The organism is Streptomyces sp. NPDC002851 (genome assembly GCF_053591935.1).
On the sequence record NZ_JBSFUT010000023.1, the window covers coordinates 1 to 55,668 of the forward strand.

At 72.2% G+C, this 55,668-nt stretch carries 54 protein-coding genes (1 of these 54 only partly in view); 20 read left to right on the forward strand and 34 right to left on the reverse strand.

Translation table 11 applies throughout. The features are described from left to right. Positions 1-48 precede the first annotated feature (48 nt). The 4 genes from ACWD10_RS23415 to ACWD10_RS23430 form a co-directional block, all read right to left on the reverse strand. The gene (locus tag ACWD10_RS23415; RefSeq protein WP_451094227.1) at positions 49-1,581 is read right to left on the reverse strand and encodes an MFS transporter; all 1,533 of its coding nucleotides are present in this window, start codon (positions 1,579-1,581) and stop codon (positions 49-51) included. 8 nt (positions 1,582-1,589) lie between these two features. After that, positions 1,590-2,141 carry a TetR/AcrR family transcriptional regulator gene (locus ACWD10_RS23420; RefSeq protein ID WP_451094022.1) on the reverse strand — a complete coding sequence of 184 codons (552 nt, stop codon included), beginning with the start codon at positions 2,139-2,141 and terminating at the stop codon, positions 1,590-1,592. A gap of 113 nt (positions 2,142-2,254) precedes the next feature. Then, a complete protein-coding gene (gene argH / locus ACWD10_RS23425) occupies positions 2,255-3,682 on the reverse strand; it encodes an argininosuccinate lyase (RefSeq protein WP_451094024.1) in 1,428 nt (475 codons plus the stop codon). A 55-nt stretch (positions 3,683-3,737) separates the two neighbouring features. Then, positions 3,738-4,931, reverse strand: coding sequence for an argininosuccinate synthase (locus ACWD10_RS23430; protein ID WP_451094026.1), 1,194 nt, complete (start codon positions 4,929-4,931; stop codon positions 3,738-3,740). Between the two features lie 152 nt (positions 4,932-5,083). Here ACWD10_RS23430 and ACWD10_RS23435 point away from each other — a divergent pair, with 152 nt between their 5' ends. Genes ACWD10_RS23435 through ACWD10_RS23445 form a run of 3 tightly spaced genes read left to right on the forward strand, consistent with a single transcriptional unit; the run spans position 5,084 to position 7,438 of the window. After that, entirely contained in the window at positions 5,084-5,671 is a 588-nt protein-coding gene (locus ACWD10_RS23435) for a pyridoxamine 5'-phosphate oxidase family protein (RefSeq protein WP_451094028.1), read from the forward strand. A 3-nt stretch (positions 5,672-5,674) separates the two neighbouring features. Continuing rightward, positions 5,675-6,400, forward strand: a complete 726-nt coding sequence (locus ACWD10_RS23440; protein WP_451094030.1) for a L,D-transpeptidase family protein — start codon at positions 5,675-5,677, stop codon at positions 6,398-6,400. Positions 6,401-6,448: 48 nt separating this feature from the next. Further along, entirely contained in the window at positions 6,449-7,438 is a 990-nt protein-coding gene (locus tag ACWD10_RS23445) for a bile acid:sodium symporter family protein (protein WP_451094032.1), read from the forward strand. Positions 7,439-7,585: 147 nt separating this feature from the next. Here ACWD10_RS23445 and ACWD10_RS23450 read toward each other — a convergent pair whose 3' ends face one another. From ACWD10_RS23450 to argC, 5 genes are read right to left on the reverse strand one after another with little or no spacing between them, the layout of a single operon-like run. Next, a complete protein-coding gene (locus tag ACWD10_RS23450) occupies positions 7,586-8,149 on the reverse strand; it encodes an arginine repressor (RefSeq protein ID WP_451094034.1) in 564 nt (187 codons plus the stop codon). 7 nt (positions 8,150-8,156) lie between these two features. Further along, the gene (locus ACWD10_RS23455) at positions 8,157-9,332 is read right to left on the reverse strand and encodes an acetylornithine transaminase (RefSeq protein WP_451094229.1); all 1,176 of its coding nucleotides are present in this window, start codon (positions 9,330-9,332) and stop codon (positions 8,157-8,159) included. Between the two features lie 38 nt (positions 9,333-9,370). Beyond that, the gene (gene argB, locus ACWD10_RS23460; protein WP_451094036.1) at positions 9,371-10,303 is read right to left on the reverse strand and encodes an acetylglutamate kinase; all 933 of its coding nucleotides are present in this window, start codon (positions 10,301-10,303) and stop codon (positions 9,371-9,373) included. 55 nt (positions 10,304-10,358) lie between these two features. Continuing rightward, entirely contained in the window at positions 10,359-11,513 is a 1,155-nt protein-coding gene (gene argJ / locus ACWD10_RS23465; RefSeq protein WP_451094038.1) for a bifunctional glutamate N-acetyltransferase/amino-acid acetyltransferase ArgJ, read from the reverse strand. After that, entirely contained in the window at positions 11,510-12,538 is a 1,029-nt protein-coding gene (gene argC / locus ACWD10_RS23470; protein WP_451094040.1) for an N-acetyl-gamma-glutamyl-phosphate reductase, read from the reverse strand. Before argC ends, argJ begins: the two co-directional genes overlap by 4 nt. A gap of 151 nt (positions 12,539-12,689) precedes the next feature. Here argC and ACWD10_RS23475 point away from each other — a divergent pair, with 151 nt between their 5' ends. After that, the gene (locus ACWD10_RS23475; RefSeq protein WP_451094042.1) at positions 12,690-12,881 is read left to right on the forward strand and encodes a DUF6381 family protein; all 192 of its coding nucleotides are present in this window, start codon (positions 12,690-12,692) and stop codon (positions 12,879-12,881) included. Positions 12,882-13,150: 269 nt separating this feature from the next. Further along, positions 13,151-13,708, forward strand: coding sequence for an FABP family protein (locus ACWD10_RS23480; protein WP_451094044.1), 558 nt, complete (start codon positions 13,151-13,153; stop codon positions 13,706-13,708). Here ACWD10_RS23480 and ACWD10_RS23485 read toward each other — a convergent pair. After that, entirely contained in the window at positions 13,701-14,504 is an 804-nt protein-coding gene (locus tag ACWD10_RS23485) for a class I SAM-dependent methyltransferase (RefSeq protein ID WP_451094231.1), read from the reverse strand. The genes ACWD10_RS23480 and ACWD10_RS23485 overlap by 8 nt on opposite strands. A gap of 168 nt (positions 14,505-14,672) precedes the next feature. Between ACWD10_RS23485 and ACWD10_RS23490 the strand changes: the two genes are divergently transcribed. Continuing rightward, entirely contained in the window at positions 14,673-15,266 is a 594-nt protein-coding gene (locus ACWD10_RS23490; RefSeq protein ID WP_451094233.1) for a TetR/AcrR family transcriptional regulator, read from the forward strand. Between the two features lie 25 nt (positions 15,267-15,291). On the opposite strand, the gene ACWD10_RS23495 is transcribed toward ACWD10_RS23490, so the two are convergent. The 4 genes from ACWD10_RS23495 to ACWD10_RS23510 all read right to left on the reverse strand — a co-directional run bounded on the left by ACWD10_RS23495 (position 15,292) and on the right by ACWD10_RS23510 (position 18,996). Continuing rightward, on the reverse strand, positions 15,292-16,035 hold the full coding sequence (locus ACWD10_RS23495; protein ID WP_451094046.1) for a hypothetical protein: 744 nt from the start codon (positions 16,033-16,035) through the stop codon (positions 15,292-15,294). A gap of 200 nt (positions 16,036-16,235) precedes the next feature. Then, positions 16,236-16,814: a histidine phosphatase family protein gene (locus ACWD10_RS23500; protein ID WP_451094048.1), complete on the reverse strand. Its 579-nt coding sequence runs from the start codon at positions 16,812-16,814 to the stop codon at positions 16,236-16,238. Positions 16,815-17,037: 223 nt separating this feature from the next. Beyond that, positions 17,038-17,505, reverse strand: a complete 468-nt coding sequence (locus tag ACWD10_RS23505) for a GNAT family N-acetyltransferase (protein ID WP_451094050.1) — start codon at positions 17,503-17,505, stop codon at positions 17,038-17,040. Between the two features lie 54 nt (positions 17,506-17,559). Beyond that, complete coding sequence (locus ACWD10_RS23510; RefSeq protein WP_451094052.1) at positions 17,560-18,996, reverse strand: aminotransferase-like domain-containing protein; 1,437 nt, start codon at positions 18,994-18,996, stop codon at positions 17,560-17,562. Between ACWD10_RS23510 and ACWD10_RS23515 the strand changes: the two genes are divergently transcribed. Both ACWD10_RS23515 and ACWD10_RS23520 read left to right on the forward strand, forming a co-directional pair. Then, positions 18,995-19,966 (forward strand): DMT family transporter, encoded by a 972-nt coding sequence (locus ACWD10_RS23515; RefSeq protein WP_451094054.1) that lies wholly within the window; start codon positions 18,995-18,997, stop codon positions 19,964-19,966. The two genes, ACWD10_RS23510 and ACWD10_RS23515, sit on opposite strands and share 2 nt — an antisense overlap. A 129-nt stretch (positions 19,967-20,095) precedes the next feature. Beyond that, a complete protein-coding gene (locus ACWD10_RS23520) occupies positions 20,096-20,302 on the forward strand; it encodes a DUF1918 domain-containing protein (protein WP_451094056.1) in 207 nt (68 codons plus the stop codon). A gap of 109 nt (positions 20,303-20,411) precedes the next feature. Here ACWD10_RS23520 and ACWD10_RS23525 read toward each other — a convergent pair whose 3' ends face one another. Continuing rightward, positions 20,412-21,623 (reverse strand): glycoside hydrolase family 10 protein, encoded by a 1,212-nt coding sequence (locus tag ACWD10_RS23525; protein ID WP_451094235.1) that lies wholly within the window; start codon positions 21,621-21,623, stop codon positions 20,412-20,414. A gap of 282 nt (positions 21,624-21,905) precedes the next feature. Here ACWD10_RS23525 and ACWD10_RS23530 point away from each other — a divergent pair, with 282 nt between their 5' ends. Both ACWD10_RS23530 and ACWD10_RS23535 read left to right on the forward strand, forming a co-directional pair. Then, on the forward strand, positions 21,906-22,763 hold the full coding sequence (locus ACWD10_RS23530) for a 3-hydroxybutyryl-CoA dehydrogenase (RefSeq protein ID WP_451094058.1): 858 nt from the start codon (positions 21,906-21,908) through the stop codon (positions 22,761-22,763). A gap of 233 nt (positions 22,764-22,996) precedes the next feature. Next, on the forward strand, positions 22,997-23,254 hold the full coding sequence (locus ACWD10_RS23535) for a hypothetical protein (protein ID WP_451094060.1): 258 nt from the start codon (positions 22,997-22,999) through the stop codon (positions 23,252-23,254). Positions 23,255-23,290: 36 nt separating this feature from the next. Here the strand turns inward: ACWD10_RS23535 and ACWD10_RS23540 are convergent, their stop codons facing one another. The 10 genes from ACWD10_RS23540 to infC form a co-directional block, all read right to left on the reverse strand. Next, positions 23,291-23,821, reverse strand: coding sequence for an NUDIX hydrolase (locus ACWD10_RS23540; RefSeq protein ID WP_451094062.1), 531 nt, complete (start codon positions 23,819-23,821; stop codon positions 23,291-23,293). Between the two features lie 242 nt (positions 23,822-24,063). Beyond that, positions 24,064-25,422, reverse strand: coding sequence for a transcriptional regulator (locus ACWD10_RS23545; protein ID WP_451094064.1), 1,359 nt, complete (start codon positions 25,420-25,422; stop codon positions 24,064-24,066). 307 nt (positions 25,423-25,729) lie between these two features. Beyond that, complete coding sequence (locus ACWD10_RS23550; protein WP_451094237.1) at positions 25,730-26,767, reverse strand: PP2C family protein-serine/threonine phosphatase; 1,038 nt, start codon at positions 26,765-26,767, stop codon at positions 25,730-25,732. Positions 26,768-27,113: 346 nt separating this feature from the next. Beyond that, entirely contained in the window at positions 27,114-29,639 is a 2,526-nt protein-coding gene (gene pheT / locus ACWD10_RS23555; protein WP_451094065.1) for a phenylalanine--tRNA ligase subunit beta, read from the reverse strand. Next, positions 29,639-30,766, reverse strand: coding sequence for a phenylalanine--tRNA ligase subunit alpha (gene pheS, locus ACWD10_RS23560; RefSeq protein WP_451094067.1), 1,128 nt, complete (start codon positions 30,764-30,766; stop codon positions 29,639-29,641). The genes pheT and pheS overlap by 1 nt, the downstream gene beginning before the upstream one ends. A 168-nt stretch (positions 30,767-30,934) precedes the next feature. Next, complete coding sequence (locus ACWD10_RS23565) at positions 30,935-32,104, reverse strand: ATP-binding protein (protein ID WP_451094069.1); 1,170 nt, start codon at positions 32,102-32,104, stop codon at positions 30,935-30,937. A gap of 99 nt (positions 32,105-32,203) precedes the next feature. Next, positions 32,204-33,034 (reverse strand): TrmH family RNA methyltransferase, encoded by an 831-nt coding sequence (locus tag ACWD10_RS23570; protein ID WP_451094071.1) that lies wholly within the window; start codon positions 33,032-33,034, stop codon positions 32,204-32,206. Positions 33,035-33,199: 165 nt separating this feature from the next. After that, on the reverse strand, positions 33,200-33,586 hold the full coding sequence (gene rplT, locus ACWD10_RS23575; RefSeq protein ID WP_069814172.1) for a 50S ribosomal protein L20: 387 nt from the start codon (positions 33,584-33,586) through the stop codon (positions 33,200-33,202). A gap of 100 nt (positions 33,587-33,686) precedes the next feature. Then, positions 33,687-33,881, reverse strand: coding sequence for a 50S ribosomal protein L35 (gene rpmI / locus ACWD10_RS23580; protein ID WP_451094074.1), 195 nt, complete (start codon positions 33,879-33,881; stop codon positions 33,687-33,689). 95 nt (positions 33,882-33,976) lie between these two features. After that, positions 33,977-34,615 (reverse strand): translation initiation factor IF-3, encoded by a 639-nt coding sequence (infC, locus tag ACWD10_RS23585; protein WP_451094239.1) that lies wholly within the window; start codon positions 34,613-34,615, stop codon positions 33,977-33,979. A 434-nt stretch (positions 34,616-35,049) separates the two neighbouring features. Here infC and ACWD10_RS23590 point away from each other — a divergent pair, with 434 nt between their 5' ends. Together ACWD10_RS23590 and ACWD10_RS23595 are read left to right on the forward strand one after the other, a co-directional pair. Next, complete coding sequence (locus ACWD10_RS23590; RefSeq protein WP_451094076.1) at positions 35,050-35,427, forward strand: DUF1844 domain-containing protein; 378 nt, start codon at positions 35,050-35,052, stop codon at positions 35,425-35,427. 82 nt (positions 35,428-35,509) lie between these two features. Beyond that, positions 35,510-36,247: an SseB family protein gene (locus tag ACWD10_RS23595; RefSeq protein ID WP_451094078.1), complete on the forward strand. Its 738-nt coding sequence runs from the start codon at positions 35,510-35,512 to the stop codon at positions 36,245-36,247. 68 nt (positions 36,248-36,315) lie between these two features. Here the strand turns inward: ACWD10_RS23595 and mycP are convergent, their stop codons facing one another. Together mycP and ACWD10_RS23605 are read right to left on the reverse strand one after the other, a co-directional pair. Then, the gene (gene mycP / locus ACWD10_RS23600) at positions 36,316-37,485 is read right to left on the reverse strand and encodes a type VII secretion-associated serine protease mycosin (protein ID WP_451094241.1); all 1,170 of its coding nucleotides are present in this window, start codon (positions 37,483-37,485) and stop codon (positions 36,316-36,318) included. 83 nt (positions 37,486-37,568) lie between these two features. Further along, positions 37,569-39,641 carry a hypothetical protein gene (locus ACWD10_RS23605; protein WP_451094080.1) on the reverse strand — a complete coding sequence of 691 codons (2,073 nt, stop codon included), beginning with the start codon at positions 39,639-39,641 and terminating at the stop codon, positions 37,569-37,571. A 248-nt stretch (positions 39,642-39,889) separates the two neighbouring features. Here ACWD10_RS23605 and ACWD10_RS23610 point away from each other — a divergent pair, with 248 nt between their 5' ends. Then, positions 39,890-41,125 (forward strand): amino acid deaminase/aldolase, encoded by a 1,236-nt coding sequence (locus ACWD10_RS23610; RefSeq protein WP_451094082.1) that lies wholly within the window; start codon positions 39,890-39,892, stop codon positions 41,123-41,125. Between the two features lie 60 nt (positions 41,126-41,185). Here the strand turns inward: ACWD10_RS23610 and ACWD10_RS23615 are convergent, their stop codons facing one another. The 4 genes from ACWD10_RS23615 to ACWD10_RS23630 are packed head-to-tail and all read right to left on the reverse strand — an operon-like array spanning position 41,186 to position 45,638. After that, on the reverse strand, positions 41,186-42,079 hold the full coding sequence (locus ACWD10_RS23615; RefSeq protein WP_451094084.1) for a DUF2510 domain-containing protein: 894 nt from the start codon (positions 42,077-42,079) through the stop codon (positions 41,186-41,188). A 34-nt stretch (positions 42,080-42,113) separates the two neighbouring features. Continuing rightward, positions 42,114-42,896 (reverse strand): 3-oxoacyl-ACP reductase, encoded by a 783-nt coding sequence (locus tag ACWD10_RS23620; protein WP_451094086.1) that lies wholly within the window; start codon positions 42,894-42,896, stop codon positions 42,114-42,116. A 2-nt stretch (positions 42,897-42,898) separates the two neighbouring features. Continuing rightward, a complete protein-coding gene (locus tag ACWD10_RS23625) occupies positions 42,899-44,260 on the reverse strand; it encodes an aldehyde dehydrogenase family protein (protein WP_451094088.1) in 1,362 nt (453 codons plus the stop codon). A gap of 7 nt (positions 44,261-44,267) precedes the next feature. After that, positions 44,268-45,638 (reverse strand): glutamine synthetase family protein, encoded by a 1,371-nt coding sequence (locus ACWD10_RS23630; protein ID WP_451094090.1) that lies wholly within the window; start codon positions 45,636-45,638, stop codon positions 44,268-44,270. A 71-nt stretch (positions 45,639-45,709) separates the two neighbouring features. On the opposite strand from ACWD10_RS23630, the gene ACWD10_RS23635 reads away from it, so the two are divergent. The 3 genes from ACWD10_RS23635 (at position 45,710) to ACWD10_RS23645 (ending at position 48,960) form a co-directional block, all read left to right on the forward strand. Further along, the gene (locus ACWD10_RS23635) at positions 45,710-46,438 is read left to right on the forward strand and encodes a FadR/GntR family transcriptional regulator (protein WP_451094092.1); all 729 of its coding nucleotides are present in this window, start codon (positions 45,710-45,712) and stop codon (positions 46,436-46,438) included. A gap of 234 nt (positions 46,439-46,672) precedes the next feature. Further along, entirely contained in the window at positions 46,673-48,133 is a 1,461-nt protein-coding gene (eat, locus tag ACWD10_RS23640) for an ethanolamine permease (RefSeq protein ID WP_451094094.1), read from the forward strand. A 122-nt stretch (positions 48,134-48,255) separates the two neighbouring features. Continuing rightward, positions 48,256-48,960 (forward strand): gamma-glutamyl-gamma-aminobutyrate hydrolase family protein, encoded by a 705-nt coding sequence (locus ACWD10_RS23645; protein WP_451094243.1) that lies wholly within the window; start codon positions 48,256-48,258, stop codon positions 48,958-48,960. Positions 48,961-49,110: 150 nt separating this feature from the next. On the opposite strand, the gene ACWD10_RS23650 is transcribed toward ACWD10_RS23645, so the two are convergent. Beyond that, on the reverse strand, positions 49,111-50,073 hold the full coding sequence (locus ACWD10_RS23650; protein ID WP_451094096.1) for a LysR family transcriptional regulator: 963 nt from the start codon (positions 50,071-50,073) through the stop codon (positions 49,111-49,113). 70 nt (positions 50,074-50,143) lie between these two features. Here ACWD10_RS23650 and ACWD10_RS23655 point away from each other — a divergent pair, with 70 nt between their 5' ends. Next, complete coding sequence (locus ACWD10_RS23655) at positions 50,144-51,361, forward strand: TDT family transporter (protein WP_451094098.1); 1,218 nt, start codon at positions 50,144-50,146, stop codon at positions 51,359-51,361. Positions 51,362-51,365: 4 nt separating this feature from the next. On the opposite strand, the gene ACWD10_RS23660 is transcribed toward ACWD10_RS23655, so the two are convergent. Together ACWD10_RS23660 and ACWD10_RS23665 are read right to left on the reverse strand one after the other, a co-directional pair. Beyond that, on the reverse strand, positions 51,366-52,106 hold the full coding sequence (locus ACWD10_RS23660) for a helical backbone metal receptor (RefSeq protein WP_451094100.1): 741 nt from the start codon (positions 52,104-52,106) through the stop codon (positions 51,366-51,368). 7 nt (positions 52,107-52,113) lie between these two features. Then, complete coding sequence (locus tag ACWD10_RS23665) at positions 52,114-52,668, reverse strand: helix-turn-helix domain-containing protein (RefSeq protein WP_451094102.1); 555 nt, start codon at positions 52,666-52,668, stop codon at positions 52,114-52,116. Between the two features lie 369 nt (positions 52,669-53,037). Here ACWD10_RS23665 and ACWD10_RS23670 point away from each other — a divergent pair, with 369 nt between their 5' ends. The 3 genes from ACWD10_RS23670 to ACWD10_RS23680 form a co-directional block, all read left to right on the forward strand. Then, positions 53,038-54,009 carry a 5'-3' exonuclease gene (locus ACWD10_RS23670; RefSeq protein WP_451094245.1) on the forward strand — a complete coding sequence of 324 codons (972 nt, stop codon included), beginning with the start codon at positions 53,038-53,040 and terminating at the stop codon, positions 54,007-54,009. 142 nt (positions 54,010-54,151) lie between these two features. Beyond that, entirely contained in the window at positions 54,152-55,009 is an 858-nt protein-coding gene (locus tag ACWD10_RS23675) for a siderophore-interacting protein (RefSeq protein WP_451094104.1), read from the forward strand. A 42-nt stretch (positions 55,010-55,051) separates the two neighbouring features. Further along, positions 55,052-55,668, forward strand: partial view of a pseudouridine synthase gene (locus tag ACWD10_RS23680; RefSeq protein WP_451094106.1) — the 5' portion only. The gene runs 352 nt beyond the window's last position; the window shows 617 of its 969 coding nt (coding positions 1-617); it begins with the start codon at positions 55,052-55,054; its stop codon lies beyond the right edge, outside the window.

Consider the following 55,668-nt stretch of genomic DNA (forward strand, 5'->3'; position numbering starts at 1 on the left):
CAAGGTCGACACCGTCGACATTCCCGACGCCCAGAACGCCATCGCCGCCTACCCGGCCGCCACCCTCAAGCAGTCCGCACACGCCGCCACCGCCGCAGCGAACAGCACCGCCGCCGCCACCCCGGCCGCCGTCTCGAAGCCCGCCGTGAACGCGTCCTGAGCCGCCTTCAGGAGTGCCGCGCCCTGGTCGCCCGGTAGCTCCTTGACCACCTCGACCGCGCCGCCGAGCGAGTCGCGGGCGGCCGCGGCCGTCTCGGCGGGTACGCCCGTGGGTGCGGTGAAGTCGCGGTAGACGCCGGTCACCACGGAGCCGAGCAGGGCGATGCCGAGGGCCGAGCCGAGTTCGTACGCCGTCTCGGAGACCGCCGACGCCGCGCCCGCCTGCTCCTTGGGGACGCTGGAGAGGATCACGTCCGCGGTCACCGTGAAGGCCAGGCCCGCGCCCGCGCCGCCGATGAACAGCGCCACGCACATCGAGACCGCCGAGGTGCCCGCGTCCAGGGCCGTGCAGGCGGCGAGGGCCAGGCCGACCGCCGCGAGGCCGCCGGAGATCGCGATCCGTACCGAGGTCCGCCGTGCGATGAACCCGGCGACGAGTCCGGTGGCCACGGCGCCCACGGCCGCCGGGAGTTCGATGAGGCCCGCCCCCAACGGCGTACGCATCTGCACCAGTTGCAGGAACTGCGACAGGAAGAAGACCAGACCCGCCAGGCCGAGAATCGTCAGAAGGTCGGCCAGGACGGCGCCGGTGAACCCACGGTGCTGGAAGAGCCGCATGTCGAGCAGGGGCGAGTCGAGCGTCAACTGCCGCCGGGCGAACCAGGACAGACAGCCCAGGCCGAGCGCGGCGGCCGCCGCGATGTCCCAGCGGAAGCCGTAGACGGCGGCCTCCTTGACCGCGTACACGATCGCCACCATGCCGACGAAGGAGAGTGCGACGCTCGGCAGGTCCCACGGGCCCGGACGCGGGTCACGCGACTCCGGGAGCAGCTTCACGCCGACGAGGACGAGCACCGCCATCACCGGCAGGTTGATCAGGAAGACCGAGCCCCACCAGAAGTGGTTGAGCAGGGCGCCACCGACCACCGGTCCCACCGCCATGCCCGCCGAGGCCGCCGCGCCCCAGATGCCGACGGCGAGACTGCGCTCCTTGGGGTCGTGGAAGATGTTCCGGATCAGGGCCAGCGTGGACGGCATCAGCGTCGCGCCCGCGACACCGAGCAGCGCCCGCGCGACGATCATCATCTCGGGGCTGGTGGCGTACGCGGTCAGGGCGGAGACCGCGCCGAACGCGACCGCGCCCGTGAGCAGCAGCTTCTTGCGGCCGATGCGGTCGCCGAGGCTGCCCATGGATACCAGCAGACCGGCGATGACGAACGAGTAGACGTCGCCGATCCACAGGAGCTGGGTGCCGGAGGGCTTCAGGTCCTCGCTGAGGTACGGCGTCGCGAGGCCGAGTACGGTCGCGTCCACGGCCACGAGCAACACGGCGAGGACGAGGACACCGAGGGCGAGCCAGCGCCCCGGGTGCTGTGCCTCCTGCTCGAGTCGCCGTCCCTGCCGGGCCGCCGTCTGCCGCACTGTGCTGGTCACTTCTCCACACTCCGTCGGGCACCGCCGAGCAGCAGCTCGACGATCATGTACTGGTAGTCATTGGCGGCGACCCGGCCCTCCTGCACGGACCAGGCGCCGGAGCCGATCAGGCCGTACAGGGCCTCGGTCAGCCAGGCCGGGGTGAGGTCGATACGGAACTCGCCCGTCTCCTGGCCGCGTTGGAACAGGGCCGAGATGCGCGCGTCGATGCGGTTCCAGCCCTCGTTGACCTGTTCGCCCTCGAAGAGCTGGTTCTCGGTGACGAGGAACGCGAGGAATCCGGCCACCGGCTCGGTCGCGGCGACGAGCCGCCGCAGCGCCTCTTCGGCCGCGCCCTCGTCGAGCCGCGCCGCGTCCAGGGCCTCGCCGAGCTGGCGCAGGCCCAGGTCCTCCAGGGCGCGTACGAGTGCTTCGCGGCCCGCGAAGTGGCGGTGCAGGGTGGCGCGGCTGATGCCCGCCGCCCGCGCGACCTCGTCCATCGTGGCGGTGGCTTTACGGGTCAGGAGGGCTGCGGCGGTGCGCAGCACCTGTTCTCGATCGACTGCCATGAGACAACGATAGCCCATATGAGACACGTACGTCTCATTCTTAAGAACGATTCCGGGCACGCGAAAGGCCCGCCGTACGTCGCACGGCGGGCCTTTCCAGAGCGCTCAGACGGTTACTGCTTGGCCGTGGCCCAGGCCCTCTGCACCGCCAGGTCCTCCTTGACCTCGGCCAGCTGGACGGCGACGGCGGACGGCGCCGTACCGCCGCGGCCGCTGCGCGAGGCCAGGGCGCCGGGGACGTTGAGGACCGAGCGCACCTCGGGCGTGAGGTGCTCGGAGATCTTGGCGAACTGCTCGTCGGTGAGCTGGTCGAGCTCGATGCCGTGCTGCTCGCACTCCTTGACGCACGCGCCCGCGACGTCGTGCGCGACGCGGAACGGGACGCCCTGCTTGACCAGCCACTCGGCGATGTCGGTGGCGAGCGAGAAACCGGCCGGGGCCAGCTCCTCCATCCGCTCCCGGTTGACGGTGAGCGTGGCCATCATGCCGGTGAAGGCCGGGAGCAGGATCTCCAGCTGGTCGCAGGAGTCGAAGACCGGCTCCTTGTCCTCCTGGAGGTCGCGGTTGTACGCGAGCGGCAGCGCCTTGAGCGTGGCCATCAGGCCGGTCAGGTTGCCGATGAGACGCCCTGACTTGCCGCGGGCCAGCTCCGCGATGTCCGGGTTCTTCTTCTGCGGCATGATCGACGAGCCGGTGGAGAAGGCGTCGTGGAGCGTGACGAAGGAGAACTCCTTCGTGTTCCAGACGATGATCTCCTCGGCGATCCGGGAGAGGTTCACGCCGATCATCGCGGTGATGAAGGCGAACTCGGCGACGAAGTCCCGCGAGGCCGTCCCGTCGATCGAGTTGCCCGCCGAGCCGTGCTCGAAGCCCAGGTCGGCCGCCACGGCCTGCGGGTCGAGGCCGAGCGAGGACCCCGCGAGCGCGCCCGAGCCGTACGGCGACACGGCGGTGCGCTCGTCCCACTGGCGAAGGCGCTCGGCGTCCCGCGACAGGGACTGCACGTGCGCGAGGACGTGGTGCGCGAAGAGCACCGGCTGGGCGTGCTGGAGGTGCGTACGGCCGGGCATCGCGACGTCCGGGTGCGCCTCGGCGAGGCCGACGAGGGCCTCCTGAAGCTCGGTGATGAGGCCGCCGATGATGCGGGCGTGGTCCCGCAGGTACATCCGGAAGAGCGTCGCCACCTGGTCGTTACGGGACCGCCCGGCGCGCAGCTTGCCGCCGAGGTCCGGGCCGAGCCGCTCCAGGAGGCCGCGCTCCAGGGCGGTGTGCACGTCCTCGTCGGCGATGGTGCCGGTGAAGGAGCCGTCCGCGACGTCCGCCTCCAGCTGGTCGAGCCCGGCGATCATGCGCTCCAGCTCGTCCTCCGTGAGCAGGCCCGCCTTGTGCAGGACGCGCGCGTGGGCGCGGGAGCCCGCGATGTCGTACGGCGCGAGCCGCCAGTCGAAATGGACGGACGCGGAGAGTTTCGCCAGGGCCTCGGCGGGTCCGTCGGCGAAGCGGCCACCCCAGAGGCGGACGTCACCGGTGTTGCTGCTCACTGCTCTGCTCCTCGGAGGGTGGTGGGTGTGCGGCTCACGCTACTGCTCGGACCGGTCAGCCGAGGTCACGCTTGGCGGCGATCTTCTGGGACAGGCCGAAGATGTCGATGAAGCCCTGGGCCTTGGACTGGTCGAAGGTGTCGCCCGAGTCGTACGTGGCGAGGTTGAAGTCGTACAGGGACTGGTCCGACTTCCGGCCGGTGACGACCGCGCGGCCGCCGTGCAGGGTCATCCGGATGTCGCCGGAGACGTGCTGGTTGGCCTCGTTGATGAAGCCGTCCAGGGCCCGCTTGAGCGGCGAGAACCACAGGCCGTCGTAGACCAGTTCGCCCCAGCGCTGCTCCACCTGCCGCTTGTACCGGGCGAGTTCACGCTCGACCGTGACGTTCTCCAGCTCCTGGTGGGCGGTGATCAGGGCGATGGCGCCCGGAGCCTCGTACACCTCACGGGACTTGATGCCCACGAGCCGGTCCTCGACCATGTCGATCCGCCCGATGCCCTGGGCGCCCGCCCGCTCGTTGAGCTGCTGGATGGCCTGGAGCACGGTGACGGGCCTGCCGTCGATGGCGACCGGGACGCCCTCCTTGAAGGTGATGATCACCTCGTCGGCGTCGCGCGAGGTCGCCGGGTTCTCGGTGTACTCGTAGACGTCCTCGATCGGGGCGTTCCAGATGTCCTCGAGGAAGCCGGTCTCGACGGCCCGTCCGAAGACGTTCTGGTCGATGGAGTACGGCGACTTCTTGGTGGTGGCGATCGGCAGGCCCTTCTCCTCGCAGAAGGCGATCGCCTTGTCCCGGGTCATCGCGTAGTCGCGGACCGGGGCGATGCACTTCAGGTCGGGAGCGAGGGCGACGATGCCGGCCTCGAAACGGACCTGGTCGTTGCCCTTGCCGGTGCAGCCGTGGGCGACCGTGGAGGCGCCGTGCTTCTCGGCGGCGGCCACCAGGTGCTTGACGATGGTCGGCCGGGAGAGTGCCGAGACCAGCGGGTAGCGGTCCATGTAGAGGGCGTTGGCCTTGATCGCCGGGAGGCAGTACTCATCGGCGAACTCGTCCTTGGCGTCCGCGACTTCGGCCTCGACCGCACCGCAGGCGAGCGCGCGCTTGCGGATGACGTCCAGGTCCTCGCCGCCCTGGCCGACGTCCACGGCGACGGCGATGACCTCGGCGCCCGTCTCCTCGGCGATCCAGCCGATGGCGACGGAGGTGTCAAGGCCGCCCGAATAGGCGAGTACGACGCGCTCGGTCACGGGTTTCTCCTTACGGTGCAATCAACGTCATGCATGAGTATGCAGAACTCTGCATGATTCGTCAATGCGGCACCGGACCGACGACGGCCGCCTCGCGAGACGGGCGTGAAATCATTAGACAGGCGAAGGAATTCCGCGAATAATCCTTAGCCATGGGAAAGACTTACGAGCGCATCGACGGCAGGCTCCGCACCTTCATCGAGGAGCAGCCGATGTTCTTCACCGCGACCGCCCCGCTCTCGGGCGACGGCACGGTGAATCTCTCACCCAAGGGTCTGACCGGCTCCTTCGCCGTCATCGACGAACGCACCGTCGCCTACCTGGACTTCGCGGGCAGCAACGCCGAGACCGTCGCGCATCTGCGCGAGAACGGCCGCATCACGCTCATGTGGTGCGCCTTCCAGGGCCCGCCCAACATCGTCCGGGTGCACGGCCGCGGCGAGCCCGTCTTCCGTGACGACCCCCGCTTCACCGAGCTGCTCGGGCACTTCACCCGCATCGACCCCGCCGGGCACGGCCTGCGCGCGATCATCGTCGTGACGGCCGAACTCATCCGCGACACCTGCGGCTACGCGGTGCCCTTCATGACGTACGACGAGGACCGCGACCTGCACCGCAAGCGCTTCGCCCGCGAGGACGACGCTTCCCTCAGCGCGTACTTCCAGAAGAAGGACCACATCGAAAGCAGCCTGGACGGCCTTCCCGGACTGCCGTTGCCGCTGCCGCCCAGTACGTTCTGAGCCATGCGCTTAAGTGGAACCGTCGCGTCCCTGACCCTGCTCGCCGCCACGGCCCTCGGCGCCGCGCCGCCCCCGACGGGCGCCGCGCCCACCGCGTTGCCCGACCGGATGGCCGAGACGGGCGGCGGCAGTCAGCTGATCACCGCCGTGGCGCCCCGGGCCGGGTCCACCACGGGCCGGGTCACCTGGTGGGACCGGCGCGGCGGGCGCTGGGTCGCGGCCGGTTCGGCGGCCGCACGGTTCGGGGCGGGCGGGCTGGTCGAGGGGGCGAAGCGGCGGCAGGGCACGTCCACCACGCCGACCGGTGTGTACGACCTGCCGTACGCGTTCGGCACCGCGGCCGCGCCCGCCGGGACCACGACCCCGTACCGCCGGGTGCGCCCCGACTCCTGGTGGTGCCAGGACAACCGGTCGCGCTCCTACAACCGCTGGGTGCAGCCGCTGCCCGCCGACTGCCGCGCCGCCGAGTCGGAGCATCTTGCCGATTACCGGCGGCAGTACGCGTATGCCCTCGTCGTCGGCTTCAACTACGCGCAGCCGGTGCGCGGCCGTGGCGCCGGGATCTTCCTGCACGTCAACGGGCGTGGCCCGACGGCCGGTTGTGTCTCCGTACCGGCCGGGGCGATGCGCCGCATCCTCGACTGGGCCGAGCCGCGGCGGGATCCGCACCTCGCGATCGGGACGCGGTCCGGACCGACCGCGATCACCCGGGCCCGCGCGGGGACCTGAGACGGGTGGGTGCAACGACCACATATCGAGACGGGATTGCGGGGCGTCATGTCCACGGCGTTCCATCGCGCCGTGGATACGCAAGCAGAACCCGCTGACGCCCAGGGGTCCCAGGGATCCGACGATCGTGCGGCCCGCCGCGCCGTCACCATCTTCCCGGTTCTCGTGCTCGCCGCGGGCGCCCTCGGTCTGGCGATACCGGGCACCTTCGCGCCGTGGAAGACCGAGGTGCCCTATCTGCTCGGCATCGTCATGTTCTGCATGGGCCTGACGATGACGCCCGTCGACTTCAAGGGCGTACTCAAGCGGCCCTGGGCGGTCGCGCTCGGCCTCGCCGCGCAGTATCTGGTGATGCCGGTGCTCGGCTGGCTGATCGCGCACGCCCTGTCGTTGCCGCCGCAACTCGCCGCGGGCGTCATCCTGGTGGGCTGTGCGCCGGGCGGCACCGCCTCCAACGTGGTCACCTATCTCGCCCGTGGCGACGTGGCCCTGTCCGTCTCCGTCACCAGCGTCTCGACGATGCTCGCGCCGCTGCTCACCCCGGCCCTGACGCTGCTGCTCGCGGGCACGTTCCTGCCCATCGACGCGGCCTCGATGACCGGTGACATCGTCAAGACCGTGCTGCTTCCGGTGATCGGCGGTCTGCTGGTACGGCTGTTCGCGGGCCGGTACGTCGACCGGGTGCTCGGCGCGCTGCCCTGGCTGTCGGCGGTCGCGATCGCCGTGATCGTGGCCGTGGTGGTGGCCGCGAGCGCGGACGCCATCAAGTCGGCGGCCGCGCTCGTGATGGTCGCGGTGGTGCTGCACAACAGCCTGGGCCTCGCGCTCGGTTACACGACCGGGCGCCTGGCCCGGCTCGGTGCGCCGCAGAGCCGGGCGCTCGCGTTCGAGGTGGGGATGCAGAACTCGGGGCTGGCCGCTGCGCTGGCGACGGCGCACTTCAGCCCTCTGGCGGCGCTTCCGGCGGCGGTGTTCTCCGTGTGGCACAACGTGTCAGGGGCCGTTGTGGCCTGGTGGGTTGCGCGGCAGCGAGGGTAGTGGGTCAGCGCGGGTTTCTTTCCCCAGTCCCGCCCCTTCCCGAAACTGGGGCCCGCGGCGAAGCCGCTAATGGATGCAGCGCCCCCAGACCCCCGGCTCATCGCGCTGAACGCGCTCGTCCTCAAACGCCGGACGGGCTGGGACCAGTCACCGGGCCTGCTGCGCCAGGCTCAGCAGATGGTCGGCCAGGGCCTGCCCACCCGTGGGCTCGCGACTGATGAGGAGCAACGTGTCGTCGCCCGCGATCGTGCCCAGGATGTCGTGGAGTTCCGCCTGGTCGATCGCCGAGGCGAGGAACTGGGCGGCCCCGGGCGGCGTCCGCAGCACGACGAGGTTCGCGGACGCCTCGGCGGAGATGAGGAGTTCAGCGGAGAGGCGGCGCATCCGCTCCTCCTTGGCGGACTCCCCCAGCGGGGCACGCGGGGTGCGGAAGCCGCCCTCGCTGGGCACCGCGTAGATCAGATCCCCGTCGTTGTTCCGGATCTTCACCGCGTTCAGCTCGTCCAGATCCCGGGACAGCGTCGCCTGCGTGACGGAGAGCCCGTCGTCCGCGAGCAGCTTCGCCAACTGGCTCTGGGAGCGCACCGGTTGCCGGTTGAGGATGTCCACGATCCGGCGGTGGCGGGCCGTACGCGTCTGGGGTACGGCGGGTCCGCCGTTGTCGGCGAGTGGCTCGCCCCGCTCGCCCCGCTCGTTGTCCTGCAGCCTCATCGTCGTCTCATTCTCCGGATCGTCCGTCCCCGTAAGCCTGTTGGGCCTCTTGGACCTGGTCGAGGACGCCGGGCAGGGTCTGGAGGAACGCTTCCACCTCCGCGTCACCGACCGTCAGTGCCGGCATCAGCCGGACGACGTCGGGAGCGGGCGCGTTCACCAGAAGGCCGGCGTCCTGGGCCGCCTGCTGCACCTGGGGGGCAAGCGGCTGTGTGAGCACGATACCCAGGAGCAGCCCGGCCCCCCGGACGTGGCCGACCAGAGGGTGCCCCAGACCCTCGATTCCGTCGCGGAGCCGCTCGCCCTGCCGCTTCACATGGTCGAGCAGCCCGTCACCGGCGATGGTGTCGAGTACGGCCACGCCCGCGGCACAGGTCACCGGGTTGCCGCCGAAGGTGGTGCCGTGCTGGCCGGGCCCCAGCAGGTCGGCCGCGGCGCCGAAGGCCACGGTCGCGCCGATGGGCAGGCCGCCGCCGAGGCCCTTGGCGAGCGTGACGAGGTCCGGCTCGACGCCCTCGTGGGCCTGGTACGCGAACCAGTGGCCGGTCCGCCCGATGCCGGTCTGCACCTCGTCGAGGACGAGCAGCGTGCCGGTGGCCGCGGTGATCTCCCGGGCGGCCCTGAGGTATCCGGCCGGGGGCACGACGACACCGTTCTCGCCCTGGATCGGCTCGATGACGAGCAGCGCGGTGTCGGTCGTCACCGCGTTGCGCAGCGCCTCGATGTCGCCGTACGGGACATGTGTGACGTCGCCGGGCAGCGGCCGGAAGGGTTCCTGCTTCGCCGGCTGACCGGTGAGCGCGAGGGCGCCCATGGTGCGGCCGTGGAAGCCGCCGTCGGTGGCGACCATGTGCGAGCGCCCGGTCAGGCGGCCGATCTTGAACGCGGCCTCGATGGCCTCCGTACCGGAGTTGCAGAAGAAGACCCGGCCCGCGCGCCCGAAGTGCTGGAGCAGCTTCTCGGCGAGCGTGACGGTCGGCTCGGTGACGAAGAAGTTCGCGACCTGCCCGAGGGTGGCGACCTGGTCGCTGACCGCACGGACCACGGCGGGGTGGGCGTGCCCGAGGGCGTTGACCGCGATGCCGCCGACGAAGTCGAGGTACTCGGTGCCGTCGGCGTCCCACACCTTCAGGCCCTCGCCGCGCACCAGCGGGAGCAGCGGGGTGCCGTAGTTGTTCATCATCGCGCCCTGCCAGCGCTGCGCGTACTCCTGGTTGGACGTCACTGCGCTCCCCCTTCGGTCACGTCGGTGGTGGTGTCGGTGGCGAGGGCGTCCGGCACGACCATGGTGCCGATGCCTTCGTCCGTGAAGATCTCAAGCAGGATCGAGTGCTGGACCCGGCCGTCGATGACGCGGGCGGTGTTCACGCCGTTGCGCACGGCGTGCAGGCAGCCCTCCATCTTGGGCACCATGCCGCTGGCCAACTCCGGCAGGAGCTTTTCGAGTTGGGCGGCGGTCAGGCGGCTGATCACGTCGTCGCTGTGGGGCCAGTCCTCGTAGAGGCCCTCGACGTCGGTGAGGACCATCAGGGTCTCGGCGCCCAGCGCGGCGGCGAGCGCCGCGGCCGCCGTATCGGCGTTGACGTTGTAGACGTGACCGTCGTCCTCGGAGCGGGCGATGGAGGAGACCACCGGGATGCGGCCGTCGGCGAGCAGCGCCTCGATGGCGCCGGTGTCGATCTCGGTGATCTCGCCGACCCGGCCGATGTCGACGAGTTCGCCCTCGATCTCCGGCTGGTGTTTGGTGGCGGTGATGGTGTGCGCGTCCTCGCCGGTCAGGCCGACGGCGAGCGGGCCGTGCTGGTTGAGCAGGCCGACCAGCTCGCGCTGCACCTGTCCGGCGAGCACCATGCGTACGACGTCCATGGCGTCCTCGGTGGTGACGCGCAGGCCCGCCTTGAACTCGCTGACGATGCCGTGCCGGTCGAGCGCCTTGCTGATCTGCGGGCCGCCGCCGTGCACGACGACCGGCTTGAGACCGGCGTGGTGCAGGAAGACCACGTCCTGCGCGAAGGCGGCCTTCAGCTCCTCGTCGACCATGGCGTTGCCGCCGAACTTGATGACGACGGTCTTGCCGTGGTGCCGGGTCAGCCAGGGCAGTGCCTCGATGAGGATCTGCGCCTTGGGCAGTGCGGTGTGTTTACGAGCGGTCATGGCCTCTGCTCTTGTCCCCGGGTAGTCGGCGTGCTGCTCAGTGCTCAGTCAGTACTCAGGAGGAATACGCGCTGTTCTCGTGTACGTAGTCTGCGGTCAGGTCGTTGGTCCAGATCACTACCGGGTCCGTGCTGCCCGCGGCCAGGTCGGCCGTGATGGCGACCTCGCGGTAGCGCATGTCGACCAGGTCGCGGTCCTCGCCGACGGAGCCGTTCTTGCACACCCATACGCCGTTGATCGCGACGTTGAGACGGTCCGGCTCGAAGGCCGCCGAGGTGGTGCCGATCGCGGAGAGCACCCGGCCCCAGTTGGGGTCCTCGCCGTGGATGGCGCACTTGAGGAGGTTGTTACGGGCGATGGAGCGGCCGACCTCGACGGCGTCGGCCTCGCTCGCGGCGTTGATCACCTCGATCTTGATGTCCTTGCTCGCGCCCTCGGCGTCGCCGATCAGCTGCCGCCCGAGGTCGTCGCAGACGCTCCGTACCGCCTCGGCGAACTCGGCGTACTCCGGGGTGATGTGGGTCGCGCCGGAGGCGAGCAGGAGCACGGTGTCGTTGGTGGACATGCAGCCGTCGGAGTCCACCCGGTCGAAGGTGGTGCGGGTGGCGGCACGCAGCGCCCGGTCGAGTGTGGCGCTGTCCACGTCGGCGTCGGTGGTGAGCACCACCAGCATGGTGGCGAGGCCGGGGGCGAGCATGCCCGCGCCCTTCGCCATGCCGCCGACGGTCCAGCCGTCGCGCTCGACGACCGCGGTCTTGTGCACGCTGTCGGTGGTCTTGATGGCGATGGCGGCCTTCTCACCGCCGTGCCCGGACAGTGCGGCCGCGGCCTGCTCGACGCCCGGAAGCAGCTTGTCCATGGGCAGGGTTACGCCGATGAGCCCGGTCGACGCGACGGCAACCTCAGCCGCGTTCACGTCGAGCACCTCGGCGACCTTCTCGGCGGTCGCGTGCGTGTCCTGGAAGCCCTTGGGGCCCGTACAGGCGTTGGCGCCACCGGAGTTGAGGACCACCGCGGAGACCAGGCCGCCCTTGAGTACCTGCTCGGACCACAGGACCGGGGCGGCCTTGACGCGGTTGGCGGTGAAGACGCCCGCGGCGGCAAGGCGGGGCCCGGTGTTGACCACGAGGGCCAGGTCGGGGTTCCCGTTCTCCTTGATCCCGGCGGCAATGCCCGCCGCCGTGAATCCCTTGGCTGCCGTAACACTCACGGCGCGACTCCGATCGAAGAAAGCCCAGTGGTCTCATCGAGCCCCAGGGCGATGTTCATGCTCTGCACCGCGCCACCGGCGGTGCCCTTGGTGAGGTTGTCGATGGCGCTGATCACGATGATCCGGCCGGCGCTCTCGTCGTACGCGACCTGGAGCTGTGCGGCGTTGGAGCCGTAGACGGAGGCCGTGGCGGGCCACTGGCCTTCGGGCAGCAGGTGCACGAACGGCTCGTCCGCGTACGCCTTGTCGTACGCCGCGCGCAGCGACTCGGCGCTCACGCCGGGCTCGGCCTTGGCGCTGCAGGTGGCGAGGATGCCCCGGGCCATCGGGGCGAGCGTCGGCGTGAAGGACACGGTGACCGGCTTGCCCGCGGCGGCGCCGAGGTTCTGGATCATCTCGGGGGTGTGCCGGTGGCCACCGCCCACGCCGTACGGCGACATCGAGCCCATCACCTCGGAGCCGAGCAGATGCGGCTTGAGCGCCTTGCCCGCGCCGGACGTGCCGGTGGCCGCGACGATCACCGCCTCCGGCTCGGCGAGCCCGGCGGCGTACGCGGGCGCGAGGGCGAGCGAGACGGCGGTCGGGTAGCAGCCGGGCACCGCGACCCGCTTGGACCCCGCCAACGCGGCGCGGGCGCCCGGGAGTTCGGGCAGCCCGTAGGGCCAGGTCCCGGCGTGCGACGAGCCGTAGAACTTCTCCCAGGCCGCCGCGTCCTTGAGCCGGAAGTCGGCGCCCATGTCGACGACGAGGACGTCCGGGCCGAGCTGCTCGGCAACGGCGGCCGACTGGCCGTGCGGCAGCGCGAGGAACACGACGTCGTGACCGGCCAGGTGCTCGGCAGTGGTCGGCTCCAGGACGCGGTCGGCCAGCGGAAGCAGCTGCGGCTGAAGCGCGCCGAGGCGCTGCCCCGCGTTGGAGTGCCCGGTCAGGGCGCCGATCTCGACCTCCGGATGGGCCAGGAGCAGCCGCAGCAGCTCCCCGCCCGCGTATCCGCTCGCCCCTGCGACTGCCGCACGTACTGCCATCGGACCCTCCTCCTTGATGGCATGACTATACGTAGCTCTGAAGTTTTATGCAATGCGGGATCTCTCGAGGTGCCGACGGCCGCCGGGCCTGATTCGCTGGTAGGCGCAGTCCCCCCTACACAGTGCGAGCTACACAGTGCGAGGACCGATCATGAGCGCAAGGGACGAGGTACGCGCACGCATCCAGCAGATGCGCGACAAGGCGGAAGAACTGAAGGCCACCGCGGAACGCACCAACGACCCGGACGAGCGCAAGCGGCTCCAGGAACGGGCCCGCAAGCTGAAGTCCGACGCCGAGCAGGAAAGCATGATGCGGGGCGGGGACATCTACCCCTCGGAGTGAGTCGACGGGAGACGGAAACGGGGCGCGGCCGGTGGGTCGCGCCCCGTTCCGTTGCCCGGCGCATCAGCTCTTCTCGGCGGGCAGGCCCCAGGGGAAGCGGGCCCTCGACGAGACGGACCCTCGAGGAGACGGACCCTCGAGGAGACGGGCCCACGGGGGGAGACGGGCCCTCGGGGGGACGGGCCCTAGGGGAGACGACCCCTGGGCTTCCCAGGCCCTAGGCTTCCCCCGGCCGCCCGAACCCGCCCCCGACCCGAGGAGCGCACGCCGTGTTCGACCCCGCACCGGAGCTTCCGTACCCCGACGCCCTGCGGCCGGACCAGGAGCCCGAGCCGCACCCGCTGCTCGCGCCCGTGCTCGGCCTCCTGGGCACCTGGCACGGCCGGGGCCAGGGCGGATATCCGACGCTCGGCGCGGACTTCGCGTACGCGCAGCGGGTCACCTTCAGCCACGACGGCCGTCCCTTCCTCCATTACGAGGCCCGGGCCTGGCTGCTCGACCCGGACGGCGCGCCGCTGCGGCCCGCGGCCCGGGAGAGCGGCTGGTGGCGGCTCCAGCCCGACGGCCGCGTGGAGGCGCTGATCACGCAGCCCACCGGGATCGCGGAGATCGCGGTCGGGCACGCGGCCGCGGGCACGATCGACCTCGCGACCGACCATGTGTCCCGTACGCCCACGGCCAAGGAGGTCGAGGCAACCCGCCGCCGCTACACCCTGACCGAAGCGGCGGACGGCGACACGCTGACGTTCGTCCATGACCTCGCGGCGGTCGGCCAGCCGTTGCAGCACCACCTCGCGGCGAAGCTGCGGCGCTTGGCCACTAGGTGAGCGCGGCCGTCCGTCGTGCGGTGACCGCCGCCGCCGTGTAGCCCATCGCGAAGCCACCGCCCATCGCGTCGATCGCGCGGCCGGTGGCGGTGATGATGGCGGCGAGGCGGTCCGGCGGCAGGACTCCGGCCAGGCCGTTGGTGGGGAGCTGGTCCAGCCACTCGTCCCGGGTGTAGGCCCGCTCCCAGTCGAAGCGCCACTCCTCCGGCTCGGCGAACGCGCCCGTCGCCCGTATCCCGTCGGCGGCCTTGTCCAGGATCGACCCGTACGCGTCGAGCGGGGGCACCGCCCAGGGGTTGAGCGGCGCGTCGGGCAGGATGCGTCGGTGCACCGCGGAGAAGACCTCGGCGACGTCGGCCGCGGGCCGGAAGACGTTCCAGAAGGCGGCGAACCGGCCGCCCGGCCGCACCACCCGCGCCGCCGCGGCCGCCCCGGCGACCGGTTCGATCCAGTGCCAGGTCTGCCCGGAGACGATCGCGTCGAAGGTCCGCCCGGCCGGGTCCCAGGACTCGAAGGCCCCGACCTCGGCGTCGACCCCGTGAGCCCGCGCGAACTCGGCCATCCGCGCGTCCACGTCGACCCCGAGCACCCGGCATCCGGCCGCCTGGAACTGCCGGGCAGCGATGCCGGTGCCGCAGCCGACGTCGAGCACGTCGAGCACGTCGCGTCGGTCGTCAGGCATATCGGGTGCGTCCGGCCCGCGGCTCGTGGCGATGATCCGCTTGATCAGAGCGTCGGGATATCGGGGGCGGGCGCGGTCGTAGCGGTCGGCGTCGGTGCCGAAGGACTCGGCCATCCCTCGTTCCTTGAACGGCTCTTGGGCGGGCGGAGTCGACGGTGGAGTGGGCATGCGCCCACTATGGTGGGCACATGCCCACTCGTCAATCGGGCCCCACGTCGTCCGAGGTAAGGTCCCGGGCGGGAGACGGGCGGGAGACGAGTGGGAGAAAGGCAGGTGCGCACGGTGCCGACCGGGGTCCATATCCGCGACGTACGCGAACAGCTCTTCGGCGCCGCCGAGCGCGTGCTGCTCCGGGACGGGCCGAACGCGCTGACCAGCAGGGCCGTCACCACAGAGGCAGCCGTCGCCAAGGGCGTCCTGCACCGGCACTTCACCGACTTCGACGCGTTCCTCGCCGAGCTCGTACGGGACCGCATAGCGCGGCTCGACGACCAGGCCGCCCAGCTACGGGCCGCGGCCGGGACCGGGGGCGTGACCGGCCACCTCACCGGCGTCCTGACGGATCTGTTCGGATCCGTGGCCGTGGCCGTCGTCGGCCTCGTCACCTCCCGGGACACGCTGCGCGCCCGGCTGCGCGAGACCACACCGACCGGCATCCCACTGCTCACCGAGGCCACGGCCGTACTCGCCGGGTACCTCACCGCCGAGCGGGACCTCGGCCGGATCGCGGTCGACGCCGACGTGGACACCCTCGCCGCCACCCTGATCGGTACCGGCCACCTGCTCTTCGCCGACCGCACCGGGCCCCCGCCGGAGGCGGAGGCGGTCGGCAGAGCGGTGACGACGGTCCTTGGCGGTGTCGTACGGGAGCGGTGACCGCGGCCGGAGGCCGCCCGTGCGGTCAGTCGGCCTGACGGGGCTGCCGCCCGGCACCCGGCTCGGCCGCGTTCAGCGCGCCGACCGCGACGGTGATCACCCAGGCCATCACCAGAACGCGGCCGACCGGGATGAGCGGCGAGACGGCGGGCACGACCAGCGACAGCAGGGACAGGACGGCGACTCCCCCGGCGACATGGCCGAACCGCGCCGCGCCGCGGCCGATCGGCGTCGCGTCACCCGCGGCACGGCAGGTGAACAGCGCGAACAGGCCGAGGGCGGCCACGTGCAGGGTGCCACCGGAGACGAAGTTCGCATCGCGCAGCAGCTCCACCGTGTCGCCGGACAGGTCGGACGTGAACCCGGCCAGGGCGAAGCCGAGCACAGCTGACACCGTCAGGAGCGCGGCCGCCGTCCAGGCGGCGGCACGGGCTCGCCCCTCGCGGATCACCGTGTTCCCGGCGCTGCGCAGGAAAACGGCCAGGGCCAGCGCGCAGAGCAGCATCAGCACGCCGGTGATCACGGCGGCCGACGCGTTGTTGGCGTAGTAGTGAACGACCTCGCTCGTCGCGGCATCCGGCTGCGGCAGCGGATCGTCGGCGAGCAGGCTGCCGACCGCGGCGAACCCGAGGAAGGCGAGCAGGAACCCGATCCCGGCGGCCAGTGACGTTTTCCGGCGTCGGTCGTCCGGCGCTATGGGGGTGGGAGCGGGTGTGGGCGCGAGCGCGGGTTTGGGCTCGGGCTTGGGCTTGGGCCGGGGCGTCGTCATGACGTCTTCCTGTCTCTCCACGGTCGTTGGGACGGCGGCAACGGGCGAAGCCCGCGCGGTCCCAAACTCCCCGATCCGGCAGCCGAGTTCGTCCCACCGGCGGAGGCGGTCGCGCTGCTCCCAGAGGCGTAGTTCCGCAGGGCCGCGGAGACCGTTGGGCACCATTGGGCACCGTTGGGCATCTTTGGAGACAGGGCGGCCTAAGACCGGTTCTGGTCGAGTCGTAGGCTCCAGCGGCCCGCCCGGCCCGTGACGGCGACCGTCGAGAGCGGGCGGACGTCGATGTTCCAGTACGTCGCCGGGGGTGCCATCAGGGCGTACACCACGGCCGCCCGCACCACCCCGGGCTCGGCCACGGCCACGATGCGGCCGCCGTCCTCGGCCGGGCGGGTGTCCAGCCAGCGACCCACGCGGGATATGAAGGCAAGCAGCGACTCACCGCCGTGCGGCGCCGAGCGGGGGTCGCCGAGCCAGGCGTCGACCGCGGCCGGTTCCTGGGCGGTCACCTCGGCCAGGGTCAGGCCGCGCCAACGCCCCATGTCGCAGTCGCGCAGGGCGGGCTGGGCGAGCGGCGCGAGGCCGAGCGCGTCGCCGGTGGTCCGGCTGCGCGGGCTCGGCGAGCAGTAGCGCAGCTCGGCCACGGCCAGCGGCACCAGGGCGGGCGCGGCCCGCTGTACGTCGTGCCACCCGGCCTGGTCGAGCGGCCGGTCGTCGTCGAACCGCTCCGCGAGCAGGGACGAGCTGCGTGCGGCGGCGAGGAGGGTGACCCGGACATGCATGCGGCGATCGTGGGCGGAGAGGCTGCGCAGGTCAAGTGGTGAAGGTGTGACGCCTGATTGGTCCCGTGTTCACATCATGGGGTCGTGTATGAGGTCGTACATGAGGTCGTGTATGTCGCGTATGAGAACGTTTATGAGAGCGAGCGGGCGCACCGCCGCCACCCGCACGGCCGCCACCGCCGCCCGGCGCCACTCACCTGCGCCACTCACCGCCCGCCGCTCGTCACTGCAGCCCGAGCGCCATCCATTTCTCCGGGTTCTCCAGGGCGCTGAAGCCGACCTTCTCGTACACCCCGTGCGCGTCCGCGGTCGCGAGCAGGATGCGGCGCAGGCCGTACGGGGCCAGCTCGTCCCGGACCGCGCTCACGAGCGCGGTGCCGAGGCCGGTGCCGCGCGCGGCCGGGTCGACGTACACGTCACAGAGCCAGGCGAAGGTCGCCCGGTCCGTGACGACCCGGGCGTACGCCAGCTGCTCGCCCGAAGTCCCGTCGTACGCACCGAAGTTGAGCGATCCGGCGATCGCCCGGTCCTGCTTCTCGCGGCTGCGCCCGAGCGCCCAGTACGCGTCGGTGGACAGCCAGCGGTGGATGCGGGCGGCGTCCAGGCGGCCGGGGTCGGTGGAGATCTCGTAGGCAGGGTGCGGGGTGGCGTCGTCCCGGCCCGGGCTGTGTGCGTCGTACGTCGTGCTCATGACCGGAGCCTCGCACCCGCTTCCGCCCACCGTCGAACCATTTCCACGGAGTGCTCAGCCGAGCACCTCGTCGCAGGCCGTGCGCAGCCGCCGTACGCCCTCGACGATCTCGGCCCGCCCGGCGAGCCCGGCGAAGCTCAACCGGACGTACCCGGCGGGCGGTTCGGCACAGAAGTACGGGCGGCCCGCCGCCACCGCCACCCCGGCGCGCAGCGCGGCCGACACCAGGGGTGCCTCGTCAGCGCCGTCGGGCAGGCGCAGCCACAGGTGGTAGCCGCCGGAGGGGATGTGCGGCAGGGCCAGTTCGGGGAGCTCGCGCAGGATTGCCGAGGTCATGGCGTCCCTGCGCTCCCGCAACTGTGCGGCGACGGAACGGAGATGGCGGCCCCAGGCGGGGGCGCCGACGAGTTCGAGCGCGGCCTCCTGGAGCGGCCGGGGTACGAAGAAGTGGTCGACGATCTGGATCGCGCGCAGCCGTTCGAGCACCGGTCCGCGGGCCACCAGGGCGCACACCCGGAAGCTCGGCGAGGTCGCCTTGGTGAGTGAACAGACGTGTACGACGCGGCCGTCGGGGTCGTCGGCGATCAGCGGGGCGGGCAGCGGCCCCGCGTCCTCGTGCACGAGACGGCGGACAAAATCGTCCTCCACGACGAACGCGCCCGCCTCCCGCGCCGCCCGGAGCACCGCACCCCGCCGGTCCCCGGCGAGCACGGCGCCGGTCGGATTCTGGAAGAGCGGCTGGCAGACGAACACCCGGGCGCCGGTCGCCCGGAACGCGGACGCGAGCAGCTCCGGACGTACGCCCTCGGTGTCCACCGGCACCGGAACCGGCCGGAGCCCCGCGGCCTGCGCGATCGCCAGCATGCCGGGGTACGTGGGCGACTCGACCAGGACCGGCGCCCCGGGCGGCGCGAGCGCGCGCAGCGCCGTGGTGAGCGCGGACTGGCCGCCCGAGGCGATCAGCACCTCGGACGCGGTGACCGCACCGCCGCAGCCGCGCGCGAACCACTCCCGCAGCTCGGGCAGGCCGTCCGCGGGCGGCCGCCCCCACGCGCCGGGGCGTCGGCCCGCGCGGGCGAGCGCGGTGGCCATGGCGCGCTCGGGCTGCAAACTCGGGTGCAGATAGCCGCAGTTGAACTCGATGACGCCGGTGGGCGGCGCGGCGAGGGTGGCGAGTACGCCGGTCGCGTCGACGGTACGGGGCACCGCTTCGGTGGCCGCGTCGGCGCTCAGGGCCAGCTGCTGCCAGGAGGTGTCGCCGGTCGGCACGGTGGCGGTGGGCGGCGCGGCCCGGAAGGCTCCGGCGCCGGGGCGGGTGACGACCAGGCCCTCGGCGGCCAGCTGGGCGAGGGCCCGGGATACCGTCACGGGGCTCACGCGGTGGGCCTCGACGAGGGCCCGGCTCGACGGCAGCTTCTCACCCGGAGAGTAGCGATTCAGCTCGCTTCTCAACCGATCCGCCAACTCACCCACACTGCTACGCTCTTGCATGACAGCACAGGATAGCGCTACTCAGTCCGGCCGGATAGCGGTCACCGCGGACGCCGACGCCACCGCGGCCTCCCCGTCGAAGGCAGACCCGGCAGCGCGGGGCCCGGCGGGCGGGAGCACCGCGCGGGGCACCGTACTGGCCGCGCTCGGTGTCGTCTCGTTCTCGCTCACCTTCCCCGGCACCGTCTGGGCCCTCGACGGCTTCGGACCCTGGGCGCTCATCGCCGTGCGCAGCCTGCTCGCCGGGCTGCTCGCGGGCGGCTGTCTGCTCGCGCTGCGGGTCCGGCCGCCGAAGCGGCAGCACTGGGCCGGGCTCGCCGTCGTCGCGGCCGGGGTCGTGGTCGGCTTCCCGCTGCTGACCACGCTCGCCCTCCAGACCTCGACGAGCGCGCACGCCGCGGTCGTCGTGGGCCTGCTTCCGCTCACCACCGCGCTGTTCTCGGCGCTGCGCACCGGGTCGCGGCCGCGGCCGGCGTTCTGGGTCGCGGCGGTCGCGGGCGCGGCGGCGGTGCTCGTGTTCACGGTGACGCAGAGTGGCGGCGCCGTGTCTACCGCCGATCTGTATCTCTTCGCGGCCCTGCTGATCTGCGCGGCGGGCTACACCGAGGGCGGTCGGCTCGCCCGGGTCATGCCCGGCTGGCAGGTGATCGGCTGGGCCCTGGTCCTGTGCCTGCCGCTCGCCGTGCCCGCGACCGCGCTGACCCTGGCCCTCGAACCCGTCCAGCTGACCGGGCACAGCATCGCCGGAATGCTCTGGCTCGCGGTCGGCTCGCAGTGGCTCGGCCTGGTCGTCTGGTACCGCGGCATGGGCGTGATCGGCGTCCCCAAGGCCAGCCAGCTACAGCTCGCCCAGCCGCTGCTCACCCTCGGCTGGGCGGTGCTGCTGCTCGGCGAGGAGCTGCCCCTGGCGGCGCCGCTGACCGCGGTGGCGGTCCTCGTCTGCATCGCCGTCACCCAGCGCCGGGCGTAGGCCCCTGTTCCCCCGGTGGTCACGGGCGCACCACCCGGCCGCCCCGCTTGCGGGTTCCAACCTTCGCCACCCGACGTACAGTGACGACAACGGATCGCTACCTCGGCCCCCGCGAGGAGGACACTCCCCATGCAAGCTTCTGTGGGCGACCGCCTGCTGGTGCACGGCAGAATCGTCGGACAGCACGACCGGTACGCGAAAATCATCGAGGTGCTCGGTGAGGACGGCAGCCCGCCCTTCCGCGTCCGCTTCGAGGACGACGGCCACGAGGCCATCGTGTCCCCAGGACCCGACTCCGTGGTGCGGCACCACCCTCATCCGGAATCCCAGTCGTAGCCGACGCGGAGGAGCGGCCGGTGAGCCGTGGAGCAGCCCCCGTCCGCCTGCCCCCGGTTCACCGGCTGCTCCTCACTCACCGATAGTGCTCACCACTCACCGATAGTGCTCACCGATAGTGGTCCTCGACCACCCTGGCCATCGCCCCGAACGGGTCGGTGGCCACCTCTTTGGCGGAGAAGAAGACGTGCCCGCGCACCCGCCGGTGGTCCTCGGCGAACGTGAGGTGCCGGGACAGCTCGGCCACGTCCTGCCAGGGCGCGGGCTGCCCGGGGGCACCCGCCTTGTAGAGGGCCTCGCCGATGTAGAGGCGCACGCCGGTGCCGCGTACGACATCGGCCCACCAGGGCAGCAGTTTGGCGTAGTCGGCGAGCTCGAATCCGATGTTCCAGTACAGCTGCGGCACCACGTAGTCGATCCAGCCGCTCTTCACCCACTTCCGGGTGTCGGCGTACAGGTCGTCGTAGGTCTCCACGCCCGCCCGGGTGTCCGAGCCGATCGGGTCCGTGGACCGGTTCCGCCAGACCCCGAACGGGCTGATCCCGAAGGCCGTCGTCGCCCGCTCCCGGCGTACGCGTACGCCCATCTCGCGGACGAGCCGGTCGGTGTTGTCCCGCCGCCAGGCCGCCCGGTCCGGGAAGTCCCCGCCGTACCGCGCGTACGCGGCGTCGTCGTCGAAGACCTCGCCCGCCACCGGATACGGGTAGAAGTAGTCGTCCCAGTGCACCGCGTCGACCGGATAGCGGCGCACCGCGTCCAGCATGGCCTCCTGGACGAAGGCCCGGACCTCGGGCAGCCCCGGGTTGTAGTAGAGCTTCCCGCCGTACGGCACCACCCAGTCGGGGTGCCGGCGCGCGGGGTGGGTCGGTGCGAGCAGCGAGGGGTCGGTGTGGGTCGCCACCCGGTACGGGTTGAACCAGGCGTGCAGCTCGAGGCCGCGCCGGTGGGCCTCTTCGACGGCGGTGCCCAGCGGGTCCCAGCCCGGGTGCTTGCCCTGCGTCCCGGTGAGCCAGACCGACCAGGGTTCGTACGGTGACGGCCACAGGGCGTCCGCGGTGGGCCGCACCTGGAGGATGACGGCGTTGAGGCGGCGCCGTACCGCCGCATCCAGATACGCGAGGAGCTCCGCGCGCTGCTCGGCGGCGCTCAGGCCGGGGCGGGACGGCCAGTCCCGGTTGGCGACGCTCGCCAGCCACATCCCTCGTAAATCGCGACCCGCCCCCGCCCCGCCCCGCGCGGCGGCGGCCGGATCGGCGGCGGACCGGGCGCCCGCCGCGCCCGCCGCGCTCGCCTCGCCCGCCGCCGCGACGCCGGAGAGCATCGCCGCCGCGGCCACTCCGATGCCGCGTCTACCAAAGGCTCTACGACTGATTCGCACCGTATGCCACCCCCTGCACCTGGTTGCCCGCTGTGTCGTTGTTCGTTGCTGTTGTCACAGTCCAAGGACGTTAGTTGCTGTTGTCACAGTCCTACGACAGCATGCCGCCCCGGCCGATCGGGCACTAGACCCGGCGGAGTAACGTGCGGGCCTAGGCAGACGCTGTTGTACGGCGGCGCGCTGCCGGCCGTAGAAGAGAGCGAAAGGCACAAGGTGACCGACCCTATGGGCGATATCGCACGCGTCGGAGTAGTGGGCTGTGGCCAGATGGGCGCGGGTATCGCAGAGGTCTGCGCGCGCGCCGGGCTCGACGTCAAGGTCGCGGAGACCACCGGCGAGGCCCTGGAGATCGGCCGTACCCGGCTCTACAACTCCCTCTCCAAGGCGGCCGAGCGCGGCAAGATCACCGAGGAGGAGCGGGACGAGACGCAGGCGCGGCTGAGCTTCACCACGGACCTCGGCGAGTTCGCCGACCGTGACCTGGTGATAGAGGCGGTCGTCGAGAACGAGCACGTCAAGACCGAGATCTTCCAGGTGCTCGACCAGGTCGTGACCCGATCGGACGCGATCCTCGCCTCCAACACCTCGTCCATTCCGCTGGTCAAGCTGGCCGTGGCCACCTCGCGCCCGGACCATGTGATCGGCATCCACTTCTTCAACCCGGCCCCGGTGCAGAAGCTGGTCGAGCTGATTCCGGCCCTGACCACCTCGGAGGGCACGATCAGCCGGGCCGAGGCCGTGGTCGAGAAGGTGCTCGGTAAGCACGCGATCCGCGCCCAGGACCGCTCCGGCTTCGTCGTGAACGCGCTCCTCATCCCGTATCTGCTCTCCGCGATCCGGATGTTCGAGTCCGGCATCGCCTCGCGCGAGGACATCGACAACGGCATGGAGCTGGGCTGCGCCCACCCGATGGGCCCGCTCAAGCTCGCCGATCTGATCGGCCTGGACACGGTCGCCTCGGTCGCGGACTCGATGTACGCCGAGTACAAGGAGGCGCTGTACGCCGCCCCGCCGCTGCTGCAGCGGATGGTGGACGCGGGCCGCCTCGGCCGGAAGACCGGCTCGGGTTTTTACACATACTGAGTTCCGCTTTCAGCCACGCTCCGTATCGATCCAGCCAGTACCGGCCGGTATTCGAGGGCCCGGCACCCCTGCGCGGGTGCCGGGCCCGTTCGGTTCGCACACCGTGTGCGCGAAGGACCCGCATATGCCTTTCGCACACGCTGTCGCCGCGCCGACCTGGGCTATTGACTAGGTGTGCGCACCAAGGGGGATGTGTGAATCGCACCGGAACGACTGCCCGAGAGGAGCGAACCGTGCCCGCCGACTCCGACCATCCCGTGGTCCTGGAGGAACACGCAGAGTTGCGGCGCACCGTCGACGTGGGCCTCGCCCGCGTCGACGGCAAGCTGGCCCTGCTGTCCCAGCGCGACGAACAGCACGGCAAGGACATCGACGACCTGAGCGAACGGGTCGCCGCCCTGGAGCACCACCGCTGGCCCCTGCCCACCCTCGCGGTACTCGCGGCGCTCGGTGCGCTCGTGGTGGCGATCTGGCAGGCCCTCGGCCAGTAGGCCCCGTGCCCCAAGTGACCTTGTGGCAGCGCCGGTTCAGCCGAGCCGCAGATGGTGCAGGAGCAGCAGCGCGGCGACCATGTTGGCGGCCGGGACCTCGCCTCTCGCGATCATGTCGGGGACGAGTTTGAGCGGCACCCATTCGCGCCGGTCGGACTCGAAGTCGTCCTCCGGCTGTCCTATGTAGGTGCCCGCGTCGGACCAGTAGATGTGGTGCTTGGCGTCGGTGAGGCCGTTGGACGGCTCGACGCTCATCAGGTGCTTCAGGGGCCCCGGCCGCCAGCCGGTCTCCTCCTCCATTTCGCGCGCGGCCGCGACGGCGATGTCCTCGCCGTCCTCGACGACGCCGGCGGGCAGCTCCCAGCCCCAGCTGTCGGTGATGAAGCGGTGCCGCCACAGCAACAGGACTTCATTGGCCTCGTTCACGACCGTGGCGACGGCGACCGGCCGCAGCCGGATCAGAAAGTGGTCGAGATGCCGGCCGTCCGGCAACGCGACATCCGCAAGGTTGACTTGGAACCAGCGGTTTTCATACACGGTTTGTTCTTCCAGTTTCGTCCACTGCACGGTTCTGCCACCTTCCGCCGAGATAGCTGGCAATATCGCAGCAGGAGGGCTAGGGCCTGTCCGGCGGATCAGGCCGACTTCGTGGGCGTCCACCGTCCGGTGCAGGTGAGCGGTGGTCTGGTGCGTGCGACTGCAAGGCGGAGGAAGGCGGCGACGCGGAGCGTCGGCAACTGACGACAACGCCGCAGGCGTGCGTGCCAGGCCGCCGCGTCCCAGGCAAGATCCGCCGGACAGGCCCTAGCTCACAGCGGCACGCGCAGCGCTCCGTCGATCAAGGCCGCCGCCTCCGCGGTGCCCGAGCAGCCGTTACGGACAAGGTGTTCGCGGACCGCACGCAGCCGGTCGCGCAGCCGCTGAGACTCCATCCCCCGTGCCTGTTCGGCCATTTCGACGGCGGTGACCACCGCCTTGTCGGCCTCCCCCTGGCGCAACTCGATCTGGCTGAGCACCGCGAGACGGTGCACCCGGCCCCGGTCGTGCGCCGGTGTGCCCACGGCCGCGGCCGAATGCTCCCGGGCGGCGGCCAGGTCCCCGAGGCTCAACAGGGCCTCGGCCACTTGTACGTTGACGAGCCCCGGCTGCACGTACCCGGTCTCGTCCGGCTCATGGCGGCGGTGGATCCGGTCGGCCGCCGACTCGGCCCGCCGGATGCAGGACAGCGCGCTGCCGCCGTCACCGAGATGTGCGTACGCCTTGGCCTGCATCGCATAGAGATCGGCGGCCAGAGCCGGGGTGATGTCCCGCCCGGCGGCACGCAGCGCGGCCTCGGCGAAGGCCACCGCCTGCCGGTACTCGCGCATGAACAGGGACTGGTTGACGAGCAGCGCTATCACATACGCGCCGAGCCCCCGGTCCCCGCTGGCCTTGGCGAGCCGCAGCGCCTGGTGGAAGTAGCGCTGCGCGAGCCCGTGCGCGTCCGAGTCGTACGCGCAGATCCCGGCGACCGCCACCAACCCGCCGGTGGCGCGGTGCAGTTGGCGCCCGGTCGCATCGGTGTACGAGCCGCGGAGCAGCGGCGCGGCCTCGGCGTTGAGGAAGCCGACGATCCGGGCGCGGGTCGCGATGCCGCCGGTCTTGCGGTACATCTGCTCGTAGTGCGCCCGGGCCGAACGGAGCATCTCGATATCGGCCATGCTGACCCGATGGCGGCCGCCCCGCGAAACGTCCACGTCCTCCGGCGGGTTCTCCCACTCCCACACCGGCATCACGGCCGGGGTACCGGTGACCGCCTGGGCCCCGAGAATGTGCGGCCGCTGCTGCTCGTCGCAGCGCCACAGGGCGGTGGCCCGCTCCACGAACCCGGAGAGGGTCGAGGACGCGCCACCGGGAGCGGCGACCGGGTCGCCGGTGGTGCCGGGCACGCCGAGCCCGATGTCGTCGAGCGTGACCGGGCGGTGCAGCCGGGCCGCGAGCACCTCGCAGATCAGGTCCGGCACCTGGCCGCGCGGGCGCTGGCCCTTCAACCAGCGGGCGACGGCGGTGTGTTCGTACCGGAGCGACAGGTTGCGCGCCTTCCCCGCCTGGTTCACATGGGCGGCGAGACCGGCGTGCGAGATCCCGGCTTCGTCGAGAATGGCATCGAGCAAGGTATTGGGCTGCATGACTCGCCCCTCCGGAGGCGCGCTGTCTGTCAGCGTCTCTCAGCGTAGTGGAGGCCCTTTCACACGGGGTGTGAACAGAGTGCCCGCTTTTGTACGTCACGCGCTCTGCCGCCCGCGCTCCGCCGCGAGTTGACTGAAATCCGTCCGGCTCCCCTGGGTCGGAACTTCTGGCTCCGCCAGATGCGGCCGGGCCGCCGGCTCCCCCTCGACAGTGCGGCGGCCCACCTCGCGCCCCGCTCGGCCTGCCTGCCGAAACTCCGTGGTCGGGCGGTGGCGCAGGCCGTTCCGACGGCGGGTCAGGTCTGGGTCAAGTCTTGGGCCAAGCGCCAAGTGCCGTCGCCCGGCGCGCCGTACACCGCCCTGCGGGCTCGTCCTCAAACGCCGGACGGGCTTGATCAGACACCCCGCGCCGGTCATTACGGAGCACAAGCAGTGCGACATCGTCGCAGAGCCGCCCCCCGGTGTGCCGTATCAACTCCTCATGCACCGCGTGGATCACGGAGTCCGGCGGGGCCGGACCGGCGCGTACCGCCTTGGTGAGCGTGGCGTGCAGCGGAAAGAAGCGGCCCTCGGCATCCCGTGCGTCCTCCACCCCATCCGTGTGCAGGCAGAGCCCGTCGCCGAGGGCAAGGCGGCCGCAGCGGCGCACCGGCAGCTCCGCGGGGAGCGGAAAGGGGCCGAGCGGCGGCAACGGGTCGCCCCCGGCGACGCGTTCGACGCTGCGGCCGCCGAGCCGGTACGGCCACGGGTGGCCGCAGTTGAGCGCGAACACCGCGCCGTCCGCGCGGATCTCCAGGAGCAGTACGGTGACGAACTCCTCGGCCGACGGCGCGTCCGGCTCGGTGCCGCACACCGCCGGGTGCTCGCCGCGGGACCGCTCCCGCAGATGCCGCTGCAGAGCGCGCTCCAACCGGCGCAGCACACCGGAGAGTTCGGGCTCGTCGTGGGCGGCCTCGCGGAAGCTGCCGAGGACCACGGCGACGGTGCCGAGGGCGCCGAGCCCATGCCCGCGGACGTCGCCCATCACGATCCGTACGCCATGATCGGTGGCCACCGCCTCGTACAGGTCGCCGCCCACCGCCGCACCCCGGGTCGCGGAGACCTGCCCGGCCGCGACGGAGAGGCCGTCGAGCCGGGGCGGCAGCGGGCGGAGCAGCACCCGCTGGGCGGCGCCCGCGACCTCGCGGAGCTGCGCGAGCTCCTGGAGCAGTGCGCGGCGGACGCCGAGTACCAGCCCGGTGCCGACGACGAAGAAGACGGCGCAGGTGGCGATCCGGGCGCCGAGGCCGGTCTGTTGGGCGAGCGGGCAGGTGAACTTGTACGTGACGGCGAAGGCGCCCCACATGAGGGGCAGCGCGAGGGCACGCGCCCGCCGAAGAAGCGAGGTCTCCGTGCGTAGGCCGTCGTCGCTCACCCTTGCCCGGAAGGGCCAGGCCCGGATATGGATCACGCCGTCGGCCTCCCCTCAGGCCCTGTCAAGGACGCAGCCGACCCGTACGGCCGGGACGATTCTGTCCAGGGCGTGCTGCGCCTGGCCCGGATCGACGACACTTCTCACCCGAACGAGTGAGGGGCGCACTCGACACTTCGAGTGCGCCCCTCAACTGGGCTTTTACGCCGAGGCTTTGACAGGACGATGCGCCGTCACCGTCAAGCCCGTACGGCGGTCGCGGGCCTAGGGGGCGTCTCCCCTAGGCGCCCCGCAGCACCGCCCCGGTGCGCTCCGCGGCCAGGGCCACCGCCGCGTCGCGGGCCGCGGATGCCTCGTCCACGGTCAGCGTGCGGTCGGCGGCGCGGAAGCGCAGCGCGTACGCCAGGGACTTCTTGCCCTCGCCGAGCTGCTGGGCGTTCTCGTACACGTCGAACAGGCGCAGCGATTCGAGGAGTTCGCCCGCGCCCTCGCGCAGCGCCCGCTCCACCTCGGCGGCGGGCAGGGAGGTGTCGACGACGAGCGCGACGTCCTGCGTGGCCACCGGGAAGGTGGAGATCCGCGGCGCCTGCAGCGGCTCCTCGCTGACCAGGGCGTCCAGGTTCAGCTCCATCGCGCAGGTGCGCGCGGGCAGGCCGAGCGCCTTCACGACGCGCGGGTGCAGCTCACCCGCGTGCCCGACGATCTGCTCGGCACCATCCTTGACGACGACGAGCTCGGCGCAGCGCCCCGGGTGCCACGGACCGTACTGGCCCTGGCGGACGGTGAGTTCGACCTCGGCCTCGCGGGCCACGGCGCGCGCGGCCTCGATGGCGTCGGCCCAGTCGCCCTGCCGACCCTTGCCCCACCAGCCGGCCTGCTCACGGGCGCCCGCGAGGACGACCGCGACGTGCCGCCACTGCTGCGGCAGCGCCTCGTCGAGGGTGGCGAGCTCGGCGTCGGTCGGGCGGCGGTCCACCGGAAGACGCTCCGGCACCGACTGCTCGGCGCGCGGGTGGAAGACCGCACCGGTCTCGAAGAGCGCCAGGTCGTGGCTGCCCCGGCTGTCGTTACGGCGCAGCGAGGCGAGCAGGCCCGGCAGCAGCGTCGTACGGAGCGCGGGCTCCTCGTCGGAGAGCGGGTTGACGAGCTTGACGACGCGGCGGGCCGGGTCGTCCTGCTCCAGGCCCAGCTGGTCGAAGATCTGCTCGCCGATGAACGGGTAGCTGAGCGCCTCGACATAGCCGCTCCCGGCAAGGGCGCGGCCGACCCGCCGGTGCAGCCGCTGCCGGTCGGTCAGGCCGAGGCCGGACGGCGGCTTGGGCAGCGTCGAGGGGAGGTTCTCGTAGCCCTCGAGGCGGATGACCTCTTCGGCCAGGTCGTTGGGGTCCCGCAGGTCGGGACGCCAGGACGGCACGGTGACGGTGAGCTGGTCCTGGCCGTAGACGTCGCAGCCGACCTCTTGCAGGCGGCGTACGACGGTCTCGCGGCCGTAGTCCATGCCCGCGACCTTGTCCGGGTGGTCGGCCGGGATGGTGATGGTGTGCGGCGCGGTCGGCGCGATGAACTCGGTGACACCGGCCTCTGCGGTGCCGCCCGCGAGCAGCACGAGCAGGTCGACGGTGCGCTGCGCGGCGGCGGGCGCGGCCTGCGGGTCGACGCCCCGCTCGAAGCGCTTGGACGCCTCCGAGGTCAGCTTGTGCCGACGCCCGGTGCGGGCGATGGACAGCTGGTCGAAGTGGGCGGCCTCGATGACGACTTCGGTGGTGGCCTGGACCTCACCCGTCTCTGCGTCGGGCGCGGCGTCGGCGATCTCGGTGTTGGCGCCGCCCATGACACCGGCGAGGCCGATCGGCCCCCGGTCGTCGGTGATCACCAGGTCGGCCGGGTCGAGCTTGCGCGTGGCGCCGTCGAGGGTGGTGAGCTTCTCGCCGGGCTCGGCGCGGCGCACCCCGATGGGGCCGACGATCCGGGACCGGTCGTAGGCGTGCAGCGGCTGACCGAGCTCCAGCATCACGTAGTTGGTGATGTCGACGGCGAGCGAGATCGGCCGCATCCCGGCCTTCTGCAGGCGGCGCTGCAGCCAGATCGGGGAGTGCGCCTCGGGGTTGAGGCCGACCACCGTACGGGCGGTGAAGCGGTCGCAGCCGGTCGGGTCGGAGACCTGCACCGGGTAGCCGTACGCATTGGGCGCGGGGATGTCGAGCAGCGCCGGGTCGCGCAGCGGCAGGCCGTAGGCGGTGGCGGTCTCGCGGGCGACGCCGCGCATCGACAGGCAGTAGCCGCGGTCGGGCGTGACGGCGATGTCCAGGACCTCGTCGACGAGTTCGAGCAGCTCGATCGCGTCGGTGCCGACCTCGTACTCGTGCGGGAGCACGATGATGCCGCCGGAGCCGTCGTCGCCCATGCCCAGCTCGTCGCCGGAGCAGATCATGCCGTGCGACTTCTTGCCGTACGTCTTGCGCGCGGAGATCTCGAAGCCACCGGGCAGCACGGCGCCGGGCAGGACCACGACGACCTTGTCGCCGACGGAGAAGTTCCGGGCGCCGCAGACGATCTCCTGCGGCTCGCCGGTGCCGTTGGCCTGTCCGACATCGACGGTGCAGAAGCGGATCGGCTTCTTGAACTCCGTCAGCTCCTCGATGGTCAGCACCTGGCCCACGACGAGCGGGCCCTTGAGGTCGGCGCCGAGCTGTTCGACGGTCTCGACCTCGAGGCCGACGGCCACGAGCTTCTCCTGTACGTCCCGGCCGGTCTCCGTCGCCGGCAGGTCGACGTACTCCCGCAGCCAGGAAAGCGGGACCCGCATCAGATCTCCATCCCGAACGGCCGGGTGAACCGGACGTCACCCTCGACCATGTCTCGCATGTCTTCCACGTTGTGGCGGAACATCAGCATCCGCTCGATGCCGAACCCGAAGGCGAATCCGCTGTACTTCTCCGGGTCGACGCCGCAGGCGATGAGCACCCGCGGGTTGACCATGCCGCAGCCGCCCAGCTCGATCCAGCCCTCGCTGGAGCAGGTCCGGCAGGGACGGTCCGGGTTGCCGACGGACTCGCCGCGGCACACGTAGCAGACCATGTCCATCTCGGCGGACGGCTCGGTGAACGGGAAGTAGTTGGGGCGCAGCCGGGTCTTCATGTCCGGGCCGAAGAGCGCCTTGACCATGTGGTCGAGGGTGCCCTTGAGGTCGGCCATGGTCAGGCCCTCGTCCACGGCGAGCAGCTCGATCTGGTGGAAGACCGGGGTGTGCGTGGCGTCCAGCTCGTCGGTGCGGTAGACCCGCCCCGGGCAGACGATGTAGACGGGCGGTTCGCGGTCGAGCAGCGCGCGGGCCTGCACCGGCGAGGTGTGCGTGCGCAGCACGACACCGGACTCATCGTCCTTGGTCCCCTCAGGGCCCTGCACGAAGAAGGTGTCCTGCATCTGCCGCGCCGGGTGGTCGGGCACGAAGTTGAGGGCGTCGAAGTTGAACCACTCCGCCTCGGCCTCGGGCCCCTCGGCGATCTCGTATCCCATGGACACGAAGACGTCCGCGACCCGCTCCATCATGGTGGTCAGCGGATGCCGGGCACCGGTGGGGGTGCGGTCGTAGGGCAGCGTGACGTCCACCGCCTCCTCGACCAGGACGCGGGCGTCACGCTCGGCCTCGAGCTCGGCCTGCCGGGCGGCGAGCGCCTTGTTCACGGCGCCGCGGGCCATGCCCACGCGCTTGCCCGCGTCCGCCTTGGCGTGCGGCGGCAGGGCGCCGATCTCGCGGTTGGCGAGGGCGAGCGGAGAGCTGGGACCGGTGTGCGCGACCTTGGCCGCCTGGAGCTGTTCGAGATCGGCAGCGGCCGCGAAGGCGGCGAGCGCCTCGCCTTGCATGCGCTCGATCTCTTCCGGTTTCAGGGCCTCGACCTCAACAGGGTCGTACGACTTATTGGGGGCTGACATCTCTTCCCGTGCTTCCGATTGGGCTGGCTGGGGAGTCCCACCACCGCGACCGCGACGGCGCGGACACAAACGCGCCAAAGGTCGAGTCTAGCGGTGTGCGGGCAGGTGAATGGCCCGTGGTCAGCTGCCGGACACTCCATACGCGATGACGTACGCGATCATGCGCCGCTACTGGAGATACGCCGGGGCCGCCACGGGCAGGGTAAATCGGAACTCGGCGCCGCCCGCCGGGCCCCGCCCGACGGTGATCGTGCCGCCGTGGGCCTCGACGATGCCCTTGACGATGTACAGGCCGAGGCCGGTGCCGCCGCGCTTGCTGCCCCGCCAGAAGCGGGTGAAGACGCGGTTCATGGACTCCTCCGGGATGCCTGGGCCCTCGTCGCTGACGGTCACGGTGGTGCCTGCGGCCTCCCGCTCGCGCGGGGAGACGCTGGGCGCTACGTCGATGGTGACAGTTCCCTCGCCGTGCCGCACGGCGTTTTCCAGGAGGTTGCTGAGCACCTGGTCGATCTTGTCGGGGTCGGCCCACAGGTCCGGCAGCGGCTGTTCCAGACGTACGAGAAAACGGTCCGGGGACCGGCCCGCGGCGACATGCGCCTGGATGTGCCGCCCGACGGCGGCGCCGATGTCGACGGGTTGACGGCGCACTTCGAGCCGCCCCGAGTCGATCCGGGAGATGTCGAGCAGCTCAGCGATCAGCCGGGTGACGCGGTTGGCGTCGGCGTCCACGGTCTCCAGCATCAGCCGCTTCTGGTCGTCCGTGAACCGCTCCCACTTGGCGAGCAGCGTGGCCGTGAAGCCCTTGACGGAGGTGAGCGGGGAGCGCAGCTCGTGGGCGACGGTGGCGATCAGCTCGGCGTGGCTGCGCTCGGTGCGGCGGCGGGCCTCGGTGTCGCGGAGGCTGACGACGAGGCGGCGCAGCGGGCCCGCGGGCGAGGCGCGCACATACCGCGCGGCGACCAGGACCTCGCGGCCGCCGGGGAGCAGCAGGTTCCGCTCGGGCTGGCGGACCCGGGTGCTCAGGCCGCCGTACGGGTCGGTGAGCTGCCACCAGCGGCAGCCCTCCAGGTCCTCCAGGGGCAGCGCGTGCTCCAGGGGGAGGCCGAGCGCGGTGGCGGCGGGGACGGCGGTGATACGGGCGGCGGCGGCGTTGAAGCAGATGACGCGGCCGGTCTCGTCGGCGACGACCAGACCGTCCGGCAGGTCGTCCGGGTGCAGCCCGAGGTCGTCCAGGTCAGCGGGTCCCGGGCCGGTGGGGTCGCGGTGCTCGGCGCGGGACGCGGGACCACGCGCGGCGGAACCGTGCACTCCCCCTGGTCTGCTGGTGCCGACACTCATCCCCGTACCCCACCTCTCGACTGGTGCAGTGGGCCCCCGAGCCCGCCACATTACTAGCCGAGGATGAACGAATGGACCCCTCGGACGGGTCGCACTGGGTCAGAGGGAGCGCTGGGCGCGGGCGGAGGCGTACAGGCAAACGGCCGCGGCGGTGGCGAGGTTGAGGCTCTCCGCCTTGCCGTGGATGGGCACCCGCACGACGGCGTCGGCGAGGTTCCGGGTCTCCTCCGGCAGCCCCCAGGCCTCATTGCCGAAGATCCAGGCGGTGGGCGTGGCCATGGTCCCCCGGTCGAGCTCGGCGTCGAGGTCGTCCTCCCCGGCCCCGTCGGCGGCGAGCACCCGCACGCCGACGTCCCGCAGCCCCCGTACCGCCTCCTGGACGGGAACGCCCACGGCGACCGGCAGATGAAAGTGCGAGCCGACCGAGGCGCGCACCGCCTTGGGGTTGTAGAGGTCCACGGAGGCGTCGGTCAGCACCACGGCATCGGCCCCGGCCGCATCGGCACAGCGGAGGACGGTGCCCGCGTTCCCGGGATCACGCACATGCGCGAGGACGGCGACGAGCTTGGGCCGCGCGGCAAGGATCTCCGTGAACGGCGCATCGAGGAACCGACAGACCCCGACCAGACCCTGCGGCGTGACGGTGGTCGCGATATCGGCGATCACCGCCTCATCGGCGAGATGCACCCGGGCCCCGGCGTCCCGCGCGGCGGCAACGAGATCGGCGTACCGCTCGGCGGCCTCGACGGTGGTGAACAGCTCGGTGAGCGTGGGCCCGGCGACGGTGCTGTGCCCGGCGGCCTCGCGCACGGCCTGCGGCCCCTCGGCCAGAAACAGCCGCTCCTTGGCGCGGAAGTTCCGCTTCGCCAGCCGCCGTGCGGCGCCGACGCGCGCTGAGCGGGGGGAGATCAACTCGGGGGCGGGAACCATGACTTACCTCTACGCGACGGGAGGGCTAGGAATAAGGGGCGCGGGGAACTGCGCGACCAGCCCACGACGGCCCGCAGTCGAAAGACCACAGAAGAGGGCAGACGCGAACGGACCCACAAGCCGCGGGGGCCTGCAGGTCCGTTCGGGCTCAGCTCAACCCGTAAATCAGGCGGCAGCCTTCGGCGCGTTCACGTCGCTCGGCAGAGCCTTCTGCGCAACCTCGACGAGCGCGGCGAACGCATTCGCGTCGTTGACCGCGAGCTCGGCCAGCATCTTGCGGTCCACCTCGATGTTGGCGGCCTTCAGACCCTGGATGAAGCGGTTGTACGTGATGCCGTTGGCGCGGGCAGCGGCGTTGATGCGCTGGATCCACAGCTGACGGAAGTCGCCCTTGCGCTTCTTGCGGTCGTTGTAGTTGTAGACCAGCGAGTGGGTGACCTGCTCCTTGGCCTTGCGGTAAAGGCGCGAGCGCTGGCCGCGGTAGCCGCTGGCCTGCTCGAGGATCGCCCGGCGCTTCTTGTGGGCGTTGACTGCCCGCTTGACGCGTGCCACTTCTTGACTCCTTGTAGCGGGGCCGTGGTTGTCCTCACACGGCCCGGTTCGATTAGGTCCCGGTCCCGGCGTCGGGCCCCTGTTTCCAGGGGCCCTGACGTCACTTGCCGAGAAGCTTCTTGACCTTCGCGGCGTCGCCCGGGGCCATCTCGGCGTTGCCGGTCAGGCGGCGCGTCAGACGGGACGACTTGCGCTCGAGCAGGTGGCGCTTGCCGGCACGCTCACGGAGCACCTTGCCGGAGCCGGTGATCTTGAAGCGCTTCTTGGAACCGCTGTGCGTCTTGTTCTTCGGCATAGCGCCGTTCTCTCCTCGTCATGGCGCTTCCCCGGTGCGGACCGGCATGGGGAAGCGTCAGTTGTTTCGGTTGGCGTCCAGGGATCGACCCCGGATCAGGCTTCGGCGGGCTCCCCGGCGGGGGCGCTGCTCTGGTCCTCGCGGTCCCGGCGGGTGGAGGTGGTTTCCGCCTCCGCCTTGCGGGCGGCCTGGGCTTCGCGGGCCTCGGCCATCGCCTCGGTCTTCTTCTTGTGCGGACCGAGAACCATGATCATGTTGCGGCCGTCCTGCTTCGGGTTCGACTCGATGAACCCGAGGTCCTGAACGTCCTCCGCGAGGCGCTGCAGCAGCCGGTAGCCGAGCTCCGGCCGGGACTGCTCGCGACCACGGAACATGATCGTGATCTTGACCTTGTCGCCCTGCTTGAGGAACCGGACGACGTGACCCTTCTTGGTGTCATAGTCGTGCGGGTCGATCTTCGGCCGGAGCTTCATCTCCTTGATGACCGTGTGCGCCTGGTTCTTGCGCGCCTCACGGGCCTTCATGGCCGACTCGTACTTGAACTTGCCGTAGTCCATGAGCTTGCAGACGGGCGGGCGGGCGTTCGCCGCCACCTCGACCAGGTCGAGGTCGTACTCCTGAGCAAGCTCAAGGGCCTTGGCAAGCGGAACAATCCCGACCTGCTCGCCGCTAGGACCGACAAGTCGCACTTCGGGAACGCGAATCCGGTCGTTGATGCGGGGCTCGGCGCTGATGGATCCTCCTCGGTAGCACCACGCGACGGTCTGGCGGACTGCCGCGTAACGTCTCTTTGCGTTAGACCTAACCGCGCCGGTGCACGAAAAATGCCCCGGAGACGATCACATGCGGAGCTCCTCACTTACCGGAGCACCGTCGCGACGCACGCGGGGCGCAGAGGACCGCCACTCGAGGTGGCTGTCTGACCGGTGACCCGACGCTCTTTCGAGCATCCAGGTGGGAGATGCGGAGCCTCCACTTGTGGGCCGAGCACTGAGATGTCCGGCCGGTCGACTCACCAGCATACCAGCGTTCGGGGGTGCCGCAGTCCCCTCTGCCCGTGGGACCTGGCTCTTCCTGGGGCTCTAGGCTGGACGGGCCCACCGCATGGGACCGGCGCCACTGGAGAAGTGGCCCGGTCCGCTCGACTCCCAGGAAGTAGCAGCAAGCCATGAGCGACGCGACCCCCGGCCCCGGTGCCGGTCCCGAGGCCCACGCCGACTTCGACGCCATGACCCGTGACATCGCGGAGGTCCCCGCGGTCGAGGTGATCGTGACGGTCGCGGTGAACCTGATGAGCGCGGCGGCGGTGAAGCTGGGCCTGACCGAGGAGGGCGACCGGCACAAGGACCTGGACGAGGCCCGCAAGCTGGTGCACGCCCTGGCCGGGCTGCTCGACGCCAGCGCCACGGAGATCAGCTCGTTCCACGCGGCGCCGCTGCGCGACGGCCTGAAGTCGCTCCAGCTGGCGTTCCGCGAGGCCTCCCTGGTCGCGGACGAGCCGGGGCAGGGCCCGGGCGAGAAGTACACGGGCGCGGTCTTCGGCTGACGCCCGTCGGGGGCGCCGGGGCGCCGTTCGGCCACCGCCGCCCGCGCGGGCGGGCCGCAGGCCACGGGTAGGGTCGATGACCGTGGCGAACAAGAACATTCCCGACTCCGGCTTCTCCGACGACGACGGCTCCGCGGACCCGCGCCTGACCGCGGCCCTTGCCGCGTGGGCGGCGGACCGTTCGCAGCGGACGGCGGCCGGGGTTCTTCAGGCCCTGGCCCCGACCCGCCTCCTCGTCCCCGTCGTGGCCGTGCTCGGTGAGGTGGAGACCGACGAGAACGGCCTGAAGCGCGAGAAGACCAGCGACATGGCCGTTCCCACCCTCAAGGCCGGTGACCGCACGGCGCTGCCCGCCTTCAGCTCCACCGAGGCGCTCGCGCTGTGGGATCCCGAGGCCCGGCCGGTCGCCGTACCGCTGCGGCAGGCGCTGCACGCCGCCGTGCACGAGAAGGCCGACACGATCGTCCTCGATGTCGCGGGTCCGGTCCCCTTCGAGCTGCCGCGCCCGGCCCTGCTCGCCCTCGCCGAGGGCCGTACCTCCACCGACCCGCTCACCGACCCGGCCGTCACCGAGGCGGTACGCGCCGTCGTTGCCGCCGAGCCCGCGGTGCTCCGCGCCCACCTCGGCCCGGGCACGGCCGACGGCACCCTCGCACTCGTCCTCGCCCCGGATGCGGCCCCCGCCGAGGCCGCGCAGCGGGTGGCCGAGGCGCTGGCCGCCGACGAGACGCTCCGGGCCCGCCTGGTCCGGGGGCTCGACCTGGCGCTGCTTCGGGCCGGATCGACGCCACCGGGTGAGCCGTTGTTCGTACGCGCCTGACGGTCCTGTTCTACGCGTCCGGAGGGGCACCGCCGCCTGATCTACGCGTCCGGAGGGGCCCGCGCCGCTCAGTCGAGGTCTCGGCGGCCGCGCCACAGGGCGACGGCTGCCACCAGGAAGAGTGCGCCCAGGGTGGCGGCGAGTGGGCCCGCCCAGGCGGCGGCGGTGTCGTCGGGGTCCGGGTCGGGGCCGGGGCCGAAGTACGTGTCGCGGTAGGCGGCCGGTTTCAGGTCCTGGGGCTTCAGCTTGGCGCCCGCTTCGATGGCGGCGGCCGCGTCGACCAGGCCGTGTCCGCGGGAGTCGTCGCGGCCGCCCTCGGGGGTGTCCCGGGCGGTGTCCTCCAGGAGCTGTTTGACCTGGGCGGGCCGCAGGCCGGGGTGGGCGGAGAGGACCAGGGCGGCGACGCCGGAGACGTGGGCCGAGGCGGGGCTGGTGCCCCAGCCCTTGTAGTACTCGCGGTCGGGGTCCGGGATCATGATTTCGACGCCGGGGGCGCTGACGGTGGCGTACCAGCGGCGGGTGGAGAACGGGGCGCGGGTGCCGAAGCGGTCGACGGCGGTGACCGCGATGACGCCCGGGTACGCGGCCGGATAGGAGACGTGGTCGCCCTTCTTGCCGCCGTTGCCCGCGGAGGCGACGACGACGGAGCCCTTGCGGAGGGCGTACTGCACGGCCGCGTCCTCGGAGGGCTCGGGGTGGGCGGACTCGCTGTCGTCGCCGAGGGAGAGGTTGATGACGTCGGCGCCGTGGTCGGCGGCCCAGCGGATGCCGTCGGCGAGGGCGCTGCCGCGGGTCGCACGGGCCTGTTTGCGGGCCGTGTCGCCGTCCTCGAGGATCACCCGGACCGGCAGGATCTTCGCCTCGGGCGCGATGCCGAGCACGCCGTCCTCGTTGCCCGGGCCGTGGCCGTGGCCCGCGATGACACCGGCCATGGCGGTGCCGTGCCGGGCCCAGGGGCGGTCGCCCTTCTTCGCGCCGAAGCCGATCATGTCCTTGCCCTCGAGGACGTTGCCCTTGAGGTCGGGGTGGCCGGCGTCGACACCGGTGTCCAGGACGGCGACGGTGACGCCCTCGCCGCGGGTGGTGCGCCAGGCCTCCTCGGTGTGGAGCTCGGCCAGGGCCCACTGCCGCGAGCGGATCTCGTCGGCCTGGGCGGCGTGCGCGGGCAGCAGGGCGAAGGCGGCGGCGAGGAGGGCGGCGGCGGTCTTACGGAGCGGGGCGGGGCGGGGCGGGCGCAAGCGGTTCACGCGCTCTCCCCCGGTTGCTGACGCGGTGTCCGTGGCGGCTGACGCGGTCGCTTCAGTGTGCTGTTCCCGGCGGCTCACGTGGTCTCCTTCGAGGCCGCGGTGAACTTCTTGCGCAGGCCGCGCTCGAGGCGGTCCGCGAGGCCCTTCGCCTCATGGCCGAGGCCCGCCTGGGCGGACGCGCTGGTGGCCCCCGGCTTCACGGCGTCCGCGGCGGGCTCGGGCTCGGCGATGGCGCGGCCGTCGGCGAAACCCGAGACCGCGTAGACCACCACGGGCGCGTCCTTGAGCACCGAGATCCGCCAGGACGCCCGCTGCTCGTCCGCGAAGTCGGCGGCGACGGTGCCCTTCACGGCGTACGGGCGGGGCATCAGGTCGGGCCGCCGGTCGAGGCCCTCTTCGGCGAAGCGGGTGCGCAGGGCGCCCATCGTGGCGGCGTCGGCCTTGGTGAACAGGAACCCGACGGTGGTGACATGGCTGCGGGTCGCGTCGGTGTACGTGGCACGGAGCAGCCGTTCGCAGCCGACCGGGCGCAGGACCTTGCGCAGGAGCGGGTCGAAGGCGTCCGCACAGCCGCTGTCCGGAGCGACGCCGATACGGGTCCACTGCCGGTCGGCGCCACCGGGTCCGGCGCCGTCGCCCTTGACCCGCGGTGGGAAGAGCTTGTCGACGGGCGCGTTGTGCCAGATGTCCCCGGCGGCCGTGAACACGGCCTGCGCATCGGAGGCACCGGTGCCGCTACCGACGGCATCGGTGATCCAACTCCCGGTCACGGCACCGCCGATGAGGCCGAGCCCGAGCACCAGGCAGGCCGCCACGGCGGCGAGCCGGGGCTTGCTGCGCGCCCCGACGGGGTGCGGCTGAGCCGTCCGGTCATCGAATCCCACCGGCTGCTCGAAGGCGGCGGGGCGTCCGGCACCGGGCTGCGGCGTGAGCCCCACGGAGCCGACGGCTCGGCGGCGCGAGGCCGAGGCACGGGGCGGCGGGCCGAGGGGGCGCGGCGGGGTCTCGGGAGGCAGGGGGCGCGCGCCTTGGGAGCGGGGGCTTGGGGCGCCGGGGACGGGGCGGAGGCGTGCGGTGGTTTCCGCGGGGTGGTCCGGGGAGGTGGGGGTGGCGGGTGCTGTGGGCGGCTTCGGGGAGCCCGGCGTCGACGGAGTGGTGGACCGCGGCTCGGTCGGGCCGTTGTCGGCGCCGTCCCCGGCGGGGGTGGCGGACGTGAACCGCGCGTCGGTGGCCGGGGGGTGGGCCGGGGCCGACGGCGCCGAGGCAGTGGGGCCACTGGCGGACGGGCGCTCGGGCCGCGACGGGTTGCCCTCGGGGCGGGATGCCGGACCCGTGGCGCCCCACACCGTGTCGCTCGCACGCGGAGGCACCGCCTCCGGAACGGTCTGCGGCGGAACGGCGGGCAGGGGCGGCGCTTGTGGCGGTGGCGGAACACTGGGTACGGGCGCGGCGGCGCCGTCATCGCGGCGGACGGGGCCACCGTCGCCCTGGCGGGCCGGGCCACCGTCACCGTGGCGGACGGGACTGCCGCCGCCCTGGCGGGAGCGGGCCGGGCCACCGTCACCCTGGCGGGCAGGACTGCCGCCACCCGGACGGACCGGGCCACCGTCACCCTGGCGGACGGGGCCGCCGCCCTGGCGGGAGCGGGCCGGGCCACCGTCACCGTGGCCGGTGTTGCCGGGGCGGTCGGCCGAAGGCTGGGGCGCGGCGTCGGCCGGGGCCGTGGGCGGCTCCCAGGCGGCGGGTTCGTACACCGGGTCATGGCCCGCGTCGTGGCCCGGGTCTTGCGAGGCGGCGAGGTGGCCCGTGCCCGGGGAACGGGTCGCATCGGTGGCGGAGCCGGAGCCTGGGCCCGGAATCGAGGGCGTACCGCTGGAGGAGACCGGCGCGGAGAAGCTCGGCGCGGAGGACGTACCAGCGGAAGTCGTACCAGCAGAGGACGTACCAGCGGAAGACGTACCAGCAGAGGACGTACAACCGGCAGGACCCGGCGCCGTACCCCCATCGCCGCTGGCGGCCGTGGTCGAGGCGGGGGCAGAGGCGGCCGTGGTCGACGGAGGCTGGTCCGGGAGGCGCGTGGTGGGGTTGGGGGGTGGGGGTGCGGTGGGGCGGGGCGGGACAGGGGCGCGCTGCGCTTCTGTGCTCATGCCCCCGCTCCTTGTACTCGGGTACTCGGGTCCGCTCGACGTACTCGAGGCCCGCTCGACCGACGATGTTCACGCTGCTTTGACGTGTGCTCGTGCCTTTGGGGACAGGCCCGTTCCCGATCCCACCCTGCCTGCGCGTCACTCTACGGGCTGACGCGGGCGGACGGGGAACCGGTCGGGCCCCGGCGGGCGATCTGTCCGGGATCATCCCCCTACCCCTGGGTAAACCCGTCTGGCAGGCTGCGGACATGACCGCCCCCCGTGCCCCGCAGCATCTGACGCTTCCGTCGCATCCGTCGGCCCGCACCCGCTACGACCGGGCCACCGCACACCTCGACGCGCCGCTCGCGATCGTCGACCTGGAGGCGTTCGACGCCAACGCCGCGGATCTCGTACGCCGTTCCGCCGGCAAGCCGGTCCGGGTGGCGAGCAAGTCCGTGCGCTGCCGTGCGCTGCTCGAACGGGCCCTGGAGAGGGACGGGTTCGCGGGCATCATGTCGTTCACGCTCGCCGAGTCGCTGTGGCTGGCCCGGTCCGGCTTCGAGGACGTACTGCTCGCCTACCCCTCGGCCGACCGGTCCGCCTTCGCCGAGCTGACCGCCGACCCGAAGCTGGCGGCCCGCGTGACCGTCATGGTCGACGACCCGGCGCAGCTGCGCCTGATCGACGCCGCGCGGTCCGGTGGGCGCGAAGAGGTGCGGGTCTGCCTGGAGTTGGACACCTCCCTGAAGCTGCTCGGCGGCCGGGTACGGGTCGGGGCGCGCCGCTCGCCGCTGCACTCCCCCGCGCAGGTCGCCGAGGTGGCGCGGGCCGTGGTGCGCAGGCCGGGGTTCCGGCTCGTGGGTCTGATGGCGTACGAGGGGCATGTGGCCGGGGTCGGGGATCTGCTCGCGGGGCGCCCGGTGCGGTCCCGGGCGATCCGCCTGATGCAGTCCGCCGCGCGCCGCGAACTGGCCGCCCGGCGGGCCGAGGTGGTGCGCGCGGTGCGGGCGGTGGCGCCGGACCTGGAGTTCGTCAACGGGGGCGGTACGGGGAGCGTGCAGCACACGGCGGCGGAGTCGGCGGTCACCGAAATCGCGGCCGGGTCGGGGCTATACGTGCCGCGGCTCTTCGACAACTACACGTCGTTCAGCGGGCGTCCGGCAGCCCTGTTCGCGCAGCCCGTGGTGCGCAGGCCCGGCGTCGGCGCGGTGACCGTGCTCGGCGGCGGCTATCCGGCGTCGGGCGCGGCGGGTGCGGACCGGTTGCCGGTGCCGTATCTCCCCGAGGGGCTGCGGTACGACCCGCAGGAGGGCGCGGGCGAGGTGCAGACACCCTTGCTCGGCTCGGCCGCGGACGATCTGCTCCTCGGCGACAAGGTGTGGTTCCGGCACGCCAAGGCGGGCGAGTTGTGCGAGCGGTTCGAGGCACTGCATCTGGTCGAGGGCGACCGGGTGACGGCGACCGTGCCTACGTATCGCGGTGAAGGGCGTACGTTCCTCTAGACCGCTCTCCTCCAGACCGTTCTCCTCCAGGCCGCTCTCCTCCAGGCCGTTCTCGCGTCGTCAGTCGTTCGTTGCGCGGATGCCGTCGGTGATCTCGTCGATGACGGAGAGCGGTGGGGCCTGCTCGCCGCGGTCCAGGGCGAAGCGTACGACGAGGAGTTGGCGGTTTCCGGTGGGTGCGCGGAAGGCGAGGGACTGGACGTATCCGCCGGGGCCGTCCGCGGTCGTGACGCTCCAGCGCACGAAGTAGCCGTCGCCGCCCGCGACTTGGACCGGACCGGACGCGAGTTTCTTGTGCGAGACCATGCCGTTGAACGGCCTGCGGCCGATCGCGTCGCGGTCGTACGCCTTGGTGGCGGCCTCGGTGATGTCCTGCTCGGCCACCTTCCGTGGGTTCTCGCCGCCGGAGGCTTCGGCGAGGCGTGAGCTGACGGTGCCGTGGTGGCAGAAGCCGGATGTGCCCGGGCAGTCGTAGGTGGCCTGCGTGGTCATGGTCGGCGCCTTGTCGAGGGCGCGGTCGGCGCGCTCCCAGCCGTCGGGGATGGGCAGGGCGATGCCGTTGAGCTGGTCGACCAGGGTGTTCGGGTCGTCGTCGGGTGGTGAGGTCGGCTCGGTGGGAGTGGTCGCGGTCTCTTCCGGTTCTTCCGGTTCTTCCGGGGTACTGCTCGCGGTGGTGTGCGGCCCGCCCGCGGTGCCCCCGTTGTCGGTGCCGTCTCCTCCGCCGAGGACGACGATTCCGGTGACGATCGAGGCGACGAGCACGGCGGCGGCCGCGGCGAGGGCGACGGCCTTGGCCCGCCCGGAGGGCTCTACCGGGGCCACCGCGCCCGCGCCCACCGGGCCCGCGCCCGCCGCGCCCCGGGTGTGCTCGGTCCAGGCGGACCCGTCCCACCAGCGCTCCACGGCGGGCAGGGACGGGTCCGGGTACCAGCCGGGCGGGGGCGTCATGCTCATGCGCACACCCTAGAACCTCGGGTGAACGGACTGCCTAGACCGGGGTGACGTACGCCCCGGAGATACCGCCGTCGACCAGGAAGTCCGTGGCGTTCACGAACGAGGAGTCGTCGCTGGCGAGGAAGGCGACCGCGGCCGCGATCTCCTCCGCCTCCGCGAACCGGCCGACCGGGATGTGCACCAGGCGGCGCGCGGCGCGCTCCGGGTCCTTGGCGAACAGTTCCTGGAGAAGGGGCGTGTTGACCGGGCCGGGGCAGAGCGCGTTGACGCGGATGCCGTCGCGGGCGAACTGCACGCCCAGCTCGCGGGACATCGCGAGGACGCCGCCCTTGGACGCGGTGTAGGAGATCTGCGAGGTGGCCGCGCCCATGATCGCCACGAAGGACGCGGTGTTGATGATGGAGCCGCGGCCCTGCTCGCGCATGTACGGGATGGCGGCCTTGCAGCAGAGGTAGACCGAGGTGAGGTTGACCTCTTGGACGCGCTTCCAGGCCTCCAGGCCGGTCTCCAGGATGGAGTCGTCGTCGGGCGGCGAGATCCCGGCGTTGTTGAAGGCCACGTCGACCGAGCCGTACGTGTCGTACGCCGTCTTGAAGAGCGCCTCGACCTGCTCGGCGTCCGTGACGTCGACCTGCACGTAGGTGCCGCCGACCGCTTCGGCGGCCTGCTTGCCCGCGGTCTCGTCGATGTCCGCGCACACGACGTTCGCGCCCTCGGAGGCCAGGCGGCGGGCGGTGGCAAGGCCGATGCCGCTGCCCGCTCCGGTGATGACGGCGGTACGTCCGACGAGGCGGCGGCAGATGCTGTCTTCGGTCACGCTCAGTTCTCCTCGGTGCTGATGAACACGTTCTTGGTTTCCGTGAAGGCGTGCAGGGCGTCGGGGCCCAGCTCGCGGCCCAGGCCGGACTGTTTGTAGCCGCCGAAGGGGGTCCAATAGCGCACGCTGGAGTGCGAGTTGACGGAAAGGTTGCCCGCCTCGATCCCGGCGGAGACGCGCAGGGCGCGGCCGACGTCCCGGGTCCAGATGGAGCCGGAGAGGCCGTACGGGGTGGCGTTCGCGAGGCGGACGGCGTCCTGTTCGTCGCGGAACGGAAGCAGCACGGCGACCGGGCCGAAGATCTCCTCCACGGCGGCGGGGGCGTCGGGCGCCTGGCCGGTCAGGACGGTCGGCGGGAACCAGAAGCCCGGCCCCTCGGGCGCGCTGCCGCGGATGCCCGGTGCGTCATCGGGCACGAACTCCCTTACCCGCGCGCGCTGTTCGGCCGAGATCAGCGGCCCCATCCGGGTCTTCTCGTCCGCCGGATCGCCCACGACGACCGCGCGCACCGCCTCGGCGAGCAGCTCCGCGTACTGCTCGTACACCGACTCCTGGACGAGGATCCGGGTGCGGGCGCAGCAGTCCTGTCCGGCGTTGTCGAGGAACGCGAACGGGTCGGCGGCGGCCTTCAGGTCGGCGTCGGCGAAGACGACGTTGGGGCTCTTGCCGCCGAGCTCCAGGGTGACGGGCTTGACCTGGGCGGCGCAGCGCTGCATGACCTCGCGGCCGGTGCGCGTGGAGCCGGTGAAGACGACCTTCGCGACGTCGGGGTGGTCGACGAGGGCGCGGCCCGCGACGTTCCCGTGCCCGGGCAGGACCTGGAACAGGCCCTCGGGAAGGCCCGCCGCCAGGGCGAGTTCGGCGAGCCGGAGCGCGGTGAGCGGGGTGGTCTCGGCGGGTTTGAGGACGACGGCGTTGCCCGCGGCCAGGGCCGGGGCGAAGCCCCAGGCGGCGATGGGCATGGGGAAATTCCAGGGGGCGATCACGCCGACCACGCCGAGCGGTTCGCGGAGGGTGACGTTCCAGCCGCCGGGTACGGGGATCTGCGCGCCGCCCAGGCGCTCGACGCCCCCGGCGGCGTACAGCAGCAGATCCCGTACGTTGCCGGCCTCCCAGCGGGCGTTGCCGATGAGGTGTCCGGCCTCGCGGACCTCCAACCGGGCGAGTTCTTCGAGGTGTTGGTCGACCGTGTCGGCGAAGCGGCGCAGGAGGCGGGCGCGGTCGGCGGGGGCAGTGGCCGCCCAGCGGCTCTGGGCGCGTGCGGCGCGTACGACAGCGGTGTCGATGTCTTCGGCCGTGGCGGCGGGGACGGTGGCGACGACGTCCTCGGTCGCCGGGTTCAGAACCTTCAGATCGTGCGGCAACGGTTCCTCACATGCGTTCGAAGGAGCGGCGCAGCTCCCAGTCGGTCACCGCGGCGTCGAACGCTTCGAGTTCGATCCGCGCCATGTTGCGGTAGTGCGCGACCACCTCGGCGCCGAAGGCGGCCTTGGCGATGGGGCTGTTCTCCCAGAGCTCGGCGGCCTCGCGCAGGGTGGTGGGGACGTGCTCGAAGTCGGCGGTGTACGCGTTGCCCGGGCAGGCCTCGGGGAGTTCGAGCTGCTGCTCGATGCCGTACAGGCCCGCGGCCACGAGCCCGGCGACCGCCAGGTGCGGGTTGACGTCACCGCCGGGCAGCCGGTTCTCGAAGCGCATGGAGCGGCCGTGGCCGACGGTGCGCAGCGCGCAGGTGCGGTTGTCGTGGCCCCAGGCGACGGCGGTGGGCGCGAAGGAGCCGGGCTGGAACCGCTTGTACGAGTTGATGTTGGGGGCGTAGAGCAGGGAGAAGTCGCGGAGGGCGGCGAGCTGTCCGGCGAGGAAGTGCCGCATCACCGGGGACATGGTGTGCGGGTCCCCGGGGTCGGCCATGGCGTTGGAGCCGTCCTCCAGGGAGCCGAGCGAGAGGTGGATGTGGCAGGAGTTGCCCTCGCGCTCGTTGTACTTCGCCATGAAGGTGAGCGAGCAGCCCTCCTGGGCGGCGATCTCCTTGGCGCCGGTCTTGTAGATGGCGTGCTGGTCGCAGGTGACCAGGGCCTCGTCGTAGCGGAAGGCGATCTCGTGCTGGCCGGGGTTGCACTCGCCCTTCGCGGACTCGACGGTCAGTCCCGCGCCCGCCATCTCGTTGCGGATCCGGCGAAGCAGCGGCTCGACGCGGCCGGTGCCGAGCACGGAGTAGTCGACGTTGTACTGGTTCACCGGGGTCAGGCCGCGGTAGTCGGCGTCCCAGGCCTGCTCGTAGGTGTCCTTGAAGACGATGAACTCGAGCTCGGTGCCGACCTGGGCGGTGTAGCCGAGCTCGGCGAGCCGGTCGAGCTGGCGGCGCAGGATCTGCCGGGGCGCGGCGACCACGGGCGAGCCGTCCTCCCAGGCGAGGTCGGCGATGAGCATGGCCGTGCCCTCGTTCCAGGGGACGCGGCGCAGCGTGGCCAGGTCGGGGCGCATGGCGAAGTCGCCGTAGCCCCGCTCCCAGCTGGACATCTCGTAGCCGTCGACGGTGTTCATCTCGGCGTCGACGGCGAGCAGGTAGTTGCAGCCCTCGGTGCCGTGTTCCAGGACCTCGTCGAGGAAGAAGCGGGCGGCGAACCGCTTACCCTGCAGCCGCCCCTGCATATCGGGGAAGGCGAGGACGACGGTATCGATCTCGCCGCTCGCGACGAGGGTGCGCAGCTCCTCGACGGTGAGCGGGGGTGTGCGGTCTGCCACGGGGTCCTCCTTGGGCGGTCCAGAGGCATAAGGTATTCGCACAGACCTTTTCTTGTGAAGGGGATCGCGGCATGACGACGGTGGAGAACTCCGGTCGGCTCACTCAGGTGCTCCGGCCGGTGCGGGCGGGCAACGGTTTCGAGGAGGCCCTGGAGCAGATCCTCCAGGTCGTACGGCTCGGCCTGATCCCGGCGGGCGACCGGCTGCCCGCGGAGCGGGAGTTGGCGGAGCTGCTCGGGGTCAGTCGGGTGACGCTGCGCGAGGTCCTGCGGGTCCTTCAGGACCAGGGCCTGGTGGAGTCGCGGCGCGGCCGGTACGGCGGGACCTTCGTGCGCGCAAGGCCCGAGGGCGCGGGCGGCGAGCAGGAGCTGCGGCGCCGGGTCGCGGACGTCGACGTGGAGGACGTGCTGCGCTTCCGCGAGGTCCTGGAGACCGGCGCGGCCCAGCTCTGCGCGACCCAGGGCCTCACCGACGAGCAGGAGGAACGGCTGCTCGCGGCGCTCGCGGCGACCCAGGACGCGCCACTCGTGGAGTACCGCCGCCTGGACACGCTGTTCCACCTGACGCTCGCCGAGCTCTCCGGCTCACCGACCCTGACCACGCAGTACGCGGCCGTCCGCGCCACCGTCAACGACCTGCTCGACTGCATCCCGCTCCTTGTACGCAACCTGGAGCACTCGCAGCAGCAGCACGCCGTGCTCGTCGAGGCGGTCCTGGGCGGCGACGCGGACCGGGCGCGCGAGGCGATGCGCGAGCACTGCGCGGGGACGGCGGCGCTGTTGCGGGGCTTCCTGTCGTAACCCCGGTTCCTGTCGTGGCCGTACCCCGGTCCTGCTCGTGGCCGTACCCCGGTCTTGTCGTGGCCGTAACCCGAAAGTAACGCACGGGTCTTGCGCGGGGCGCGATCGCACCGCAAAGGTATGAAGCCGATCCATTGCACGGCCCGGCACCGTCTCCAGAACCTCCAGGCCCCATCCCCGGACCCCCGGTGCCGACGTCCCACGACCCTTCGGCCCAGACGCGGGAGCCCTGCCATGACCTCAACACGGACCGAGTCCGGCAACGTTCCACCACCCGGCGAGCCCGGCGACGACTACCTCAAGCGCCGGGCCCTGAAGCGCGGCAGCGCCGGCTGGCTGCTGCTCACCGGGCTCGGCGTCGCCTATGTCGTCTCCGGCGACTTCTCCGGCTGGAACATCGGCCTCGACAAGGGCGGATTCGGCGGCCTCGCCATCGCGACGCTCCTGATGGGCACGATGTACGCCTGTCTGGTCTTCGCCCTGGCCGAGCTGTCCGCCATCCTGCCCACGGCGGGCGGCGGCTACGGCTTCGCGCGCCGGGCGCTCGGGACCTGGGGCGGCTTTCTGACCGGCACCGCGATCCTGATCGAGTACATCCTGGCCCCGGCCGCGATCTCCATCTTCATCGGTGACTACGTCGAGTCGCTCAACCTCTTCGGCCTCACCTCCGGCTGGCCGGTGTACCTGGTCTGCTTCGCGCTGTTCATCGGCATCCACCTGTGGGGCGTCGGCGAGGCGCTGCGGTTCAGCCTGATCGTCACGGCCGTCGCGGTGGCCGCGCTGCTGATCTTCGCGGTCGGTGCGTTCACCGAGTTCAGCGCGGACGGGCTGCGGGACATCCCGGTCGACAAGGACGCGCTCGGCGCCAACTCCTGGCTGCCGATGGGCCTGTTGGGCATCTGGGCGGCGTTCCCGTTCGGCATGTGGTTCTTCCTCGGCGTGGAGGGCGTACCGCTCGCCGCCGAGGAGGCCAAGGATCCGGTACGGGCGATGCCGCGGGCCCTGTCGACCGCGATGGGCATCCTGGTCCTGCTCGCCCTCATCACGTTCTTCGCCGCGACCGGCGCGCACGGCTCCAACGCGATCAGGGAGGCGGGCAACCCGCTGGTCATCGCGCTCCAGGGCCCGGACGGCGCCCCGACCCCGCTGAGCCGCTTCGTGAACTACGCGGGCCTGGCGGGCCTGGTGGCCTCCTTCTTCTCCCTGATCTACGCGGGCTCACGCCAGCTCTTCGCCCTGTCCCGCGCGGGCTACCTCCCCCGCTTCCTCTCCCTCACCAGCCGCCGCAAGGCCCCGTACCTCGGTCTGCTGATCCCGGGCGCGATCGGCTTCTCGCTCGCCGCGGCGACCGGTGACGGCGGCCGGATGCTGAACATGGCGGTCTTCGGCGCCACGATCTCGTACGCGATGATGGCCCTGTCCCACATGGTCCTGCGCCGCCGCGAGCCGAACCTGCACCGCCCCTACCGCACGCCGGGCGGCATCGTCACGTCGTCGGTGGCGTTCGTGCTCGCGCTCTCGGCGCTGGTGGCGACGTTCCTGGTCGACCAGACGGCGGCCTGGATCGCGCTGATCGTGTACGCCATCGCCCTCGCGTACTTCGCGTTCTACAGCCGCCACCGGCTGGTCGCGAACGCCCCGGAGGAGGAATTCGCGGCGCTCGCGGCGGCGGAGGCGGAGCTGGAAAGGTCATGATGGGCGCTATGAGCGGTGCGAGCGGTACGAGCGGTGTGAGCGGTACGAGCGGTGTGAGCGGTACGAGCGGTGTGAGCGGTACGAGCGGTGTGAGCGGTACGAGCGGTGTGAGCGGTACGGGGATGAGTACGGGTAGGAGTCCGGGCGCGGCTGGACCGCTGATCGGAGTCACCACCTACCTCTCGGACGCGAGTTGGGGCGTCTGGGAGCAGGAGGCGGCGCTGCTGCCCTCCGCGTACCCGCGCCTGGTGCAGGCCGCGGGCGGCCTCGCCGCGATGCTGCCGCCCGACGACCCGGAGCGGGCGGCGGCCACGGTGGCCCGGCTCGACGGGCTTGTGATCGCGGGCGGCCCCGACGTCGCCCCGGAGTGCTACGGCGCCGCACGGGACCCGCGCACCGGCCCGCCCACTCCGGAGCGCGACGCCTGGGAACTCGCCCTGATCGACGCGGCGTTGACCTCCGGCACCCCCCTGCTCGGCATCTGCCGCGGCATGCAACTCCTCAACGTGGCCCGCGGCGGCACGCTGCTCCAGCACATGGACGGCCACACCAAGGACGTCGGCGTCTTCGGCGACCACGCGGTCCGCCCGGTGCCCGGGACCCGGTACGCCGCAATCGTCCCGGCCGAGGACACGGTGCCGACGTACCACCACCAGGCGGTGGACCAGCTCGGCGACGGCCTGGTGATCTCGGCGTACGCGGACGACGGGACCGTGGAGGCGGTCGAACTGCCGGGGGACGGTTGGGTGTTGGGGGTGCAGTGGCATCCGGAGATGGGGACGGATCTGCGGGTGATGCGGGCGCTGGTGGCGGCAGCAGATTCTTAGCCCGCCCGGCGTTTGAGGACGAGCGCGCTCAGCGCGATAAAGGGGGTCTGGGGGCGAAGCCCCCCAGTTTTGGGAAGGGGCGGGGCTGGGGAGAACGCCCGCCGCAGGCGCCCCGGCCCGCCACCCGAGCCCCCGCCCGCCCCACACCCGCTAGCCCGCACCCCGCCGCGTAAGCCCCAACAGATCCCGAGCCGGACCCGCCGGACGGCTCCCCCGTGGCCACACCGCCCGCAGGTCGCGGGCCAAGGCCACCCCCTCCACGGCCACCCGCACCAACCGTTGTCCCGCCAGCTCCTCCCCCACCGCCAGCTCACTGAGCACCGCGGGCCCCGCCCCGCTCACCGCCGCCGCCTTCACCGCCGTCGTGGAGGCGAGCTCCAGCAACGGCTCCGCAAGACCCCCGTGCCCCGCGAGCGCCGCGTCCAGGACCTGACGGGTGCCCGAACCCCGTTCGCGCAGGATCAGCGGGGTCGCCGCCAGCTCCGCAGGGCCCACCGGCGCGCGGCGTCGCGCCCACGCGTGCCCCGGCCCCACCACGACCACCAGGTGGTCCCGCGCCACCACCGTCCCGCCAAGACCGCTCGGCGCCGTGAGCCCCTCCACGAACCCGAGGTCGGCCTCGCCCGCGCGGAGCCGCTCCGCGACCGCCGCGGAGTTCCCGGCGACCAGCGACACCGCCGTGTCGGGCCGCTCCTGACGCAGCGCGATCAGCCAGCCCGGCAGCAGATACTCGGCGATGGTCATCGAGGCCGCGACCCTGAGCCGCGAGTCCCGCCGGTCCCGCAACGCCTGCGCACCCACGTCGAACGCCTCGGCCGCCTCCACGATCCGCCGGGCCCAGTCCGTCACCAGGGCCCCGGCGTCGGTGAGCCGGGAGCCGCGCGGCGACCGGTCCACGAGCGCGACGCCGAGTTGCCGCTCCATCGCCCGGATCCGGCTGCTCGCCGCGGGCTGCGAGATGCCAAGGTCGCGCGCCGCCCGGCCCAGGCTGCCGAGCCGCGCCACGGCGAGCAGCAGCTGGAGCGCACCGAGGTCGGGCACCCGGTGGGCAAGCCGCCCACCGTTCCCGGCATCCGCCGTCGCACCGGAACTCGTCACCGTCACCTCACCCATAACTCCAGCTTATGCCCTCATAGAAACATCACCTCTGGCGAGGCCCCGACCCGCACGGGACCCTCGCCCCATGGCCAGTCCCGCGCACCCACACGCGCCCGCCCCCACAAGCACCAGCGGCACCCGCACCGCCGCCACCCGCAGCCGCAGCACCACCCCCCGGGCCCACGCCGCACTGCGGCACCTCGGCCCCAACTGGTACGCGGCCGTGATGGGTACCGCGATCGTGGCCTCCGCCGGAGCCGGGCTGCCGGTGCCGGTACCCCGGGCGGCGGCCGTCGCCGTGTGGGCGCTCTCCGCGCTCGCGCTCGCCGTACTGCTCGCCGCCCGCGCCGGGCACTGGCTGCGCCACCGCGACCAGGCCCGCGCACACCTCGATGACCCGGCGATCGCCCCGTTCTACGGCTGCCTGTCGATGGCGCTGCTCGCGGTCGGCGGTGCCACACTCCTCGTCGGCCGGGACGTCATCGGGGAGCGCGCGGCCGTGGCCGTGGACGCGGTGCTGTTCACCGCGGGCACCGTCGTCGGCCTCGCCGCCGCGGCCGCGATCCCGTACCTCATGGTGACCCGCCACAAGGTGGCCCCGGGAACCGCAACTCCCGTATGGCTGCTTCCCGTTGTGGCCCCGATGGTCACCGCGGCGCAGGGCCCGCTGCTGCTTCCGTACCTGCCGGAGGGCCAGTGGCGCGAGGCGATGCTGCTCGGCAGCTACGCCATGTTCGGGCTCTCGCTGCTCGCCACCCTGGTGATGCTGCCGCTGATCTTCGGCCGCCTGGTGGTGCACGGCCCGCTGCCGCTCGCGCTCACCCCGACGCTGTTCCTGGTCCTCGGCCCGCTCGGCCAGTCGACCACCGCCGTGAACGCCCTCGCCGACGTCGCCCCGCAGGCCATCTCCCCGTCCTACGCGGACGCGTTCGGCGCCTTCGCCGTGGTGTACGGCGTGCCGGTGATGGGCTTCGCGCTGCTGTGGCTGGCGTTCGCCGTGGCGCTGCTCATCCGTGCCGCCCGCAACGGCATGGGGTTCGCGATGACCTGGTGGGGGCTCACCTTCCCGGTCGGCACCTGTGTCACCGGCGCCGCGGGGCTCGCCCGGCACACGGGTCTGGGCGCGTACGGATGGCTCGCGACCGGGTTGTACGTCCTGCTCGTGGCGGCCTGGGCGATGGCGGCGACCCGCACCCTCCACGGCCTGACCACCGGCCGCCTCCTGGCTCCGGCCCAGGCCCAGGTCCCGGCTCCGGCCCAGGCCCAGGCCCAGGTCCCGGCCGCCACTGCGACCCGAGCTTGAACCGCTACCCCGGCCCCAGCCCCGGCCCCACCCGCACCTGCTCCCACAGGACCTCCCGCGCCCGCGCCAACGACGGCCCGTACCAGGTGAGATGACGTCCGTCGGCCAACGCCGCGGGCAGTCCCGGGAACGCCTCGGGCCCGTCGTCCGCCGTGAAACGGTACGGCTCGTCGGGCAGCACCACGAGCTCCGCGCCACAGGCCCGCAGCTCCTCAAGGGGGACTCGCGGATAGCGGTCACCGTGGCCCGCGTACACGTTCGTCACGCCGAGCCGGGCCAGCAGATCGCCCGCGAAGGTGTCCCGGCCGAGCACCATCCACGGCCGCCGCCAGATCGGCACCACGGCCCGCACCTCTGCCCCTGACGAGGCCGACGCACCCCACGCCTCCGCCGCCTCGTCCAGCCACTCGGGCCGAGCAAGGCGGCACCCTCGTACGAGAACGCGCTCGAGCTCACGTAGCGCCGACGGCAGGTCGCGGATCTCCGTGACCAGGACGTCCGTACCCGCGGCGCGCAGCGCGGCCAGGTCGGGCGCGCGGTTCTCCTCCTCGTTGGCGAGCACCAGATCCGGGGCGAGCGACAGGACGCGGGCGACGTCCGGGTTCTTGGTGCCGCCGACGCGTACGGCGCCTCGCGCGTCCAGGTCCGCCGGGTGGGTGCACCAGTCGGTGACGCCGACCAGGAGGTCCGGCGCGGTCGCCGCGACCGCCTCCGTGAGCGACGGCACCAGAGAGACGACTCTCACCGGACGCTCACTCCGGCTCGGCCTTGATGTGCTCCGGGACCCCGACGAGCAGAAGCCGCGTGTCCGGCACGGCCGCCCGCCACCGGTGCCGTACGCCGCCCGACAGGAACAGCGAATCGCCGCGCGCGAGCCGGTAGGCGCGGCCCTCCGCCTCGACCTCGACGGCGCCCTCGGCGACGTACATCAACGCGTCGTTACGGTGCTGGATCTCGCCTCCCGCGTCGTGGTCGCCGCTGAACTCCGAGGCGTACAGCTGGTGTTGACCGCCCACCAGGCGGCGGATGTCCGGCTCGTCCGTGGGCCGCTCGATGTGCGGCGCGCGGGCCACCTCGACGGTGCGCTCGGCGTCGGCGGCGGAGAGCAGCGCCACGGCCGTGGTGTCGAGCGCGTCCGCCACCCGTTCGAGGGAGGTGCGGCTCGGCCGGGCCCGCTCGTTCTCGACCTGGCTGAGGAACGGCACGGAGAGGCCGCTGCGCCCCGCGACGGTGGCGAGCGTGAGGCTCAGCGCCCGGCGGCGGCGCCGGATCGCTACCCCTACGCGGACGGATTCCTTGTCGTCCATGCTCCGGCCCCCCTCAGTCGTACGTCCCGAACGGTGCGCGCCGTATTTCCGGCTGGTTCTCTGCACCCTACGCAAGGCGCGGCGACCACGCCCTGTCAACCACTCTCCCGCTGGACGTGCCCGTTCCGGCCACCCGCCGAACCTCCGCCGCTAGCGTGCGGCTTGTGCCGACGTCTTCCTCGCGGCTGTCAGCCGTCGGCCCCCGGTCGGCGGCCTCCTCCTCGTGGCCCTTGCCGCGCTTCTTGATCTCGTTCTCCAGGCTCGACAGCTCGTCCTCGCGCTGGGCTCAATGCCGTCTGTGAGCTTTGCCCATCGGGCGACGGGGCCACTGTCAGTCCGACGGGGCCACTGTCAGTGGGGTGCGGCATGATGCCCGGTGTGACGCAGCAGACCCAGCAGCAGCCGCACCAGCAGCCCCGGCGGACCATGCTCCTCGACACCGCCTCGCTCTACTTCCGCGCCTACTTCGGCGTCCCGGAATCCGTGAAGGCCCCGGACGGCACCCCGGTCAACGCCGTGCGCGGGCTGCTCGAATTCATCACCCGACTCGTCCTCGACCACCACCCGGACGACCTGGTGGCCTGCATGGACGCCGACTGGCGCCCGCACTGGCGGGTCGAGCTGATCCCCTCGTACAAGGCGCACCGCGTGGCCGAAGAGGCCGCGGACGACACCGGCGACCCGGACGTGGAAGAGATCCCGGACACGCTCTCGCCGCAGGTCCCGATCATCGAGGCGGTGCTCGACGCCTTCGGCATCGCCCGCGTCGGCGTTCCGGGCTACGAGGCGGACGACGTGATCGGCACGCTCACCGCCCGCGCCACGGGCCCGGTCGACATCGTCACCGGCGACCGCGACCTGTATCAGCTCGTCGACGACCGGCGCGGCATCCGCGTCCTGTACCCGCTCAAGGGCGTGGGCACCCTTCAGCTCACCGACGAGGCGCTGCTGCGCGAGAAGTACGCGGTGGACGGCCCCGGGTACGCGGACCTGGCCCTGCTGCGCGGCGACCCCAGCGACGGCCTGCCCGGCGTCCCGGGCATCGGCGAGAAGACCGCCGCGAAGCTGCTCGCGCAGTACGGCGACCTGGCCGGAATCATGGCCGCCGTCGACGACCCGACGTCCAGGCTCACCCCGGCGCAGCGCAAGCGCCTCGACGAGGCCCGTGCCTATGTGGCGGTGGCCCCGAAGGTGGTCCGGGTCGCCACCGACGTCCCGGTCCCGGACCTCGCCCCGGCCCTGCCCCGCGAACCGGCCGACCCCGCGGCGCTGGAGGCGCTGGCGCAGCGATGGGGCCTGGGCGGCGCGGTGACGCGCCTGAGGAACATCCTCGCCGCCTGACCGGAACCGGCCGCCTGACTGCAACCGGCCATCTGACCGGATTCGGCCATCCCGGCGACGTAACTCGAACCACGGGGCCACCCACAGAATCAAGGTGTTAACTTAGGCTTACCTAAGAAGACCAACGGTCTGGGGAGGCCCCGTGGCAGCACGTCCCGCACGCAAAGCTCCGCAAGCCCACCTCGCCGAGGTGGTGCGGACCGAGCGGATCACCCCGCACATGCAGCGCGTCACGTTCGGTGGCCCGGGCCTCGGCAGCTTCACCGCGGGCGACTGCACCGACCACTACATCAAGCTGCTCTTCCCACCCGAGGGCGTGACCTACCCCGAGCCCTTCGACATCCAGCAGATCCGCGCCGAGCTCCCCCGCGACCAGTGGCCCGCCACGCGTACGTACACCGTGCGCAGCTGGAACCCCGAACTCCGGGAGCTGGACGTCGACTTCGTCATCCACGGCGACTCCGGCCTGGCCGGACCGTGGGCGGCCCGCGTGCAGCCGGGCGAGCGGATCCGCTTCCTCGGCCCCGGCGGCGGCTACGCCCCGGCCCCCGACGCGGACCGCCATCTCCTCGCCGGTGACGAGAGCGCCCTGCCCGCCATCTCCGCCGCCCTCGAACGCATGCCGCAGGGCGCCCCGGTGCACGCCCTCGTCGAGATCGAGGGCCCCGCAGAGGAGCAGCCGGTCAGCGCCCCCGACGGCACCGCCATCACCTGGCTGCACCGCGCGGGCCGCCCCCGCGGCGAGGCCCTTATCCAGGCCGTACGCGCCCTGAACCTCGGCTCGGACGACGTCCACTGCTTCGTACACGGCGAGGCGGGCGCGGTGAAGGAGCTCCGCCGCCACCTCCGCGTCGAGCTCTCCCTGCCCCGCGAGCGCCTCTCCATCTCCGGCTACTGGCGCCTCGGCCACAACGAGGACGGCTGGCAGTCCTCGAAGCGCGAGTGGAACGCGCAGGTGGAGGCGGAACAGGAGCCGACGCCCCTGGCCACGGCGTCCTGAACCCCGCTCTCCGGGGCTGTGCCGCTCCGTAAGCTTGTTCCCGTGCCCCGACGCAAGCCCCGCACCCCGCCCGCGCCGCTGCCGCAACGCCGCGGCATCGACCCGGTGCGCCTGCGGCTCCCGGCCGGTGGGGCCTGGGCGACGGTGCGGGACCACCTCGTGGAACGGCTCCCCGTGGGCCCGGACCTCGTCGACGCCATGCTGCGAGCGGGCGAATTCGTCACCGCGGGCGGCCCGTTGGCGCCGGATACCCCCTACGTGGACGGCGCTTTCGTGTGGTTCCACCGCCCCCTCGCCCCCGAGGCCCCGGTCCCGTTCCCGATCGAGGTACTGCACCGCGACGAGCGGATCCTGATCGCCGACAAGCCGCACTTCCTCGCCACCACGCCACGCGGCAGCCACATCACGGAGACCGCCCTGGCCCGGCTCCGCCACGACCTCGGCCTGCCCGAGCTCACGCCCGCGCACCGGCTCGACCGGCTGACCGCGGGCCTGGTGATGTTCACGCTCCGCCCGCAGGACCGCGGCGCGTACCAGCGGCTCTTCAGCGAGCAGCGGGTCCGCAAGGAGTACGAGGCCGTGGCGGCGTACGACCGTGAACTCGCCCTGCCCCGCACCGTACGCAGCCGGATGGAGAAGGACCGCGGGGTGATCGCCGC

Excerpts from the sequence above, each read along its gene's own strand:
- ACWD10_RS23420 (WP_451094022.1), bottom strand. The coding sequence starts at position 2,141 with ATGGCAGTCGATCGAGAACAGGTGCTGCGCACCGCCGCAGCCCTCCTG.
- ACWD10_RS23435 (WP_451094028.1), top strand. The coding sequence starts at position 5,084 with ATGGGAAAGACTTACGAGCGCATCGACGGCAGGCTCCGCACCTTCATC.
- ACWD10_RS23440 (WP_451094030.1), top strand. The coding sequence starts at position 5,675 with ATGCGCTTAAGTGGAACCGTCGCGTCCCTGACCCTGCTCGCCGCCACG.
- ACWD10_RS23445 (WP_451094032.1), top strand. The coding sequence starts at position 6,449 with ATGTCCACGGCGTTCCATCGCGCCGTGGATACGCAAGCAGAACCCGCT.
- ACWD10_RS23450 (WP_451094034.1), bottom strand. The coding sequence starts at position 8,149 with ATGAGGCTGCAGGACAACGAGCGGGGCGAGCGGGGCGAGCCACTCGCC.
- ACWD10_RS23455 (WP_451094229.1), bottom strand. The coding sequence starts at position 9,332 with ATGATGAACAACTACGGCACCCCGCTGCTCCCGCTGGTGCGCGGCGAG.
- argB (WP_451094036.1), bottom strand. The coding sequence starts at position 10,303 with ATGACCGCTCGTAAACACACCGCACTGCCCAAGGCGCAGATCCTCATC.
- argC (WP_451094040.1), bottom strand. The coding sequence starts at position 12,538 with ATGGCAGTACGTGCGGCAGTCGCAGGGGCGAGCGGATACGCGGGCGGG.
- ACWD10_RS23475 (WP_451094042.1), top strand. The coding sequence starts at position 12,690 with ATGAGCGCAAGGGACGAGGTACGCGCACGCATCCAGCAGATGCGCGAC.
- ACWD10_RS23485 (WP_451094231.1), bottom strand. The coding sequence starts at position 14,504 with ATGGCCGAGTCCTTCGGCACCGACGCCGACCGCTACGACCGCGCCCGC.
- ACWD10_RS23495 (WP_451094046.1), bottom strand. The coding sequence starts at position 16,035 with ATGACGACGCCCCGGCCCAAGCCCAAGCCCGAGCCCAAACCCGCGCTC.
- ACWD10_RS23500 (WP_451094048.1), bottom strand. The coding sequence starts at position 16,814 with ATGCATGTCCGGGTCACCCTCCTCGCCGCCGCACGCAGCTCGTCCCTG.
- ACWD10_RS23505 (WP_451094050.1), bottom strand. The coding sequence starts at position 17,505 with ATGAGCACGACGTACGACGCACACAGCCCGGGCCGGGACGACGCCACC.
- ACWD10_RS23515 (WP_451094054.1), top strand. The coding sequence starts at position 18,995 with ATGACAGCACAGGATAGCGCTACTCAGTCCGGCCGGATAGCGGTCACC.
- ACWD10_RS23510 (WP_451094052.1), bottom strand. The coding sequence starts at position 18,996 with ATGCAAGAGCGTAGCAGTGTGGGTGAGTTGGCGGATCGGTTGAGAAGC.
- ACWD10_RS23520 (WP_451094056.1), top strand. The coding sequence starts at position 20,096 with ATGCAAGCTTCTGTGGGCGACCGCCTGCTGGTGCACGGCAGAATCGTC.
- ACWD10_RS23525 (WP_451094235.1), bottom strand. The coding sequence starts at position 21,623 with ATGCTCTCCGGCGTCGCGGCGGCGGGCGAGGCGAGCGCGGCGGGCGCG.
- ACWD10_RS23530 (WP_451094058.1), top strand. The coding sequence starts at position 21,906 with ATGGGCGATATCGCACGCGTCGGAGTAGTGGGCTGTGGCCAGATGGGC.
- ACWD10_RS23545 (WP_451094064.1), bottom strand. The coding sequence starts at position 25,422 with ATGCAGCCCAATACCTTGCTCGATGCCATTCTCGACGAAGCCGGGATC.
- ACWD10_RS23550 (WP_451094237.1), bottom strand. The coding sequence starts at position 26,767 with ATGTGGGGCGCCTTCGCCGTCACGTACAAGTTCACCTGCCCGCTCGCC.
- pheT (WP_451094065.1), bottom strand. The coding sequence starts at position 29,639 with ATGCGGGTCCCGCTTTCCTGGCTGCGGGAGTACGTCGACCTGCCGGCG.
- pheS (WP_451094067.1), bottom strand. The coding sequence starts at position 30,766 with ATGTCAGCCCCCAATAAGTCGTACGACCCTGTTGAGGTCGAGGCCCTG.
- ACWD10_RS23565 (WP_451094069.1), bottom strand. The coding sequence starts at position 32,104 with ATGAGTGTCGGCACCAGCAGACCAGGGGGAGTGCACGGTTCCGCCGCG.
- ACWD10_RS23570 (WP_451094071.1), bottom strand. The coding sequence starts at position 33,034 with ATGGTTCCCGCCCCCGAGTTGATCTCCCCCCGCTCAGCGCGCGTCGGC.
- rpmI (WP_451094074.1), bottom strand. The coding sequence starts at position 33,881 with ATGCCGAAGAACAAGACGCACAGCGGTTCCAAGAAGCGCTTCAAGATC.
- ACWD10_RS23590 (WP_451094076.1), top strand. The coding sequence starts at position 35,050 with ATGAGCGACGCGACCCCCGGCCCCGGTGCCGGTCCCGAGGCCCACGCC.
- ACWD10_RS23605 (WP_451094080.1), bottom strand. The coding sequence starts at position 39,641 with ATGAGCACAGAAGCGCAGCGCGCCCCTGTCCCGCCCCGCCCCACCGCA.
- ACWD10_RS23610 (WP_451094082.1), top strand. The coding sequence starts at position 39,890 with ATGACCGCCCCCCGTGCCCCGCAGCATCTGACGCTTCCGTCGCATCCG.
- ACWD10_RS23615 (WP_451094084.1), bottom strand. The coding sequence starts at position 42,079 with ATGAGCATGACGCCCCCGCCCGGCTGGTACCCGGACCCGTCCCTGCCC.
- ACWD10_RS23635 (WP_451094092.1), top strand. The coding sequence starts at position 45,710 with ATGACGACGGTGGAGAACTCCGGTCGGCTCACTCAGGTGCTCCGGCCG.
- eat (WP_451094094.1), top strand. The coding sequence starts at position 46,673 with ATGACCTCAACACGGACCGAGTCCGGCAACGTTCCACCACCCGGCGAG.
- ACWD10_RS23645 (WP_451094243.1), top strand. The coding sequence starts at position 48,256 with ATGAGTACGGGTAGGAGTCCGGGCGCGGCTGGACCGCTGATCGGAGTC.
- ACWD10_RS23650 (WP_451094096.1), bottom strand. The coding sequence starts at position 50,073 with ATGGGTGAGGTGACGGTGACGAGTTCCGGTGCGACGGCGGATGCCGGG.
- ACWD10_RS23655 (WP_451094098.1), top strand. The coding sequence starts at position 50,144 with ATGGCCAGTCCCGCGCACCCACACGCGCCCGCCCCCACAAGCACCAGC.
- ACWD10_RS23665 (WP_451094102.1), bottom strand. The coding sequence starts at position 52,668 with ATGGACGACAAGGAATCCGTCCGCGTAGGGGTAGCGATCCGGCGCCGC.
- ACWD10_RS23670 (WP_451094245.1), top strand. The coding sequence starts at position 53,038 with ATGCCCGGTGTGACGCAGCAGACCCAGCAGCAGCCGCACCAGCAGCCC.